At 69.6% G+C, this 57,270-nt stretch carries 52 protein-coding genes and 1 tRNA gene (1 of these 53 only partly in view); 16 read left to right on the top strand and 37 right to left on the bottom strand.

Translation table 11 applies throughout. The features are described from left to right. The 5 genes from AB0G16_RS21890 to AB0G16_RS21870 all read left to right on the top strand — a co-directional run. Nucleotides 1-919, top strand: partial view of a cellulase family glycosylhydrolase gene (locus AB0G16_RS21890; RefSeq protein WP_362807694.1) — the 3' portion only. 647 nt of this gene lie to the left of the window's left edge; 919 of the gene's 1,566 nt are visible here — the last part of the coding sequence; its start codon lies beyond the left edge, outside the window; the stop codon is at nt 917-919. Between the two features lie 386 nt (nt 920-1,305). After that, on the top strand, nt 1,306-2,478 hold the full coding sequence (locus AB0G16_RS21885; protein WP_362807691.1) for an ice-binding family protein: 1,173 nt from the start codon (nt 1,306-1,308) through the stop codon (nt 2,476-2,478). A gap of 848 nt (nt 2,479-3,326) precedes the next feature. Beyond that, nucleotides 3,327-6,266: a glycoside hydrolase family 48 protein gene (locus AB0G16_RS21880; RefSeq protein WP_362807687.1), complete on the top strand. Its 2,940-nt coding sequence runs from the start codon at nt 3,327-3,329 to the stop codon at nt 6,264-6,266. Nucleotides 6,267-6,401: 135 nt separating this feature from the next. Then, nucleotides 6,402-9,206: a glycoside hydrolase family 9 protein gene (locus AB0G16_RS21875; RefSeq protein ID WP_362807684.1), complete on the top strand. Its 2,805-nt coding sequence runs from the start codon at nt 6,402-6,404 to the stop codon at nt 9,204-9,206. A 241-nt stretch (nt 9,207-9,447) separates the two neighbouring features. Next, nucleotides 9,448-11,007, top strand: a complete 1,560-nt coding sequence (locus tag AB0G16_RS21870) for a cellulase family glycosylhydrolase (protein WP_362807681.1) — start codon at nt 9,448-9,450, stop codon at nt 11,005-11,007. A 153-nt stretch (nt 11,008-11,160) separates the two neighbouring features. Here the strand turns inward: AB0G16_RS21870 and AB0G16_RS21865 are convergent, their stop codons facing one another. Next, the gene (locus tag AB0G16_RS21865) at nt 11,161-11,865 is read right to left on the bottom strand and encodes an SGNH/GDSL hydrolase family protein (protein WP_362807678.1); all 705 of its coding nucleotides are present in this window, start codon (nt 11,863-11,865) and stop codon (nt 11,161-11,163) included. A gap of 225 nt (nt 11,866-12,090) precedes the next feature. Then, the gene (locus AB0G16_RS21860) at nt 12,091-13,041 is read right to left on the bottom strand and encodes an asparaginase (protein ID WP_362807675.1); all 951 of its coding nucleotides are present in this window, start codon (nt 13,039-13,041) and stop codon (nt 12,091-12,093) included. A 55-nt stretch (nt 13,042-13,096) separates the two neighbouring features. Between AB0G16_RS21860 and dtd the strand changes: the two genes are divergently transcribed. Then, nucleotides 13,097-13,522 carry a D-aminoacyl-tRNA deacylase gene (dtd, locus tag AB0G16_RS21855; RefSeq protein WP_362807672.1) on the top strand — a complete coding sequence of 142 codons (426 nt, stop codon included), beginning with the start codon at nt 13,097-13,099 and terminating at the stop codon, nt 13,520-13,522. 111 nt (nt 13,523-13,633) lie between these two features. Here the strand turns inward: dtd and AB0G16_RS21850 are convergent, their stop codons facing one another. The 4 genes from AB0G16_RS21850 to AB0G16_RS21835 form a co-directional block, all read right to left on the bottom strand. Further along, on the bottom strand, nt 13,634-14,617 hold the full coding sequence (locus tag AB0G16_RS21850) for a glycine cleavage T C-terminal barrel domain-containing protein (protein WP_362807669.1): 984 nt from the start codon (nt 14,615-14,617) through the stop codon (nt 13,634-13,636). A gap of 42 nt (nt 14,618-14,659) precedes the next feature. Continuing rightward, nucleotides 14,660-15,073 (bottom strand): Fur family transcriptional regulator, encoded by a 414-nt coding sequence (locus tag AB0G16_RS21845; protein ID WP_362807666.1) that lies wholly within the window; start codon nt 15,071-15,073, stop codon nt 14,660-14,662. A gap of 643 nt (nt 15,074-15,716) precedes the next feature. Beyond that, entirely contained in the window at nt 15,717-16,652 is a 936-nt protein-coding gene (locus AB0G16_RS21840) for an NAD(P)-dependent oxidoreductase (RefSeq protein WP_362807663.1), read from the bottom strand. A gap of 850 nt (nt 16,653-17,502) precedes the next feature. After that, nucleotides 17,503-17,808 carry a DUF2470 domain-containing protein gene (locus AB0G16_RS21835; protein WP_362807660.1) on the bottom strand — a complete coding sequence of 102 codons (306 nt, stop codon included), beginning with the start codon at nt 17,806-17,808 and terminating at the stop codon, nt 17,503-17,505. Nucleotides 17,809-17,909: 101 nt separating this feature from the next. Between AB0G16_RS21835 and AB0G16_RS21830 the strand changes: the two genes are divergently transcribed. Next, nucleotides 17,910-18,398, top strand: coding sequence for a MarR family transcriptional regulator (locus AB0G16_RS21830; RefSeq protein WP_362807657.1), 489 nt, complete (start codon nt 17,910-17,912; stop codon nt 18,396-18,398). 73 nt (nt 18,399-18,471) lie between these two features. Then, nucleotides 18,472-19,950 carry an MFS transporter gene (locus tag AB0G16_RS21825; RefSeq protein WP_362807654.1) on the top strand — a complete coding sequence of 493 codons (1,479 nt, stop codon included), beginning with the start codon at nt 18,472-18,474 and terminating at the stop codon, nt 19,948-19,950. A 4-nt stretch (nt 19,951-19,954) separates the two neighbouring features. On the opposite strand, the gene AB0G16_RS21820 is transcribed toward AB0G16_RS21825, so the two are convergent. Further along, entirely contained in the window at nt 19,955-20,461 is a 507-nt protein-coding gene (locus AB0G16_RS21820; protein ID WP_362807651.1) for an FABP family protein, read from the bottom strand. Between the two features lie 67 nt (nt 20,462-20,528). Between AB0G16_RS21820 and AB0G16_RS21815 the strand changes: the two genes are divergently transcribed. Further along, nucleotides 20,529-20,891, top strand: a complete 363-nt coding sequence (locus AB0G16_RS21815; protein ID WP_362807648.1) for a DsrE family protein — start codon at nt 20,529-20,531, stop codon at nt 20,889-20,891. Nucleotides 20,892-21,056: 165 nt separating this feature from the next. Here AB0G16_RS21815 and AB0G16_RS21810 read toward each other — a convergent pair whose 3' ends face one another. The 4 genes from AB0G16_RS21810 to AB0G16_RS21795 all read right to left on the bottom strand — a co-directional run bounded on the left by AB0G16_RS21810 (nt 21,057) and on the right by AB0G16_RS21795 (nt 28,498). Next, complete coding sequence (locus tag AB0G16_RS21810; RefSeq protein ID WP_362807645.1) at nt 21,057-21,773, bottom strand: glutamine amidotransferase; 717 nt, start codon at nt 21,771-21,773, stop codon at nt 21,057-21,059. Then, nucleotides 21,763-23,049: a MurT ligase domain-containing protein gene (locus AB0G16_RS21805; protein WP_362807642.1), complete on the bottom strand. Its 1,287-nt coding sequence runs from the start codon at nt 23,047-23,049 to the stop codon at nt 21,763-21,765. The genes AB0G16_RS21810 and AB0G16_RS21805 overlap by 11 nt, the downstream gene beginning before the upstream one ends. Nucleotides 23,050-23,319: 270 nt before the next feature. Continuing rightward, the gene (locus AB0G16_RS21800) at nt 23,320-26,292 is read right to left on the bottom strand and encodes an ATP-binding protein (protein WP_362807639.1); all 2,973 of its coding nucleotides are present in this window, start codon (nt 26,290-26,292) and stop codon (nt 23,320-23,322) included. Between the two features lie 253 nt (nt 26,293-26,545). After that, entirely contained in the window at nt 26,546-28,498 is a 1,953-nt protein-coding gene (locus AB0G16_RS21795) for a hypothetical protein (protein WP_362807636.1), read from the bottom strand. 349 nt (nt 28,499-28,847) lie between these two features. Between AB0G16_RS21795 and AB0G16_RS21790 the strand changes: the two genes are divergently transcribed. Continuing rightward, complete coding sequence (locus AB0G16_RS21790) at nt 28,848-29,948, top strand: DsbA family protein (RefSeq protein ID WP_362807633.1); 1,101 nt, start codon at nt 28,848-28,850, stop codon at nt 29,946-29,948. Nucleotides 29,949-30,120: 172 nt separating this feature from the next. On the opposite strand, the gene AB0G16_RS21785 is transcribed toward AB0G16_RS21790, so the two are convergent. The 9 genes from AB0G16_RS21785 to AB0G16_RS21745 all read right to left on the bottom strand — a co-directional run bounded on the left by AB0G16_RS21785 (nt 30,121) and on the right by AB0G16_RS21745 (nt 34,949). After that, the gene (locus AB0G16_RS21785) at nt 30,121-30,417 is read right to left on the bottom strand and encodes a DUF1416 domain-containing protein (protein WP_362807631.1); all 297 of its coding nucleotides are present in this window, start codon (nt 30,415-30,417) and stop codon (nt 30,121-30,123) included. Beyond that, nucleotides 30,417-31,256: a sulfurtransferase gene (locus AB0G16_RS21780; protein WP_362807628.1), complete on the bottom strand. Its 840-nt coding sequence runs from the start codon at nt 31,254-31,256 to the stop codon at nt 30,417-30,419. The genes AB0G16_RS21785 and AB0G16_RS21780 overlap by 1 nt, the downstream gene beginning before the upstream one ends. A 15-nt stretch (nt 31,257-31,271) precedes the next feature. After that, entirely contained in the window at nt 31,272-31,670 is a 399-nt protein-coding gene (locus AB0G16_RS21775; RefSeq protein WP_362807625.1) for a DUF4395 domain-containing protein, read from the bottom strand. 63 nt (nt 31,671-31,733) lie between these two features. Next, nucleotides 31,734-31,817, bottom strand: coding sequence for a putative leader peptide (locus AB0G16_RS21770; protein ID WP_362807785.1), 84 nt, complete (start codon nt 31,815-31,817; stop codon nt 31,734-31,736). 91 nt (nt 31,818-31,908) lie between these two features. Further along, complete coding sequence (locus AB0G16_RS21765) at nt 31,909-32,325, bottom strand: thioredoxin family protein (protein WP_362807781.1); 417 nt, start codon at nt 32,323-32,325, stop codon at nt 31,909-31,911. An 81-nt stretch (nt 32,326-32,406) separates the two neighbouring features. Beyond that, entirely contained in the window at nt 32,407-33,279 is an 873-nt protein-coding gene (locus AB0G16_RS21760) for a zf-HC2 domain-containing protein (protein ID WP_362807621.1), read from the bottom strand. Next, complete coding sequence (locus AB0G16_RS21755) at nt 33,276-33,788, bottom strand: sigma-70 family RNA polymerase sigma factor (RefSeq protein WP_362807618.1); 513 nt, start codon at nt 33,786-33,788, stop codon at nt 33,276-33,278. The genes AB0G16_RS21760 and AB0G16_RS21755 overlap by 4 nt, the downstream gene beginning before the upstream one ends. Nucleotides 33,789-33,839: 51 nt before the next feature. After that, on the bottom strand, nt 33,840-34,520 hold the full coding sequence (locus tag AB0G16_RS21750; RefSeq protein ID WP_362807615.1) for a DUF2993 domain-containing protein: 681 nt from the start codon (nt 34,518-34,520) through the stop codon (nt 33,840-33,842). 177 nt (nt 34,521-34,697) lie between these two features. Next, entirely contained in the window at nt 34,698-34,949 is a 252-nt protein-coding gene (locus AB0G16_RS21745; protein WP_362807612.1) for a MoaD/ThiS family protein, read from the bottom strand. 206 nt (nt 34,950-35,155) lie between these two features. Here AB0G16_RS21745 and AB0G16_RS21740 point away from each other — a divergent pair, with 206 nt between their 5' ends. Continuing rightward, the gene (locus tag AB0G16_RS21740; RefSeq protein ID WP_362807609.1) at nt 35,156-35,869 is read left to right on the top strand and encodes a response regulator transcription factor; all 714 of its coding nucleotides are present in this window, start codon (nt 35,156-35,158) and stop codon (nt 35,867-35,869) included. A gap of 266 nt (nt 35,870-36,135) precedes the next feature. Here AB0G16_RS21740 and AB0G16_RS21735 read toward each other — a convergent pair whose 3' ends face one another. Then, nucleotides 36,136-37,941: a bifunctional metallophosphatase/5'-nucleotidase gene (locus AB0G16_RS21735; protein ID WP_362807606.1), complete on the bottom strand. Its 1,806-nt coding sequence runs from the start codon at nt 37,939-37,941 to the stop codon at nt 36,136-36,138. A 395-nt stretch (nt 37,942-38,336) separates the two neighbouring features. On the opposite strand from AB0G16_RS21735, the gene mshD reads away from it, so the two are divergent. After that, on the top strand, nt 38,337-39,260 hold the full coding sequence (mshD, locus tag AB0G16_RS21730) for a mycothiol synthase (protein ID WP_362807603.1): 924 nt from the start codon (nt 38,337-38,339) through the stop codon (nt 39,258-39,260). A gap of 182 nt (nt 39,261-39,442) precedes the next feature. Here the strand turns inward: mshD and AB0G16_RS21725 are convergent, their stop codons facing one another. The 3 genes from AB0G16_RS21725 to dcd all read right to left on the bottom strand — a co-directional run bounded on the left by AB0G16_RS21725 (nt 39,443) and on the right by dcd (nt 42,171). Further along, on the bottom strand, nt 39,443-40,447 hold the full coding sequence (locus AB0G16_RS21725; RefSeq protein ID WP_362807600.1) for an inorganic phosphate transporter: 1,005 nt from the start codon (nt 40,445-40,447) through the stop codon (nt 39,443-39,445). Continuing rightward, nucleotides 40,448-41,065 (bottom strand): DUF47 family protein, encoded by a 618-nt coding sequence (locus AB0G16_RS21720; RefSeq protein ID WP_030924556.1) that lies wholly within the window; start codon nt 41,063-41,065, stop codon nt 40,448-40,450. A 530-nt stretch (nt 41,066-41,595) separates the two neighbouring features. Further along, nucleotides 41,596-42,171 carry a dCTP deaminase gene (dcd, locus tag AB0G16_RS21715; RefSeq protein WP_362807597.1) on the bottom strand — a complete coding sequence of 192 codons (576 nt, stop codon included), beginning with the start codon at nt 42,169-42,171 and terminating at the stop codon, nt 41,596-41,598. Between the two features lie 131 nt (nt 42,172-42,302). On the opposite strand from dcd, the gene AB0G16_RS21710 reads away from it, so the two are divergent. Beyond that, a tRNA-Gly gene (locus AB0G16_RS21710) sits at nt 42,303-42,376 on the top strand. 80 nt (nt 42,377-42,456) lie between these two features. Here the strand turns inward: AB0G16_RS21710 and AB0G16_RS21705 are convergent. The 9 genes from AB0G16_RS21705 to AB0G16_RS21665 form a co-directional block, all read right to left on the bottom strand. Next, a complete protein-coding gene (locus tag AB0G16_RS21705) occupies nt 42,457-43,644 on the bottom strand; it encodes a site-specific integrase (RefSeq protein WP_362807594.1) in 1,188 nt (395 codons plus the stop codon). Then, the gene (locus tag AB0G16_RS21700) at nt 43,644-43,898 is read right to left on the bottom strand and encodes an excisionase family DNA-binding protein (RefSeq protein ID WP_362807591.1); all 255 of its coding nucleotides are present in this window, start codon (nt 43,896-43,898) and stop codon (nt 43,644-43,646) included. Before AB0G16_RS21700 ends, AB0G16_RS21705 begins: the two co-directional genes overlap by 1 nt. Continuing rightward, on the bottom strand, nt 43,895-45,553 hold the full coding sequence (locus tag AB0G16_RS21695; RefSeq protein WP_362807588.1) for a replication initiator: 1,659 nt from the start codon (nt 45,551-45,553) through the stop codon (nt 43,895-43,897). The genes AB0G16_RS21700 and AB0G16_RS21695 overlap by 4 nt, the downstream gene beginning before the upstream one ends. Nucleotides 45,554-45,609: 56 nt before the next feature. Then, a complete protein-coding gene (locus tag AB0G16_RS21690) occupies nt 45,610-45,804 on the bottom strand; it encodes a hypothetical protein (RefSeq protein ID WP_362807585.1) in 195 nt (64 codons plus the stop codon). Further along, nucleotides 45,804-47,243 (bottom strand): FtsK/SpoIIIE domain-containing protein, encoded by a 1,440-nt coding sequence (locus AB0G16_RS21685; RefSeq protein WP_362807582.1) that lies wholly within the window; start codon nt 47,241-47,243, stop codon nt 45,804-45,806. The genes AB0G16_RS21690 and AB0G16_RS21685 overlap by 1 nt, the downstream gene beginning before the upstream one ends. 81 nt (nt 47,244-47,324) lie before the next feature. Further along, nucleotides 47,325-47,603: a hypothetical protein gene (locus AB0G16_RS21680; RefSeq protein WP_350911135.1), complete on the bottom strand. Its 279-nt coding sequence runs from the start codon at nt 47,601-47,603 to the stop codon at nt 47,325-47,327. After that, nucleotides 47,603-48,037 carry a plasmid replication, integration and excision activator gene (locus AB0G16_RS21675; protein ID WP_362807578.1) on the bottom strand — a complete coding sequence of 145 codons (435 nt, stop codon included), beginning with the start codon at nt 48,035-48,037 and terminating at the stop codon, nt 47,603-47,605. The genes AB0G16_RS21680 and AB0G16_RS21675 overlap by 1 nt, the downstream gene beginning before the upstream one ends. Before the next feature lie 112 nt (nt 48,038-48,149). Further along, nucleotides 48,150-48,866 (bottom strand): GntR family transcriptional regulator, encoded by a 717-nt coding sequence (locus AB0G16_RS21670; protein ID WP_362807575.1) that lies wholly within the window; start codon nt 48,864-48,866, stop codon nt 48,150-48,152. A gap of 282 nt (nt 48,867-49,148) precedes the next feature. Beyond that, on the bottom strand, nt 49,149-49,439 hold the full coding sequence (locus AB0G16_RS21665; RefSeq protein ID WP_362807572.1) for a hypothetical protein: 291 nt from the start codon (nt 49,437-49,439) through the stop codon (nt 49,149-49,151). 346 nt (nt 49,440-49,785) lie between these two features. On the opposite strand from AB0G16_RS21665, the gene AB0G16_RS21660 reads away from it, so the two are divergent. Then, the gene (locus tag AB0G16_RS21660; RefSeq protein WP_362807569.1) at nt 49,786-51,078 is read left to right on the top strand and encodes a hypothetical protein; all 1,293 of its coding nucleotides are present in this window, start codon (nt 49,786-49,788) and stop codon (nt 51,076-51,078) included. 192 nt (nt 51,079-51,270) lie between these two features. On the opposite strand, the gene AB0G16_RS21655 is transcribed toward AB0G16_RS21660, so the two are convergent. Continuing rightward, nucleotides 51,271-52,359 carry a hypothetical protein gene (locus AB0G16_RS21655; RefSeq protein ID WP_362807566.1) on the bottom strand — a complete coding sequence of 363 codons (1,089 nt, stop codon included), beginning with the start codon at nt 52,357-52,359 and terminating at the stop codon, nt 51,271-51,273. 225 nt (nt 52,360-52,584) lie between these two features. After that, complete coding sequence (locus AB0G16_RS21650) at nt 52,585-53,238, bottom strand: response regulator (protein WP_362807563.1); 654 nt, start codon at nt 53,236-53,238, stop codon at nt 52,585-52,587. A 933-nt stretch (nt 53,239-54,171) separates the two neighbouring features. Between AB0G16_RS21650 and AB0G16_RS21645 the strand changes: the two genes are divergently transcribed. After that, nucleotides 54,172-54,819 carry a hypothetical protein gene (locus tag AB0G16_RS21645; protein ID WP_362807560.1) on the top strand — a complete coding sequence of 216 codons (648 nt, stop codon included), beginning with the start codon at nt 54,172-54,174 and terminating at the stop codon, nt 54,817-54,819. A 708-nt stretch (nt 54,820-55,527) separates the two neighbouring features. On the opposite strand, the gene AB0G16_RS21640 is transcribed toward AB0G16_RS21645, so the two are convergent. Next, complete coding sequence (locus AB0G16_RS21640) at nt 55,528-55,827, bottom strand: helix-turn-helix transcriptional regulator (protein ID WP_362807557.1); 300 nt, start codon at nt 55,825-55,827, stop codon at nt 55,528-55,530. A gap of 5 nt (nt 55,828-55,832) precedes the next feature. Then, nucleotides 55,833-56,177: a type II toxin-antitoxin system RelE/ParE family toxin gene (locus AB0G16_RS21635; protein ID WP_362807554.1), complete on the bottom strand. Its 345-nt coding sequence runs from the start codon at nt 56,175-56,177 to the stop codon at nt 55,833-55,835. Between the two features lie 203 nt (nt 56,178-56,380). On the opposite strand from AB0G16_RS21635, the gene AB0G16_RS21630 reads away from it, so the two are divergent. Then, nucleotides 56,381-57,270: ISL3 family transposase (locus AB0G16_RS21630; protein WP_362807777.1), on the top strand; the 890-nt coding region annotated here is incomplete at its 3' end.

Genomic DNA, 57,270 nt, shown 5'->3' with positions numbered 1-57,270 from the left:
CGACACGGCCCGCGACTGGCGGCTGGCCGCCGAACGCGCGGGCAACGCGGTGCTCTCGGTCAATCCCAACTGGCTGATCTTCGTCGAGGGCGTGAGCTGCCCGAGCGGCGGCCTGTCCAACGTCTGGGACAACGACCCGAGCAACGACGAGGACTGCGGCTGGTGGGGCGGGAACCTCTCCAAGGCCGGCGAGTTCCCGGTGCGGCTGAACGTGGCGAACCGGCTGGTCTACTCCCCGCACGAGTACGCCACCTCGGTCTACCGCCAGGCGTGGTTCGACGCGCCGGACTACCCGGCGAACATGCCAGCCATCTGGGACAAGTACTGGGGCTACCTGTACAAGCAGAACATCGCCCCGATCATGCTGGGCGAGTTCGGCACCACCCTGCAGGCGGCCGTGGACAAGGTCTGGCTGCAGGAGCTGATGAAGTACACCGGCACCGGTGTGAACGGCATGTCCTTCACCTACTGGTCGTGGAACCCCAACTCCGGTGACACCGGCGGCATCGCCAAGGACGACTGGACCACGATCGACCAGGCCAAGCAGAGCATCCTGCAGCCGTACCTGATCCCGCCGGTCGGCGGGGGCGGCGGTCCCACACCGACGCCGACGGTGACGCCGACCGTCTGCCAGACGACGTACGCGGTCACGAACTCCTGGTCGGGCGGCTTCCAGGGCGCGCTGACCGTGAAGAACGCCGGGACCTCCGCCCTGAGGAACTGGTCGGTGAGCTGGACCATGCCGTCGGGGGTGACGCTCGGCAGCGGCTGGAACGCCACCGTCACGCAGAGCGGGACCACGTTCACCGCCAAGGCGCCGAGCCACGCCGCCGACCTCCCGGCGGGTCAGTCGGTCGTCGTCGGATTCACCGCCAACGGTCCCTCGACCCCGGGCGCGTCCGCCGTCACCTGCTCCTGATCCGTTCCCACTCCCCTGACGGGCTCGGCCCGTCGACCCCGAGGGGGCGTGCCGCCCGGCGGCGCGCCCCCTCGGCCTTTGCCGCCTTTCACCCTTTGCGTCCCTCGGCCCTTTGCGTCCCTCGGCCCGCACGCCTCCTCGGCCCTCGCGTCCCCCTCGGCCCGCACGCCCCCGGTCCGCGCGCCTTCCCGGCCTTCCCACCTTCCCGGCCTTCCCACCTTCCCGGCCTTCGCACCACGCATTACTCACATTCAGCGTTAATGCCCTCAGAAAAACCCCCGCATGTCGTATGACGAATACGACGTGGCCGATCGTTAGAGTGAGAAAAATGGCGCATCATCGGCAATGCGTCTGGACGGAGAAATACCAAAAGAAAAGGAAAAATTATGATGGGTATCGGCTCCTTGCGCGCCGTCCCGCGAAAGAGTGTTCGCTCCTGGCTGGCGGGGGTCCTGGCGGGCGCGGTCGCGCTGGGGTGCGTCACCGCGACGCCGGGCACCGCCGCCGCGGCGACCCCGGTTCCGCTCGGCACCGCGGGGAACTTCGCGGTCCTGGCGGGGACGACGGTCACGAACACCGGCCCCACCGTCGTCGTGGGCGATCTCGGGGTGAGCCCGGGCGCGTCCGTCACCGGCTTCCCGCCCGGCGTGGTGGCGGGCACCGTCAACGCCGGTGACGCCGTCGCGGCCCAGGCCCAGATCGACCTCGTCGCCGCCTACAACAACGCCGCCGGTCAGGCCGTCGACGCCACCCTGCCCACCGAGCTGGGCGGCACCACCGTCACCCCGGGCACCTACGACTCCGCCGCCGGCACCTTCGGCATCACCGGGCAGCTCACCCTGGACGGCCAGGGAGACCCCAACGCGGTCTTCATCTTCAAGACCGCCTCCACCCTCACCACCGCCTCCGCCAGCACGGTCAACCTGATCAACGGCGCCCAGGCGTGCAACGTGTTCTGGCAGGTGGGGAGCTCGGCCACGCTGGGCACCGGCTCCGACTTCGCGGGCAACATCCTCGCGCTGGCCTCGATCACCGCCACCACCGGCGTGACCGTCGACGGCCGCCTGCTGGCCCGTAGCGGCGCCGTCACGCTCGACACCAACACCGTCACCCGCTCCCTGTGCGCGGCCGACCCGCCGACGACGACCGCCGTCACGCTGGCCGCGGTGTGCTCTCCGCGACTGGCGGGCAGGCTCCTCGTCACCGCGACCGTCACCTCGGCGGGGCCGACCGCCCCCACCGGCCCGGTCGAGTTCTTCTCCGACGGGGTGAGCGTGGGCGCGGCCCTGCTGGACGCGGGCGGCCAGGCCACCCTGACCGTGACCGGCCTGGCTCCGGGCGCCCGAAGGCTCGTGGCCACCTTCCCCGGCACGGCCCAGCTCGATCCCAGCGCCTCCGCGCCGCTGGACCTGGTGGTCGGCCCCGACGGTCTCTGCCCGTCGGCGGCGCCCGGCCCGGACACGGAGGGAAGCGACCGCGCGAGCATAAGGAACCACCAGCACGACGGGAGCGTGATCAAGCTGAGGGACCGTAAGCGCAAGCGCCACCGGAACGGCTGATCCGGGAAAGTCGCCCGCCCTCACATGCCGGCGATTCCGCGTTCCGGGACAGCCGGGAAGCAATTCTCTCCGGCGTTTCACGTGATACAGGAAAAACGGGAACGGCACGGGCCGTAAAACGCGGCGGAACGTGAATTCGCGTCCCGCCGCGCCGGGGGTCATGACGTCCACGGCGCGGCGGGGGCCATGACGTCCACGGCGCGCCGGGGCGTCGGGTCCCCGGCGGTCACCGCGCCGGGTCCGCCACGCCGGTCACCGCAGGTGCCCCGTCAGGCCCCTGCGGCCAACGGACCCTGGCCAGGTGCGGCCGGGCCTCCGTGCGACCGGGCCTCCGTGCGGCCGGGCCTCCGTGCGCCCCGCCCCCCGGCCCCGGTCCACGCCCCGTCCGCACGACCGTCCGGCCCCCGGCGGGCGTCCTCGGTCCCGTGGCGCGGCCCGCCCGTCCCGTACCCGCCCGCACCCGCCCGTCCTCGGCCTCATGGCGAGCCCGCCCCTCCTTCAGGTCCCCGGCCGGGTTCCCTGTCCCCGGCCTCTCCGCTGTCGTCCCCCCGTCTTCGGCCCGTCCGCGCCAGGGGCCGGAAAACCCCCGCACAAACAAGCGCTCGGCATTCAAGATCGGAAAGCTTGAAAGTTTCACGACCCGAGAAAAACGTCGGCTGGATCACAGCAGCCTGACGGCATGGGCCGTGAAACATCGGCGTAACCGGCCCCACATGCCATTGACATCCCCGCCCCCGTACACAGAATCCCTTATGGGAGCGCTCCCACCCTTCATCTCCCCCTGCTCGATCCGACTCAAGGTCACCACCAGTGACTTCGCGTCGATCCCACCCATGGAGGCCCATTTCATGTATAGATTCCCCATCAAAGCGGGAGCGCTCCCACGCCTCCGAAGGCGGGTCGCCGCGCTCGCCGTGGCCGGCCTGGCGGCCGGGACGATGACCGCGCTCGCGGCCTCGCCCGCCGCCGCGGCCGTCGCCTGTGACGTGACCTACAGCTCCAACGACTGGCAGGGCGGATTCACCGCCAGCGTGTCGATCAAGAACCTGGGCGACCCGTTGACCGGCTGGACGCTCGGGTTCGACTTCCCGACGACCACGCAGAAGCTCCTCCAGGGCTGGAGCGCCACCTGGGCGCAGACCGGCCAGAGCGTCACCGCCAAGAACCTGGCCTGGAACGGCAACCTGGCGACGGGCGCCTCGACCAGCGTCGGGTTCAACGGCAACTGGTCCGGGACCAACCCCAAGCCGACGAGCTTCACCGTCAACGGCGTCACCTGTGGCGGGACCGACCCGGTCAACCAGCCGCCGACCGCGACGCTCACCAAACCCACGGCCGGAGCCACCTTCACCGCTCCCGCCACGGTGGAGTTCACCGCGAACGCCTCCGACCCCGACGGCACGGTCTCCAAGGTCGAGTTCCTCAACGGCAGCACCGTGGTGGGCACCGACACCACCGCGCCGTACACGTACGAGTGGACGAACGTCGCCGCGGGCAGCTACTCGGTCAGCGCGCGGGCGACCGACGACAAGGGCCTGGCGACCACCTCCGCGCCCGCCGGGATCACGGTCTCCGGCGTCTCCCCCGCCGCGGTGGTCCTCACCCCGGCCACGGTCGCGGTCGCCGAGGGCGACACCGCCGACCTGGCGGTCAAGCTCTCCAAGGCCCCGGCCTCGAACGTCACCGTGACGACCGCGAGGACGAGCGGCGACAGCGACCTGACCGTCTCCTCGGGCGCGTCGCTGACCTTCACCCCGGCCAACTGGAACACCGCCCAGACGGTCCGGATCGCCGCCGCCGAGGACAGCGACCAGGCCTCCGGCAGCGCCGAGTTCACCTCGACCGCCACCGGCCACACCGCGGCCAAGGCCACCGCCACCGAGATCGACAACGACACCACCGGTGGCGACAACGAGTACATCAAGCGCTTCACCACGATGTACAACAAGATCAAGGACCCGGCGAACGGGTACTTCTCGCCGCAGGGCGTGCCCTACCACTCGGTCGAGACCTTCCTGGTCGAGGCGCCGGACCACGGGCACGAGACCACCTCCGAGGCCTACAGCTACTACCTGTGGCTGGAGGCCGCCTACGGCAAGGTGACCGGCGACTGGAGCAAGTTCAACGAGGCCTGGGCCTCGCTGGAGAAGTACATCATCCCGGCCCCGGCCGACCAGCCGACCAACTCCTTCTACAACCCGGCCAAGCCCGCCTCGTACGCCGGCGAGTGGGACGACATCAAGCAGTACCCGTCCAAGCTGGACAACGGCGTCTCGGTCGGCGTCGACCCGATCGGCAACGAGCTGAAGTCCGCCTACGGCACCAGTGACGTCTACGGCATGCACTGGCTGCTCGACGTGGACAACACCTACGGCTTCGGCCGCTGCGGCGACGGCACCACCAAGCCCGCGTACATCAACACCTACCAGCGCGGTCCGGAGGAGTCGGTCTTCGAGACGATTCCGCAGCCGTCCTGCGACACCTTCAAGCACGGCGGCCCCAACGGCTTCCTGGACCTGTTCACCGGGGACAGCGCCTACGCCAAGCAGTGGAAGTACACCAACGCCCCCGACGCCGACGCCCGCGCCGTCCAGGTGGCCTACTGGGCGCACACCTGGGCCAAGGAGCAGGGCAAGGAGGCGCAGGTCTCGGCCACCGTCTCCAAGGCCGCGAAGATGGGCGACTACCTGCGCTACTCCCTGTTCGACAAGTACTTCAAGAAGCAGGGGTGCACCAGCACCTCCTGCCCGGCCGGCACCGGCAAGGACAGCGCGTCCTACCTGCTGAGCTGGTACTACGCCTGGGGCGGCGCGCTGGACACCTCCGCCGGCTGGGCATGGAGGATCGGCTCCAGCCACAACCACTCCGGTTACCAGAACCCGATGGCCGCCTGGGCGCTGTCCAGCGTGGACGTGCTCAAGCCCAAGGGCGCGACCGCGGTGCAGGACTGGACGACCAGCACCAAGCGTCAGCTCGAGTTCTACCGCTGGCTGCAGTCGACCGAGGGCGCGATCGCCGGTGGCGCCACCAACAGCTGGCAGGGTCACTACGCGGCCCCGCCGTCGACGCTGCCGACCTTCTACGGCATGGCCTACGACTGGCAGCCGGTCTACCACGACCCGCCGTCCAACCAGTGGTTCGGCTTCCAGGCCTGGTCGATGGAGCGGGTCGCGGAGCTGTACTACGCGACCGGCAACGCCGACGCCAAGGCCGTGCTGGACAAGTGGGTCAAGTGGGCCACCGACAACACCACGATCAACGCCGACGGGACCTACCAGATCCCCTCGACGCTGGTGTGGACCGGCCAGCCCGACACCTGGAACCCGACCAACCCCGGCTCCAACGCCGGCCTGCACGTCAGCATCAGGGACTACACCACCGACGTGGGTGTGGCGGGCTCGTACGCCAAGGTGCTGATGTACTACGCGGCCAAGTCCGGTAACGCCGTGGCCAAGAACATGGCCAAGGGCCTGCTCGACGGTCTGTGGAAGAACAACCAGGACGCCAAGGGCGTCTCGGTCACCGAGACCAAGGCCGACTACAGCCGTCTCAACGACCCGGTCTACGTGCCCCCGGGCTGGACCGGCAAGATGCCCAACGGCGACGTGATCAACTCCAACTCGACCTTCCTGTCGATCCGGTCCTTCTACAAGAACGACCCGGACTGGCCGAAGGTGGACGCCTTCCTGAAGGGCACCGGGCCCGCCCCGTCCTTCAACTACCACCGCTTCTGGGCACAGGTCGACGTGGCCGTCGCCCTGGCCGAGTACGGCCGGCTCTTCCCCTGATGAAACGTCCGGCGGGCCCGGCTCCTCGCGAGCCGGGCCCGCCGGACCGGCCTCACCTCCCCCGAGCCCTCGGGGCGTGACGGCATCCCTGACCTGCTGTCACGCCCCGAGCACCACCTCCGAGAGGCACCCCCCATGAAGAAGACCCTGGCGGCGTTCGCTCTGCTGGCACTGGCCGCCGTGCCGGTGCCGGCCGCCGCCCAGGCAGCCGCTCAGGCCGCCGCGCCCGCCTTCGCGTACGGTGAGGCGCTGCAGAAGTCCATCTGGTTCTACGAGGCCCAGCAGTCGGGGAAACTGCCGAGCTGGAACCGCGTCAGCTGGCGCGGCGACTCCGCGCTCACCGACGGCCAGGACGTCGGGCTCGACCTGACCGGCGGCTGGTACGACGCGGGCGACCACGTCAAGTTCGGCCTGCCGATGGCGGCCAGCGCGACGATGCTGGCCTGGGGCGCGGTCGAGTACCGGGACGCGTACGCCTCCTCGGGACAGCTCACCCACCTGCTGAACAACCTCAAGTTCGTCAACGACTACTTCATCAAGGCCCACCCGTCGCCGAACGTGCTCTACGGGCAGGTCGGCCACGGCGGCAAGGACCACGCCTGGTGGGGACCTGCCGAGGCCATGCAGATGGAGCGGCCCTCGTTCAAGATCGACGCCACCTGCGGCGGCTCCGACCTGGCCGGGGAGACCGCGGCGGCGATGGCCGCCTCGTCGATCGTCTTCCGCCCGACGAACCCGGCGTACGCCGACACGCTGCTCACGCACGCCAAGCAGCTCTACACCTTCGCCGACACCGTGCGGAAGAAGTACAGCGACTGCATCACCGACGCCGCCGGGTACTACCAGTCCTGGAGCGGCTACAACGACGAGCTGGTCTGGGGCGCGATCTGGCTGCACCGGGCCACCCAGGACGCCTCCTACCTCGCCAAGGCCGAGGCGTACTACGACAACCTCGGCACCGAGCCGCAGTCCACGACCAAGTCCTACAAGTGGACGATCGCCTGGGACGACAAGTCCTACGGCGCCTACGTGCTGCTGCACAAGCTGACCGGCAAGCAGCGCTACCTCGACGACGCCAACCGCTGGCTGGACTACTGGACGGTCGGGGTCAACGGGCAGCGGATCCGCTACTCCCCGGGCGGCCAGGCGGTCCTGGACCGATGGGGCTCGCTGCGCTACGCGGCCAACACCTCGTTCGCGGCGCTGGTCCACTCGGACTCGATCACCGACGCGACGCGTAAGGCGAGGTATCACGACTTCGCGGTCAGGCAGATCAACTACGCGCTCGGCGACAACCCGCGCAACTCCTCGTACATGATCGGGTTCGGCGTCAACCCGCCGAAGAACCCGCACCATCGCACCGCGCACGGCTCGTGGACCGACCAGATGACCAATCCGGTCGAGACCCGCCACACCCTGTACGGCGCCCTCGTCGGCGGTCCGCCCGACCCCGACGACGCCTACACCGACAAGCGCGACGACTACGTGATGAACGAGGTCGCCACCGACTACAACGCCGGCTTCACCAGCGCGCTGGCACGCCTCTACAAGGAGTACGGCGGCGCCCCCGCCGCGAACTTCCCCGCCGCCGAGACCCCCGACGGTCCGGAGATCTTCATCGAGGCCGGGGTGAACGCCACCGGCTCGACGTTCACCGAGATCAAGGCGATCGTCAGGAACCAGTCGGCCTGGCCGGCCCGCCAGCTCACCGACGGCTCGTTCCGCTACTACTTCACCCTCGACGGTGACACGACCGCGAGCCAGGTCACGGTGACCTCGGCCTACAACCAGTGCAAGCCGCCGACCGGCCCGACCCTGCTGTCCGGGAAGACCTACTACGTCACGATCGACTGCTCGAACAGCTCGATCGCCCCGGCCGGCCAGTCGCAGCACCGGCGCGAGGTGCAGTTCCGCCTCGCGAGCACCGGCACGTGGGACCCGTCCAACGACTGGTCGTACACCGGTGTCGCCACCACGCCCGGCGCGACCCCGGTGCGGGTGCAGAACATCACGGTCCACTCCGGGACGACGAGGATCTGGGGCAACCCGCCCGGCGACGAGCCCGAGGACACCGTGGCGCCCACGCGGCCGGGCAAGCCCGCGGTCTCGGCCGTCACCGGCACCGGCGCCACCCTGACCTGGACGGCCTCCACCGACAACGTGGGCGTCACCGGCTACGACGTCTACCGGGGGACCACCAAGGTCGCCACCGCCACCGGCACCTCGTACACGCTCACCGGCCTGACCCCGGCGACGGCCTACACCGTCTCCGTCGTGGCCAGGGACACGGCCGGCAACTCCTCGGCCGCCTCCGAGAGCACCGCGTTCACCACGACCGAGGCCCCGGCGGAGGACGTCGTGGCGCCCACGCGGCCGGGCAAGCCCGCCGTCTCGGCCGTCACCGGCACCGGCGCCACCCTGACCTGGACGGCCTCCACCGACAACGTGGGCGTCACCGGCTACGACGTCTACCGGGGGACCACCAAGGTCGCCACCGCCACCGGCACCTCGTACACGCTCACCGGCCTGACCCCGGCGACGGCCTACACCGTCTCCGTCGTGGCCAGGGACACGGCCGGCAACTCCTCGGCCGCCTCCGAGAGCACCGCGTTCACCACGACCGAGGCCCCGGCCGGCGGCTGCACCGCCACCTACAAGGTCGGCAGCAGCTGGCAGGGCGCCTTCCAGGGCGAGGTCACCGTCAAGAACGAGGGCACCTCGGCGATCACGGGCTGGACGGTGACCTGGAGGTTCCCGAACGGCCAGACGATCAGCCAGCTCTGGAGCGGCACGCACACCCAGACGGGAGCGGACGTGTCGGTCAAGAACGTGGGCTGGAACGGCGCGCTCGCCCCGAACGCCTCGACGTCCTTCGGCTTCACCGCGAGCCAGAACGGCACCAACGGCGTACCCACCCCGGTGACCTGCACCACCGGCTGATCTCCGGCCCGCGGTGTCACCCGTCGCGGGCCGGGACCCCGCCTTCCCGGGTCCCGGTCCGACGATCCGCACCGCGGGCCGGGACTCCGACCTCCCCAGGTCCCGGCCCCGGTGCCCCGCACCGCGGGCCGGGAGCCCGTCCCAGAATCTTGGAGGCGGCTCCCCGAGCCGCCTCCACAGCGCCCCGGCCGGGCGCGACGACCCCTCCGCCCGGCCGGGCACTCCTCTCCCGAGGTAGGTCATGCGAACACGTCTCGCGCTGCTCGCGGCGCTCTTTCTCTCATTCCTCGTCTCGATGTCCCCCGCCCACGCCGCCGTCGGCCTGCACCTCAGCGGCACGAAGATCGTCGAAGGCGACGGCACCCCGTTCGTGATGCGGGGCACCAGCCACGCGCACACCTGGTACGCGAGCCGGACCGGCTCGTTCGCGGACATCAAGTCGCTCGGCGCGAACGCCGTCCGGGTGGTCCTCAGCGGCGGCCGGTGGACGGCCAACAACGCCGCCGACGTGGCGAACGTGGTCTCGCTCTGCAAGCAGAACAAGCTCATCTGCGTGCTGGAGAACCACGACACCACCGGCTACGGCGAGCAGAGCGGCGCCTACACCCTCGACCAGGCCGTGGACTACTGGGTCAGCGTCAAGAGCGCGCTCGTCGGCCAGGAGGACTACGTCGTCATCAACATCGGCAACGAGCCGATCGGCAACAACGCCACCACCCCGAACTGGACCCAGGCCACCTCGGCGGCGATCACCCGGATGCGGAGCAACGGGTTCCAGCACCTGCTGATGGTGGACGCCCCCAACTGGGGTCAGGACTGGTCCTTCACCATGCGCGACAACGCGGCGACCGTCTTCGCCGCGGACCCGCAGCGCAACACGGTCTTCTCCGTGCACATGTACGGGGTGTTCGACACCGCCGCCGAGGTCACCTCCTACATGCAGGCGTTCCAGACCGCGGGACTGCCGCTGGTGATCGGCGAGTTCGGCTTCAACCACTCCGACGGCAACCCGGACGAGGAAACGATCATGGCCGAGGCGCAGGCCAGGGGCATCGGGTACTTCGGCTGGTCGTGGAGCGGCAACAGCGGCGGTGTCGAGTACCTGGACCAGGTGACCGACTTCAACGTCGCCAGCCTCACCCCCTGGGGCGAGCGGCTCTTCAACGGCGCGAACGGCATCGCGCAGACCGCGGTCGAGGCGAAGATCTTCGGCGGTACGGGCACTCCCGACACGCAGGCCCCGACCAGGCCCGGTACCCCGGCGGCCTCGCAGATCACCTCCACCGGAGCCCACCTGACCTGGACCGCCTCCACCGACGACCGCGCCGTGACCGGCTACGACGTCTACCGCGGAACCACCAAACTCGGCTCGACCACCACCACCTCCATCACCCTGACCGGCCTGTCGGCCCAGACCGCCTACACCGTCCACGTCGTGGCCCGCGACGCCGCAGGCAACACCTCCCCCACCTCGGCCACCACCACCTTCACCACCACCGCCCCCCAGCCCACCGGCTGCACCTCCACCTACCGCACCGCGAGCTCCTGGCAGGGCGGCTTCCAAGGCGAGGTCACCATCACCTGCACCGCCGCCGTCACCACCTGGAAGAGCGTCCTGACCTACCCCGCAGGCGTCACCATCACCCAGAACTGGAGCTCCACCCTCACCGCCGCCGCCCCCGTCTTCACCTTCACCAACGCCGCGTGGAACGGCTCCATCCCCGCCGGAGGATCCACCACCTTCGGCTTCATCGGCACCTGGAACGGCACCGGCACCCCACCCACCCCCACCCTCTCCTGACCCTGTCCTGACCCTCTCCCGAGGGTCGCCGTCCGGCGCGCCCCGCGCGGGTCCCCACCGGCCCGCACGGGGCGCGCCCCGGCACCGGCCCGGCACCGGACCACGTGCCGCAGGCCCTCCGGGGACCGCGCCCCGACGGGCCGGTCCCCCTCGCTACGACGGGCCCGCCTCGAGGCCGTGTCCGCGCAGTTCCGCGACCACCCAGCGGGAGAGGCGCAGGTGGCCGAGGAGGGTGGGGTGGACGCCGTCGGGCAGGACCGCCCCCCTGCCCCAGCCCCGGCCGTGCGTGTCGAGGACGTCGAGGGGGTCCAGGAAGGGCGCCTCCATCCGTTCGGCCGAGATCTCGACGGCGTCCCTGACCCGGTAGGCCCACGGTGGCGCCTTGGCCATCCAGATCGGGCCGACCACCACGACGCCGGCGTCCGGCCACCGCCGCCTGATCGACCCCACCAGCCGGACGACCGCCTCCTCGATCCTGGCGGCCCCGATCCGGCGGTCGTTGCGCCCGCCGGAGACGATCACCAGGTCGGGCGCGGGGCGCCAGGCGAGTTCCTCGTCGAAGGAGCGCTGGAAGGTCCGCCCCACCCTGCCGGGGTTGACGTAGCCCGTCCCCGCGGCACCCGCCGTGACGAGCTGCCAGCCCAGCTGCCGGGCGACCCGGGCGGCGTAGCCGTTCCACCCCCGTACCGGGCCGGAGCCGACCGTGAAGCTGTCGCCGATGACCATGACGAGCGGGGCCCGGGGCGGCGGCACGGTCACGGCCGGGGACGGGTGCGGCGTGCCGCGCCCCGCCGGCACGGCGGCGACACCCCCGGCGCTGCATCCCGGGACAAGGCAGGAGACCGCTGCGAGAAGCACGACCGCGGACGCCCACGGTCGGATGTGTACGGGCGCGCGCATGCCACCTCGGGAAACGTCGGACTGCCGACATGATTGCAGATGTCCGCCGGGGGCCGGGGCGGAAGACCGAAGGCCGCGTCCGTCCGCCGCCGGGGCGTCACGCCCGGCCGGTTCCGCTCACCGTCACGCCCGGCCGGGGTCCGCCCGCCGTCGCGGCCCCCCACCACCCGGGCCCTCCCGCCGTCAGGGCCTCCCGCTCACCCGGATCTCGCCCACGGGGCGCCCACCGCCGAGCAGGACGCCCGTGGCGAGCTCGTCGAGCTCGGGACCCTCGAAACCGAGGGCCGCCAGGGCCGCGACGGTGACCGGGACCCGGGCGCGCTGGCCACCGTCCTCGATCTTGACGGTCCCCGAGCGCCCGTCGGAGAACACGAAGGCGTCGAAGGCCTCGGCCCCGGCCTTGACCATCAGCCCGGGGACGGCCCGCATCAGCCGGGCCTCGGGACGGGCGGTGCCCGACGTCCACTCGGGGTGGGCCCGGAAGGCGTCCGCGACGCGGCGCTCCGGGGTGCCCTCCGGCGCCCGGACGAGGGCGCGGAACGCCCTGACCACGCCCAGCATCGAGACGAAGAACAGGGGGGCGCCGCAGCCGTCCACCCCTCCGGCGGCGACGCGCTCACCGGTCAGCTCCTCGACCGTGGCGCGGACGGCCCGCTGCAACGGGTGGGCGGGGTCGAGGTAGGTCCCGGGCGGCCAGCCGTTGAGCGCGCAGGTGACGAGCATCGCCGCGTGCTTGCCCGAGCAGTTCATGTACACCCTGGCCCGGCCCCCGCCGGAGCGCAGCACCTCGTCGCGGGAGGCGACGTCCTCCGGCAGGTCCTCCGGACAGCGCAGCGCGCCCTCGTCCAGCCCCGCCCCGGCCAGGATCCTCCGTACCCCGTCCACGTGGAACGGCTCGCCCGCGTGGCTCGCGCACGCCAGCGCGAGCAGCTCCCCCTCCAGGGGGAGCCCGGCGCGGACCATGGCGAGCACCTGCAGGGGCTTCATCGCCGAACGCGGCGAGACCAGGGCGTCCACCTCCCCGTGCACCCTCACCAGGGACCCGTCGGCGGCGACGGCGAGCATCCGCGCCCGGTGGGCCGACTCCACGAACCCCGAGCGGACGACCTCGACGAGCAACGACTCAGCGGGCACTTGTTCTCCTTCCGGCCGGAGCGGGGGGACTCCGGGGGCACGGGATGATGGGGGGATGCGTGCTGTGGTGCAGAGGGTGAGTTCCGCGTCGGTGACGGTGGACGGGGTGACGGTCGGGGCCGTCGACGAGCCCGGGCTGCTGGTCCTGGTCGGCGTGACCCACGACGACACCCCGGCGGAGGCGTCCAGGCTCGCCGCCAAGCTGTGGGGGCTGCGCGTCCTCTCCGGCGAGAGGTCCTGCTCCGACATCGGGGCGCCGCTGCTGGTGGTCAGCCAGTTCACCCTGTACGGCGACGCCCGCAAGGGACGCCGCCCCACCTGGCAGGCCGCCGCGCCGGGCCCGGTGGCCGAGCCGCTCGTCGAGGCGGTCTGCGCCGCGCTCCGCGAGCTGGGCGCGCGGGTGGAGACGGGGGTGTTCGGCGCGGACATGAAGGTCGCCCTGACCAACGACGGGCCGATCACCCTGATCCTGGAGGTCTGACCCGCCCCGACCCGCCCCGACCCGCTGCGGCCCGGTCCGCCACGGCCGGAACCCGGCCGGACGGGATCGGGCCGGACGGGATCGGGCCGCCCCGCCCCGGCCGTCGCGCCGTCAGCGGATGCGGCGGCGGAGCGCGGGGTCGATCTTGACGTTGCGCCCGGCGTCCGGCGGCACCACGACCTCCTGCGAGGCGGCCACCCCGCCCGCCTCCAGCGTGGCGTCCACCGGCACGGTCCGCTTGATCACGGCCAGCGCGACCGGCCCGAGCTCGTGGTGGCGCGCGGCGCTGCCGACGGAGCCGACCTCCGTGCCGTCGTGGGTCACGGGGTCACCGTGCCTGGGCAGGGTGTCGACGCTGCCGTCCAGGTGCAGGAAGACCAGGCGCCGCGGCGGGTGGCCCAGGTTGTGGACCCGCGCCACGGTCTCCTGGCCCTTGTAGCAGCCCTTGCCGAGGTGCAGGGCCGTGCCGATCCAGCCCACCTCGTGCGGGATCGTCTTGTGGTCGGTCTCGAAGCCCAGGCGGGGACGGTACTCCTCGATCCGCAGCGCCTCGTACGCCCAGAGCCCGGCCAGCCCCAGGCCGATCCCGACCGCCAGCAGCTCGCGCGGGAGGAGGACGTCCCGGCCGACGGAGATCGCCCCCTCGGGAAGCACGGGGCGCGCCTCGCCGCCCACGGAGACGACGGCGTAGCGGTCGCTCACGTCGGTGACCTCGACCCTCAGCATGAACCGCATCCTGTCGAGGAAGTCGACCAGCGCGGCGCCGGTGCCCGGCTCGACATGGGCCCACACGGCCTCGCCGTCGTCGACGAGGACGAGGTGGTGCTCCACCCGGCCCTGCGCGTCCAGCAGCAGCGTCTCGGTCGGCCGGCCCGGGGGCAGATCGTCGAGTTTCTGCGAGGTCAGGCTGTTGAGCCAGCTCAGGCGGTCCGGCCCGGCGATCCGGACGACCTCGCGGTTGCTCCGGTCGACCATCGCCTCTCCGGCGAGCAGCGCGCGCTGCTCGGCGAACGGGTCGCCGTAGTGTCCGGCGACGTCGGCGTCGGGGGCCTCGGCCGCTACCGCGCCGGGAGTGTCCAGCAGAGGGCTTCGCATGGCCCCAGCCTACGAGGCCCCGCCGACCACGACGGCGGCGACTCAGCGGCAGTTGCGGCAGCGACCGAAGATCGTCAGATGGTGCACGTCGGTGGCGAACCCGAGCCGGTCGTCCAGGTGGGTGACGAAGTTCTCCACCAGGTCGGGACTGACCTCGCTGATCTCCCCGCAGCCGCGGCAGACCAGGTGCACGTGCTCGGCCTCGGCCGCCAGGTGGTAGGTGGGGGCGCCGTGCCCGAGATGGCTGTGGGCGACCATGCCGAGCTCCTCCAGGAGCTCCAGGGTCCGGTAGACGGTGGAGATGTTCACCCCGCGGGCGGTCTCCCGCACCCGGTTGCAGATCTCCTCGGGGGTGGCGTGCTCGCAGGCCTTGACCGCCTCAAGCACCAGTTGGCGTTGCGGGGTGACCCGGTAACCGCGCGCCCGCAGTTCCTCATGCCACGACGTCTCGGTCATGGCATGAGTCTAAGAGCACCCGGGTCCTGCTCGTCGCCGTGATCACCACATCTTCGGCCTCTTCCCCGGCTTCGCGACCGGCCCCGCGATCGGCCCCGCGGGGGACGGCGTGACCGGCCACGGCGGCGGCGGGGCCGGAAGACCACCTGGTCGGAGGGGGGTTTCAGAATTCTCGCGATCGGAGCGGTTATTCATTTGCCCTCGGGCCGAGGATTTCATAACGTACAGGCACGCCGAAAGGAGGTGGTCCGAACAATGGTTGATCATAGTTGGGCTAGCGAGGTGGCTGTCCGCTAGGACGCCGCGACCGGACTCTGTCCGGGCGTCTGGCGACGTTCGGCGAATCCACGACAATCACCGGAACCCCGGGCCGCCGGAGGGCGGGAGTGATCCCGCCTGTAGTCCACCGGCCCTCCTGCCCGGCAGGGGGAAGTGGCCCGGGGTTCTTCCCTTCCCGGCCTCCCTCCCGCGCTCGGCCCTCTTCCCGCGCCCGGCCGCTCTTCCGCACCCGGCCGTCATCCCGCGCACGGACGCCCTTCCGCGCGACCGGCCCGTGACCCTCGTCACGGACGATCTCTCCCGTACGCGACCGGCCCCCGAGACCGCTCCCCCACGCGGCCGGCCGGCCCCGTCCCGCGGGCGGTCAGTCCCGGAAGGCGGGGTTGGCGCAGTGCAGCGGACGTTCCCCGCCGAGGATCCTGACGATGTCCTCGCAGATCATCCTGGTGTGGTTGATCTCCGTGTCGTAGGTCGACGCGCCCACGTGCGGGGTCAGCACCACGTTGTCCATGTCGGTGAGCGGGTGACCGGGCTCCAGCCACTCCCCGGCGAACCGGTCGAGGCCGGCACCCGCCAGATGTCCCGACTTCAATGCCCCGACCAGGGCGTTCATGTCGTACAGGTACGGGTCGGCGGTGTTGACGAAGATCGCTCCGGTTCTCATCGCGGCGAACTGGGCCGCGCCGACCAGGGGACCCGCCGACGCCGGGGCGTGCAGCGAGACCACGTCGGCCTGGGCCAGCAGGACGTCGAGACCGTACCGGTTCTCCTCCGCCTCGGGGTCGTACACCATGACGCGCATCCCCAGCCCCTTCATCCGCCACGCCACCGCGCGGCCGACCGCCCCGTAGCCGATCAGGCCGACGGTCCGGCCCGCGAGCTCCCAGGCGCGGTGCCGGTGGTGGGAGACCATACCCTGCCGGATCTCCCGGTCACCGACCGCCACCCGGCGGGTCACGGCGAGGATCAGCGCGAGGGTGAGCTCGGCGACCGCGTCGGCGTCGCGGCCGGGGGCGCAGACGACGGGGATGCCCCTGCCGGTGGCCGCGGGGAGGTCCACGTTCTCCGCGTCGCCGCGCGCGCAGCCCACCACCAGCAGCGGATGGTCCAGGACCGGGCCCGCCACCTCGTCGGACTCGGTGACGAGGATGCGCGCGCCGATGTCCGCGAGCAGGCGGGCGAGGTCGTCCGCCCGGTGGGGACGGTGCCCGGCCGGGTCGTAGTGGACGTCGACGAGTTCCCTGAGGCGGTTCCATTCCGGGCCCCGCATGGGCGCCAGTACGAGTGCTCGTGGCTTCACCGCACCTCCCTGTTTCAGGAAATTTTGGTACTTGGGAGCTTCGCACGAACCTTCCGCACGGTCCCGGCAGTGACCTGACCGTCATCAACCTCGCGCCGGCCCGTCGCGGAGCGCCGGGCGCGATCAGTTCCAAGGAGATCACAAGAGTTCCCGCCCATGATGGCGGCGCACGATCACCGACGAACGGAGAACGGGGGTGTTCCGGTCACCCACCCGCGTGGCGCTCAGCGGCGCGCTGCTCGCGGGGACACTGCTCACGGGCGGCGCCGCCCACGCCGACGAACCCGCGCCCAACGTGCGGGGCTCCCTGCTCGGCATCGTCGCGTACGAGCTGGAGGAGAGCGGCCAGGACGAGGTCCGCGTCGAGCTCAAGGAGGCCGGCGACAAGTACTACATGTGGCCCGCCAACGGCGAGGACGCCGAGACCAGGCTCGGATACTGCTGGACCTGGACGAGCGCCGCCGCCAAGTGCTCGGGAAGCACCCGCAGGTCCGCCGGGCCGTACACCCGGCTGACCGTGACGCCCGGGGGCCTCGTTCACCATCGAGGTCTGGGAGGACGACCACATCGGCGACGACCTGCTGCTGAGCGTCCCGGTCATCGCGAACGGCGGGCCCCAGGCCGTCGAGGGCAGGCCGACTCCGGGCAAGGGGTTCGACTACGGCCTCACCGCCCGCATCGAGGCGGCCTCCTGAGGGACGCCCCGCGAGGCCACGCCCGTGCCACAGCGGCCGGCGCCCCCGCCCGGTGTCCCCGGGACGGGGTCCGGCGGTCGGTGCTCGCCCGGTGCCCCGGGACAGGGGTCCGGCGGTCGGTGCTCGCCCGGTGCCCCGGGACAGGGGTCCGGCGGTCAGTGCTCGCCGCGGGCGGGGACGCCGAGCGCGGCGCAGGCCTCACGGTAGAGGCGGACGACCTCGGCGCGGACCTGTGCCCGCTCGGTCAGCGTGGTGCTCCACGGGACGCGGACGACGACGTCCCGCCCGCCGACCACGGCGGTGAACTCGATCGCCTCGGCGTCGACGCCGGTCGTCGTCGCGGCGGTGGCCTCGGGCCGGCCGCCCAGGCTCCGGCAGATCAGCAGCGCGTCGTCGGCGTGGTCGTCGTTCATGTGACGCTTGATCGCCTCGACCGCGTCGGGGGTGAAGGGAGTGCTCATCCCCGAGAGCCTAACGACGGGCGATCCCGGGGACGGAGGCGAGCCCGGATGCGATCGTTCGCAGATAATCCACAAGGAAACCGATTGGTAGTCTGGACGGCATGACCGCCATGGCAGTCGCTCGCACCGAGCCGGACCTGTCGTTCCTGCTGGATCACACCGGTCACGTCCTGAGGACCCGGATGGCGGCGGCGCTCGCCGAGATCGGGCTGACCCCGCGCATGCACTGCGTGCTGGTCCACGCCCTGGAGGAGGAGCGCACCCAGATCCAGCTCGCCGAGATCGGCGACATGGACAAGACCACGATGGTCGTCACGGTCGACGCCCTGGAGAAGGCCGGGCTCGCCGAGCGCCGCCCGTCCCGTACGGACCGGCGGGCGCGGATCATCGTGGTCACCGAGGAGGGCGCACGGGTCGCGCGGCGGAGTCAGGAGATCGTCGACGGCGTGCACCGGGCGGCCCTGGACTCACTGCCCGCCGACGAGGCCGAGGTGCTGGTGAGGGCCATGAGGCGGCTGACGGAGGGACATCTGGCCGCCCCGGTCGAGGCCCCCCAGGCGGCCCGGAGGGCACGGCAGAGCACAAAGTAGATCCGACAGGGATCGTCTACAACAAAACTATCTGCTACGGTCTCTCCTGTTCCCCCTCGGACAGGAGACGACCATGTCATCCCCCACCCCCTCGCCCGTGACGGCTCCCGCCGGCGCGGGCCGGTCACGCTGGACGGCACTCGCCGTGCTCTCGGCCGCGATGCTGATGACGATCCTCGACGGCAGCATCGTCACCGTGGCGATGCCGGCCATCCAGCAGGACCTGGGCTTCTCACCCGCCGGGCTGAGCTGGACCGTGAACGCCTACCTGATCGCCTTCGGCGGGCTGCTCCTGCTGGCCGGGCGACTGGGCGACCTGATCGGCCGCAGGACCATGTTCCTGGCCGGCAACGCGGTCTTCACCGCCGCGTCACTGCTGGCCGGGGCCGCGACCGGCCCCGGCCAGCTGATCGGCGCCCGGTTCCTCCAGGGAGTCGGCAGCGCCATGGCCTCCTCGGTCGTCCTGGGCATCCTGGTGACGCTGTTCACCGATCCTCGCGAGCGCGTCAGGGCGATCGGGTTCTTCAGCTTCACCGGCGCCGCCGGGGCCTCGATCGGCCAGGTGCTGGGCGGGGTCCTCACCGACGCGCTGAGCTGGCACTGGATCTTCTTCATCAACCTGCCGATCGGGCTGGCCACGATCGCGCTGGCGATCCGGGCGCTGCCGCACGAGCGCGGGATCGGGTTCGCCGCGGGCGCCGACGCGCTGGGCGCCCTGCTGGTCACCGCCGGGCTGATGCTCGGCATCTACACCGTGGTCGAGGTGGAGCGGTACGGCTGGCTCGCGGCGCGCACCCTGGGCCTCGGCGCGCTGTCGCTCGCGCTGCTGGCCGCGTTCTTCGCCCGCCAGGCGACCGCCCGGACCCCGCTGATGCCGCTGCGGATCCTCCGCTCGCGCAACGTCGTGGGCGCCAACCTGGCGCAGATGCTGACGCTCTCGGCGATGTTCGCCTTCCAGATCCTCGTCGCGCTCTACCTGCAGGGGGTCCTCGGCTACGGCGCGCTCGGCACCGGCATGGCGATGCTGCCCGCGGCGGTGTGCATCGGCGGGGTGTCCCTGTTCGTCTCCGCCCGGCTCAACACCCGCTTCGGCGAGCGCGCGGTGCTGCTGGCGGGCCTGGCGCTGCTGGCCGGGGCGATGGGGTGGCTCACCCGTGTCCCGGTGGACGCCGACTACGTCACCGACCTGCTCCCGGTGATGCTGCTCGTCACCGGCGGCGGGCTGGTGCTGCCCGCGCTGACCTCGCTCGGCATGTCCGGCGCCAGGCCCGACGACGCGGGCCTGACGTCGGGGCTGTTCAACACCACCCAGCAGATCGGCATGGCCGTCGGCGTGGCGGTGCTGTCCACGCTGGCCGCCTCACGTACCGGGGAACTGCTGGCCGCCGGGCAGAGCCGGGCCGCCGCGCTGACCGGCGGCTACCGCCTGGCCTTCTCCGTCTCGGCGGTCCTGCTGCTGGCCGCCGTCGCGGTCGCGTTCGTCACGCTCCGGGCGCCGGGCACGGCCGGCGGATCGGCCGCCGGGGCGAGGCGGATCGGCTCCCGGGGATGAGGGTTCAGCTCTCGGGGACGAAGTCGCCGACCCGCTTGAGCTCGGCCGAGATGTGCGACTGGAGCGGCTGCCCCATCGCCGCCATGTCGTAGGCCCACATCAGGTTGCCGTTGACCAGGCCGTACAGGCGGTGGCCCGCGGTGTACTCCTTGGCGGTCGCGGTACGGGCCACCACGTCGGTCTGGAGCTCGATCCTGTGGAAGACCACCTCCCCGACGTAGATCTCCACGATGCCGGTGGGGTGGGACAGGCACACCTCCAGCTGACGCCCGGGAAGCTGGCGCCAGAAACCGGTCTCGGTGCCCAGGGGGCGGACCTTGGCGCCCGCCTCGTCGAGCAGCCAGGTGCGGCTGGTGTAGGTCAGGAACGGCTTGCCGTTGTGACCGAAGACGATCTCCTGGCCGAAGTTGAAGCTCTCGATCGTCGGATATCCCCCGACTCCGGCGCCCTCCCACCTGCCCACGAGGAAGGCGATCGGCTCAAGATCGGGATGAAGTTCGGGAACGTCCATGGGTCCGAGCCTAGAGCCGCCCCGGCACGGTTCGCGCCCGCGAGGGGGACCCGCATAGTCTTCACACATGGCACGATCACTGGTGATCAAGGTGACCGCGGGCGAGGACGCACCCGAGCGCTGCAACCAGGCGTTCACGGTGGCCGCGGCGGCGTTGGCGAGCGGGGTCCCCGTCTCGCTCTGGCTGACCGGCGAGGCGTCGTGGTTCGCCCTTCCCGGGCGGGCGGAGACGTTCTCCCTCCCGCACGCGGCCGGGCTCGGAGACCTGCTCGGCGCGGTCCTCGCCGCCGGCCGGGTGACGCTCTGCACGCAGTGCGCGTCCCGGCGGGAGATCACGGTCGACGACCTGATCGAGGGGGTGCGCATCGCGGGCGCCCCCACGTTCGTCGAGGAGGTCCTGGGCGAGGGCGTCCAGGCCCTCGTCTACTGACCGGCCTCCCCCTTCGCGGGTCCCCTCGTCCGCCGGCCGGCGTCCACCGCCGGTCCCCCACCCGCGGACGGGCGTCCACCGCCGGGCCCCGTCGCTCCCCGTCCGGGAGCACCCGTCCCGGCAGGGGAGCGACGCCGGAGGGCGACGCAGAGGACCGCGCCCGGTTCAGCCCGGGCGTACCGCGGCCAGGCGCTCCTCGCGGAGCCGCTCGAACCAGGAGTCGTCGATCGGCGGCAGCTGGGCGCCCACCGCCCAGGTGAGCAGCAGGTCGGCGAGGCCGGGGTTGCGGGCGAGCGCGGGACCGTGCAGGTAGGTTCCGACGATCTTGCCGATGTGGCAGCCCTCGGTGCCGTCGCCGTTGCCCGTGCCCACCGCGGTACGCGCCAGCGGCCGGACCCCGGGCCCCAGCCGGGTGACGCCCATGTGGTTCTCGAAACCGGTCAGCGTCGGGATGCCGAGCGCCGGGTCCGCCTCCCCGGCCAGCTCGCCGACGGCCCGTCCCTCGCCCCGGCCGCTGGCGATGTCGATCAGGCCGATGCCGTCGACCGGCTGACCCTCCTCGCCGCCGAACGTCGTGCCCATGATCTGGTAGCCCGCGCACACCGCCAGCAGGGCCGCGCCCCGCTGGACGGCCCGGTGCAGGCCCCCGTCACGGCGGAGCCGCTCCGAGGCCAGGATCTGCGGCCGGTCCTCGCCGCCGCCGATGAGGTAGATGTCACCGCTCTCCGGGACGGCGTCGGCCGAGCGCACGTGCACGGTCTCGACCGGGATGCCGCGACGGCGGGCGCGCTGCTCCAGGACCAGGACGTTGCCCTGGTCGCCGTACGTGCTCAACAGGTCCGGGTAGATCCAGACAAGGCGCAGGGCGCTGTCAGACTGCACGACCGAACTCCGATCGAATCTGCTGGAAGGCGGTGTAGTTGGCGATGACGTCGACCTTGCCCGGCGGCTGCGCGGCGAGCGCCTGCTCGAACGAGCCGGAGAGCTGGAACGGCACGTCCGCGACGTCCAGCCGCAGTGCGAGGTCCAGCCGCCGTTCGCCGGTCACGAACACCGGCCTGCCGCGCAGCACCCGGTAGTCGACGTCCCACAGCCACGAGGTGTCGCGGCCGTCGGGCCCCTGGGCGTTGACCGAGAGGATCACCGGCAGCGAGGGGTCGAGCACGTCGAACGCCTCCAGCCATCCGGCCGGGTTCTTGGCCAGCAGCAGCCGGGCGTGACGGCCGTCGCGCTCCACCGTGGTGTAGCGGCCGGCGACCGACCTGACCTCGCGCAGCCGGGGCAGCGCCCGCTCGACCGGCAGGCCGAACGCCTCGGCGGTGGCCAGCGCGATCGCCGCGTTGGCGCGGTTGGCGCGCCCGGGGAGCTGGATGTCCAGCACCCAGCGCCGCCCGCGCGGGTCGATGACCGCGTCGTCGTCGAGGACCCAGGACGGCTCGGGACGGCGGAAGGTGCACTCCCGGCAGGCCCAGTCGTTCTCCCCCGCGCCGGAGGGGGCGCCGGTGCCCATGCCGCCCGGCGGGACGTACTCCATCCCCTTGCGGTCGAGGGGGCCGCCGCACTCGGGGCAGCACCAGGAGTCCTCCTTCCACGGCTGCCCGGCCGACACCCAGGTGACCGAGGCGGCGGTGGAGGCGCCCCACGTCACCAGCGGGTCGTCGGCGTTGGCGATCACGTGGGTGTTCTTCCCGGCCAGCGCCCGCCGCCACTTCTGGGCGAGCAGCCAGATCTCCCCGGCCCGGTCCATCTGGTCGCGGCTGAGGTTCATCAGGCAGATGACCCCCGCGCCGGTCGTGTCGATCACCTCGGGCAGGTACTTCTCGTCGACCTCCAGCACCCCGTACGGGGCGTTCTTGGCCGACGACAGCGCCGAGACGTGCCCGGCGGGCATGTTGGCGCCGAAGGCGTTGGTGGCGACGTCGCCGAGCTCCGACAGCGCGGAGGTGATCAGGCGGGTCGTCGTGGTCTTGCCGTTGGTCGCGCTCACCAGCACGAGCTTGCGGTCGTGCGCGAGCTTGCGCAGCAGGTCGGGCTCCAGGACCAGACTGACCCGGCCCCCGATCACCGACCCGTCCCCGCGTCCGGTGACCCGGGACAGGGTCGCGGCCGTACGGCCGAGAGCGGTCGCGAGCTGCGCCCGCAGCGGAAGCTGAGTCATGCCGTCTCCTCGCGTGGCGACCGGTCGTAGGACGACCCGGCGGCCGGCCGTCCCGGCTCGGGGACCGGAATCGCCGAATCGTTCATGCCGCAGATCCTAGCCGTGCTCGGGCACCGGCACCTCCGGCCCACACGCCCGGCCGGGACGGGCCACCCGGCCGGACCCGGACGTCCGCGCCGGGTCGCGGCGTTCGAGCGGCGCCGCCGGGCCACGGCGTTCGAGCGGCGCCGCCGGGCCACGGCGTTCGAGCGGCGCCGCCGGGACCCGCCCTCACCGTTCGGCGAAGGCGAGCTCGGCGGGTTCCGGCGAGCCCGCGTCGAACGGCAGGACGAACCGGTGCGGCCAGGACAGCACGCTCTCCAGCCAGCCCGCCCCCATCGTCTGCGCCACCTGCCGGAGCCGCTCGGCAGGGTCTACGCCGATCGTGACGGTGTCGACGTCGCGGTCCACGCCCTCGCGCTCGTCGTCGCCCAGGATCGCCCGCCAGGCCAGCTCACGGTTGCGCTCCACCTCCATGGACAGCGGGTGGTGGCGCAGCGCCTTGGCCCGGTGGCCGAGCAGCTCCGAGGCGCCCGCGGCGCCAGAAGCACGGCTGAACAGCGCGTACTCCATCACCGGCGCGGACCCGCGCGGGTTGGGCGCGGGCTGCCCGTGCGGGAAGAGCCGGTCCACCTCGTGCAGCCACCGCACCTGGCCGATGACCCAGGCGGGTCCCGGCCGCTCGCCGGGCTCGCGATCGGGGCCGAGCAGCCGGGTCGCGACGGCGGCGACCTGCTCGGTCAGCGTGGCCGGGTCGCCGACGGTGCGCAGCGCCCACGCGCGACGGCCCACGCTCCGCTCCACCGTCGTGGCCAGCAGGCACTCGCGGCGCCGCGCCGGCAGCTCCGACCACGCCTCGGCCAGCACCCGCGGCACCCCCGGCATCGGCCGGTTGGTGCAGAACGCCAGCACCAGCGTGTCGGCCCAGATCCGCAGCCAGGCCCACTCCGGCGCCTCGGCGAGCAGGTCGGCCTCGCGCAGCTCGACCAGCGTGCACGCCCGGCCCTCCTGGCACTCCTGCCCGCACGCGGCCGAGCGGCGACCGCAGATCGGCGGCAGGTGGCCGGGCACCGGGCGCTCACGGTCCTCGCCCAGCGGCACCTGGATGCGCAGCGGCCGGTCCATGCCGTCGGCGAAGACCGCGGCCACCCCCGGCGGGAGCGAGACGACCTGGCGCGACTGCTCCTCGCTCAGGTTGGTCGCCGCGCCGACCAGGTGCCGGTCGTCCTCGGCGGGCAGCCGGTGGATGACCTTCAGCGCGGTGTTCTTCACCACGTCGGGGACGAGCTTGGTGGGGATCTGCTCGGCGACCACGATGCCCTCCCCGTACGCGCGGATCTCGGCCAGCATGCCCGCCAGCAGCTCGACCGCGTGCGTGCTGGCCCGCCCGGCACCCCGGTCGCGGAGCAGGCGGTGGGCCTCCTCGATCACGATGACGTGCCGCAGCCCGCTGCTGCGCTCCTTCCTGGCCCGCATCCGCAGGTGCTCCACGATCCGGATGATCAGCGTGCCCATCAGGAACGCCTTGTCCTCGTCGTTGGCGACGTCCTCGATGGCGAGCACCACGTTGCGCTGGAGCAGGTCGCCGATGTCGGCCGGGTGCCCGCCCTCGAAGAACCGGCCCGCCGAGCCGACCCGCAGCGACCGCAGGCGCAGCGAGATGAAGCCCTCCACGTCGGCCTGGACCTCCCGGCCGTACCCGATCTCCTTGATCACGTCCATCGCGTGCCGCTGGAGCTGTTCCAGGGTCGGCACGGCGGGCCGTACCGCCGCGCCGGGAGCCGCCCAGCCGGTCACCACGTCCCAGCCGTTGGCCTCGTACACCCGCTGCAGGGCCAGCGACATGATCTGCGGGAACGGCTCCTCGGCGTCGAAGGCCGCCATGAACAGCGCCCGCACCATGTCGATGTGCGCCTGCACCGGGTAGCCGGGCTCGGGCGCGAGCGGGTTGACGCTGAACGGCACGCTCTCCGGCGCCGACGGGTTGATCACGGTCACCGGGGCGAGGTGCTCGATCCGGCCGCCCATCGCGGCGTACTCGGACTTGGCCGGTTCGATGGCCAGCCACGGGATGCCCGCGCCGGTGAGCTGCTCCAGCAGGTGCCTGACCGTCTGGGACTTGCCCGAACCGGTGGCGCCGGTGACGAACGCGTGCCGGTTGAGGGTGGCCAGCGGGACCTTGAACGACCCGACCGGCCGGTCCTGGCCGTCGAGGATCGCCCCGAGCTCGACGGTCAGCGCGCCGGGCACGGTGTCGGCCTCGCTGGTCACGTCGAAGAAGCCCGCGTCGAGCACCCGTACCCCCGGCACCTCCCGGTGCGGCAGCCCGGCGAGGGCGGCGAGCGCCCCGGCGGTGGCCGCGAACGGCGCCGCGGCGCCGTCGGCCGGGTCCTGCAGCGTCACCGCCAGCGCCTCGGCGAACCCGTGGACGGGGCCCGACAGCGCGCTGCGCAGCCGGTAGGGGTGGTGGCTCATCTCGGCCGAACCGACGAGCACCGGCGCGATCTGGCGCAGCTCGTCGGGCCCGGCGGCCCCGGCCAGCACCCGGACGTTCCAGAGCCCGGCCTCGCGGAAGGCGTCCAGCTCCTGCATGCGCCGCTCGGCCCGCTCGGCGTCGTAGCGGGAGCGCTCGGAGGCGTCGCCGTACTGCCGCAGCACGTTGAGCTGGGTGCGCAGGTGCGCGACCTCGGCGTCCAGCAGGTCGGTCTGCTCGGCCACCACCAGCCAGGCGAACGGCCGGGACATGAGCGTGACCAGCGTCGACTCGAACAGGGTGGGCCGCCTGATCTCGTCGGCGTCCGGCTCGCGCCGCCCGCCCAGCGGCGGGGCCTGCCGCCCGGGACAGACGGTCCACGCCAGGTCCGACAGGTCGCGCAGCCACTCGTCCCCGATCCGCACGCCCCGGGCACCGCCGGGGAAGAGCAGCGGCTCGGGGCCGGCCGGGAGCGGCTCGGGCTCGGCGGTGGCGGCCCGGCGGGGCGGGCGCGGCGGGGTCAGCGGCCCCGCGTTGGTGATCAGCTCCAGCGGCGCGCCGGACCCCCGCGAGAGCCAGCCGACCACGAACGGCCGGCCGCGCTGGGCCGTGGAGAGCACGGCGGGCAGGACGGTGACGAAGTCCCACTCGGCCGAGGAACTGCGCGAGGGCGCCGTGATCGCCTGGATTCTGTACCAGGGCCCGGTCAGGGCATGGGGCGGACGGGACACACTTGGCTGCATTATCTGGTCTCCACCCGGGGGACCCGGCTCCAGGCCGGAGGGTTGACGCTTCACGGATCGCTCCGCCGTACCGGCCGACGTGTGATCGGGGGTGGGCCACCCCCGTGACCACGGTCGAACCTGACTCGGGGCTCGCACCTCCGCATTGACCATCCCATTACGGGATACGGACGCCTCCTTGGCGTACCCGTCGGCCCGGCCGCCCATGCCGGCACCGTACGCGCCGGCGCCGGCCGTGATCTCATCGGCGGCGGCGCCAGTCGAGCCTGGCCGGGGGCGGGCCGAGATTGGGCGGCGCGTCCTCGAACGGGTTCGGCTCGTGCGCCTCCCGGGCCCGCCTCTCCTCGGCCCGGTCCAGCACGGCGTCCCTGATCTCGTCGAACTCGCCCAGCGTCGTCCTGGGGAAGGTCAGTATCGCCGGGTTGGCGTCGGCCAGACGGACCCTGCGGCCCTGGGCGGTGGCGTCGGTGACGATCACGGAGGTGGTGGGGAGCTGCTGGAGCTGGTGCGGCTCGACCAGGAACTCCCTGGAGCGGTGCAGCACCCGCTCGGTCTCCCCCATCGCCTTGGTCGCGCGACGGCCCCACTCGGTGGACTCGGTGATGTCCTCCTTGAGGTCGGCGGGGCCCGCCTCGCGGCCGTCCTCGCCCTCCTCGGCCTGACCGACCGTGGAGACGTAGCCGCCGTCCATGCCGGCCCCGGCGGCGCTGATCGTCTCGGTGAGCTGGGCGAGCTCCAGGCGGTGCTCGGTGCCGACGTGCTCGCTGGCGATCCGGGCGTCCTCGGCGTTGCCGAGCCGCATGAACGTCACCGCCGCGTGCCCGCGGCCGAGCCGTTCCCGCACGGTCGGGGTGAGCGAGCGGTAGGTGAGCACCAGGCCGGTCCTGGAGGTCTCGCAGGCGTCCATGAGCCGGTCCAGCACGTCGCCGCGGAGCTTGTCCGCGCCCGCCACGATGATCGTGTGGTACCAGGGGCGCTCGGAGGCGGGCGACTGGCGCAGGATGTGGGTGAGCGCGGTGGCCACGTAGGTGCCGAGGACCCGGTTGCCGAACACCCCCGCCTGGCGGTCCATCGACACGACCCGCAGCCGCGCGGGCGGCAGGCGCACCGCCTCGGAGCCGAGGGTCTCCAGCTTGCGCAGCTGCGACTCCAGCGCCCACGCCCGCTCGATCACCACCCGGTCGCTGACGCCGCGGCCGAACAGGGTGCCGATCCGCTCGAGCTGGCCGGCGGTGATCAGGCCGAACCGCAGGTCCTCACGGGGGTCGCCGACCTGGGCCAGGGCGCGCAGCGCCGCGGTGACCTGGTTGATCGTGGCGCTCTCTCCGAGGACCTCCAGGACGCGCTCCAGGATGGCGTTGTCGAACGACAGGTCCCTGGTCGTACGGTGCTCCTCGCTGACGCTCACCACGTGGGCGAGGACGTCGGCGAAGGCCTCGGGGGCCAGCGTGGCGCCCAGGTCGAGCCGGGGCAGGTCCACCGGGAGCACCCAGACCAGCGGGTCGTCGCCGCCCCTGCGCGCCAGCTCGATGAGGTCCTTGGCGACCGCGCCCTCGGACAGGTCCAGCACGGTCAGGTGGCCGCCGCTGTAGAGGCGGGTGGCGCCGAGCAGGGTGATCAGCGCCGACCAGCCGGGCAGCGTGCCCCCGGCGACGTCGATCCGGTCGATCTCGTCGGGCACGGCCACCGCGTACCAGGTGAGCTGGCGGTCGTGCCGCTCCTTCCTCTCCGCCCACTCGCGGTAGCGGGCGGCGTGCTCCTCCTGGGCGAGGAAGAGCTCCCTGTCGCGTTCCTCGCGCAGCCGGTCCCCGGCCGCCTCGCGCTCCCTGATGCGGTGGCGGACCGCCCGGTCGCCCTGGTGGACGGCGTAGCTGCAGAACGCCGCGATGCCCCCTGCGGCGATGACCCCGACGGCGGCGAACGACCAGCTCAGCATCTCGGTGACGCCCAGCACGAGGATCAGCGTCGCCAGCGCCGCCATGAACGTACGGACGATCTTGACGGGCCGGTTCAGCAGGTCCTCGTTCAGGCGCTCCCTGCGGATCCACTCGGGATCGACCGGCTCGGGGGGGTTCTCCAGGGGGGAGGGTCGCTTGGGAGCCGGACCCGGATCAGGGTGCAACAAGGCATACTGCCAGCCCAGGTAGATCCGGTCCGCCTGGAGCTGCGCATGCTCGGGATGCACGTCCGCCACGGAACCTCCGCCATCGGGCTCATCGGAAGCCTCGGAGACAGCGTAAGAGTTCGACCTCCCATTCGGGCAGCGTTCCCGCCAATCCGCTGCATTTTCCCCGGTTCAGCGTGACCCGTGGGAGAGGTGGGGCGGGTGGGACGAAGTCCCTTCCCGACGAACGGGGCTCGGCGTCCCGGGCTCCGCGTCCCGGGCTCGGCGTCCCGGGCTCCGCTTCCCAGGTTTCCCGCTCCGAGCCCCGCGCCCGGGTTCCGTGCCCCGGGCTCGGCGTCCGGGCCGGCGGTCGGGGCTTCCGCGTCCGGCCCGGTGGATGATGCTCGGCGCCGTCGCTGTTACAGGGACCATGAAGCGCATGGAGATCTGGGCCGACATGGCGTGCGCGTGGGCCTATGTCGGCAAGCGACGCCTGGAGAAGGCCGGGATCGGCGAGGACGTGGAGATCGTCTGGCGTCCGTACGTCATCGACCCGATGGCTCCGACACCGTCCCAGCCCCTGGAGGAGGCCCTTCGCGACCCGGTCGCCGAGGGCGCCCTGCGGGCCTGCCACCCCGTCCTGGCCCCGGCCGAGAACCGGGCCCGTGTCGCGCGCGTCGCCGCCGCCGAGCGGATCGGCGAGACGACCGCCGAGCGGACCGGCGAACCGGCCGCCGGGAGCACCGGCGAACCGGCCGGCGGCTCCGGGAGTCACGTCTCGCGGGAGGACGCGGACGGCACGCGGCGCTGGGGCGCGGTGTGGCGGGCGAACACGTTCGACGCCCACCGGGTGATCGCCCTCGCCTACGGGCTGGGCGGCGCGTCGCTGCAGGAGACGGTCGTCGAGCGGATCCTGCGTGCCCACTTCGTCGAGGGCGCCGACATCGCCGACCGCGCCACCCTGGCGGCGCTCGCCTCCGAGGCCGGCCTGCACGGCATGGCCGAGGCGCTGGAGCGCGGTGACGGCGCGGACGAGGTCCGCTCCGAGCTGCTGCGCGGCAAGGCCATCGGTGTCTCCACCTCGCCGACCTTCCTGGTGGGCGACACCGCGGTCGCGGGCGCGCAGCCCCCGGAGGTCCTCGCCGACCTGGCGCAGAACGCCGCTCCCGCCAGGGAGGTCCCCGACGAGGTCAGGTGGCTGCGCCAGGCCGAGGCGCTGCTGGGCGTCCGGGACCCGCTCGGCGCCCTGCGGACGCTGGAGCCGCTGCTGGCCGAGCACGGCGACGACTCCGCCGTACGCCTGCTGGCGGCTCGCGCCTACTTCGGCTCGGCTCAGCTCGGCCGGGCGCGGCGGACGCTGGAGTCGCTGCTGGAGCACGCCCCCGGGGACCACTACGCCCGCTTCCTGCTCGGCAGGACCCTGGAGCGCTCCGGCCGGCACGAGCAGGCGCTGCCGCACCTGCGCCTGGCGGCGGCCATGGCCCCCGAGCCCGACTACACCGACGCCCTGCGGCGGGTCGAGGACCGCCTGGCCGTCTGACCGATGACCGATCACGGGTCACACGGGTCACGGGTGACCGACCACCGACCACCGGTCGCCGGTCGCCGGTCGCCGGTCGCCGGGAAAGCCTGAAAGGTCCCGCATCGCGAAAGGACCGGTACCCCGCGCGGGGTACCGGTCCTTTCCGAAAGAGCGGCTCGGACCCGGCGGGTCAGACGCTGACGGCGAGCTGGGTGACCTCGCCCAGGCGCGCCTGGGCGGGGATGTCCTTGCTGACGCCACCGCCCGCGATGATGCGGACGGTCCAGTCACCGGGGGCGGCGAAGAAGCGGAAGACGCCGTCGTCCGACACCACCACCTCACCGGTGAACTCGCCGGCGTGGTCGAGCAGGCGGGCGTACGCCCTGCCCGCGCCCGAGACCACGCCCTGGATCACGGCCTGTCCCGCGAGGTCGATCCCGGCCGGAATCGCGGCCGTCTGTTCCGGTGCTGCGCATCCCTGAGTCATCAGCGTGCCTCTCCCAATTCGATCGGCACGCCGATCAGCGAGCCGTACTCGGTCCACGATCCGTCGTAGTTCTTGACGCTGGCCTGGTCGAGGATCTCGTGGAGGACGAACCACGAGTGCGCGGAGCGCTCCCCGATGCGGCAGTAGGCGATGGTGTCCTTGGTGAAGTCGATGCCCGCGCTCTCGTAGAGGGACGTGAGCTCCTCGTCCGACTTGAAGGTGCCGTCGTCGTTGGCGGTCTTCGACCAGGGGATGTTGCGGGCGGTGGGAACGTGGCCGCCGCGCTGCGCCGCCTCCTGCGGGAGGTGGGCCGGCGCGAGCAGCTTGCCGGTGAACTCGTCGGGCGAGCGCACGTCGACCAGGTTGAGCTTGCCGATCGCGGCGACGACGTCGTCGCGGAAGGCGCGGATGGACCGGTCCTGGTCCTTGGCCCGGTAGCTCGTCTCGGGGCGCGTGGTGACGTCCTTGACCAGCTCGCGGGACTCGAGCTCCCACTTCTTGCGGCCGCCGTCGAGGAGCTTGACGTTCTCGTGGCCGTAGAGCTTGAAGTACCAGTAGGCGTAGGCGGCGAACCAGTTGTTGTTGCCGCCGTAGAGGACGACGGTGTCGTCGTTGGCGATGCCCCGGGACGACAGCAGCGCCTGGAAGCCCTCGCGGTCGACGAAGTCACGACGGACCGGGTCCTGGAGGTCCTGCTTCCAGTCGATCTTCACGGCTCCACGGATGTGGCCCGTGTCGTACGCGCTGGCGTCCTCGTCCACTTCAACGAGTACGACACCGGGGGTGTCGAGGTTGGCCTCGACCCAGTCGGCGTCGACCAGGACGGCGGAGCGGCTCATTTTGATCCTCCGGGATCATCTTGCGGCGGGTGGTAGACGACGAATGATCAGGTACATCTCGCAGCCCAGGCAGAGCCCGAAAGCGGCGTTGAGAAAGGCGGCGAAGAGTGCCGCGGCGGTGGCGCCGAGGGCCAGCGGCGTGATCTGTGCGACGTATCCGACCAGGCCGACCAGGGCGAAGACGAGACCCACCGCCTGCGCGAAGCGCGGCGGCGAGGCGTCCTCCGTCTGACGGGGAGGACTTCTCACCAGCCCCCCGAAGACCATTCCGTACGGCGAGAGGCCGGCGACGCCCAGTGCGAACACCGCGGCCTGCGCGGCCAGCAGCCAGGCGCTGCCGGTGACCAGGACGAGTGCGAGCACGACGGCGGTGACGGCCGCGGCGAAACGGAGAGCTCGGGGATCGGCTTGCATCGCTTGATGCTCCTGAAGGGTCGTGCAGATCGGTGCGGCTCGGACGGCCGCTTGAGATCGCCCTTAGGAAACGCGACAGAGCGCGGTGGTCACGCGGCAGAAATCAACCGCGCGCCGCTTCGTGAGCAGCTCTGTCGTGGGGTTCATGCCCACGACATTACCCCGGCGTCCCGCCATCTGTCACATCCCTGTCCAATTTCTGAGACATGATCGCTCGATGGACGGTAGGGTGCGCCGTTCACCCGTCCACCGCCTCCCCCAGGGCGCCGATCACGTCCGCCTTCCTGGGCTGGCCCGAGGCACGCCGCACCACCCGGCCGGACGCGTCCAGCACCAGGACGGTGGGGGTCCGCAGGATGTTCAGCGACCGGACCAGATCCAGGCGGGACTCGGCGTCGACCTCCACGTGCGCGACGCCCGGCACCAGCCGGGCCACCTCGTCGAGGATCCGCCGGGTCGCCCGGCACGGCTGGCAGAAGGCGCTGGAGAACTGCACGAGGGTCGCCCGCTCCCCCAGCTCCACCCGCAGGTCACTCGCGGTGAGCCGTTCCACCCCGCCCCTCGCCTTCCGCACCGCGCCGTCGCGCCGCCGCAGCAGCACGCCCGCGAGCGTGGCCAGGGCGAGCGTGACGGCCAGCACCGTCCACCCGGTCATGACGAACGACAACGCGCCGGCCACCCCGCGCGATTCCCGCCGATCGGGGGCGCCGACCCTGAGCGGCACCCGTCCCGCCGCTCAGGGGGCGTCGACGGTGAGCACCACCCGTCCCTGGGCGGTGACGATCCGGAAGGAGGTGATGCGCTCGGGCGGGATCGTGGTCGTGGCCGTGAAGGCCTCCGGGACGCCGGTCCCCTGCCGGGTGGTCCCGGCGACGATCCAGCCGCCCGCCGTCTCCTCGAGGCCGCCGTCGCCGAGCACCCTCAGCCGGTAGCGGGTGCCCTCGGCCGCGCCGGTGAGCACGACCGTGAGGGCGGTGCCCTCCTGCCCGGCCCGCGCGGTCACCTCGGCGCGCACGGCGCCGCTCCGTCCCTCCCACCTCAGCGGCTCGTCCGGCGCGACCAGCGTCTCCGGCCCCGGCCCCGGCGACCGGCGTGCCGACGAGTACGGCGAGGACGACGAGGACGGTTGCGAGGGCGGGCCCTCCGCCCTCGCGTCGGCCTCGGGCGAGCCCGGGTCGCGCGGGTACGTCCCGCTCTCCGGGCCGCCGCCCCCGGCGGCCGGGTCCCGGTCGGCGGCCGGCTGCGGAGCGGAGGCCGCCATGCCGTCCGGCCCCCCGGACTGGGTCACGGCCCACAGGGTCCCCCCGCCGAGCCCGACCACCAGCACCGAGGCGGCCAGCGAGAGCATCAGCCGGGTCGTGCGGCGCCGCCTGGCACCGGCGCTGAGCAGCCGGTCGAGCACCGCCCCGGGCGGGCTCGCCACCTGCGCCACGTCGTCCTGGGACACCCTGCCGAGGAACGTGGCCACGTCGGCCAGTTCCTCCAGCTCCGCCCGGCAGCGGGCACACCCTGCCAGATGGGTCTCGACCAGGGCCTGCTCGTCGGGCTCCAGGGCGCCGAGGGCGTAGACCCCGAGCGACATCCGTACTTCGTCACAGGTCATGGTCATGGCGCGAGCCCCCGCTCCTCCAGCGCCAGCTTGAGCGCCCGAAGCGCGTAATACGTGCGCGATTTGACCGTCCCGGCGGGGATGCCGAGCGCGTCGGCGGCCTCCCGGACGGACTTGCCCTGGTAGTAGACCTCGGCCAGCACCTCGCGGTGCTCCGGCCTGAGCGCGGCGAGCGCCTCGGCCACCGCCCACGACTCCACGGCCTTGTCCAGCTCGTCCTCGGCGGGCACCACGGCGAGCGCCTCGTCACCCGTCTCCGGCGGGCGCGCGCTGCGCGCCCGGTGCTGGTCCACGACGAGGTTGCGGGCCACCGTGAACAGCCAGGCGCGGATGGATCGTCCGGTCAGCGCGTCCGGATGGCGCCAGGCCCGCAGCAGTGTCTCCTGCACGACGTCCTCCGCCCTTCCCGAGTCTCCCGTCAGCCGCAGCACGTAGCCGTAGAGCGGCCCGCCGTGTTCGTCGAAGAGTGCCCTGACGAGCTGCTCGTCGGCGGTTCCGGCTTGGCTCACACCCTCACGACGTACGGCGGGGCGATCCGGTTCAGACACGGGACGACGCGTTCAGCCGCGCAGGGGCACGTCCGAGGCCGTCCCCGAGATGCGCAGCCCTTCCGGGACGGTGCGGACGTCGGTCAGTTTGAGGTTGTAGGGCAGCTTCCCGATCGGGACGCGGTAGCTGAGGAACCGCTCGGGATCGGGCACCGCGATGCCGCCGCCCAGGGTCACCTTCTCGGGGACGAGCTGCAGGCCGCCCTCGACGACCCGCACCTTCATGGTCGCCTCGGCGGGCACCCGCCGCCCCAGCACCGTGATCTCCCCCTTCACCGCGAGCGCGCCGCCCGCGACACTGACCTTCATCCCCTGGGGTGCCCGCTGGTTGAGCGTCGCCACCGGCACCACCACCGCCCCCTCCACCCGCTCGGCCCGCATGTCGACCTGCTGGGGGTTCATGACGAGGTCCTCCAGCCGCGCGGTGACGCCGCGCAGGGTGAAGTCGACGCTGGAGAGCGCGATGCCCGAGATCGTCATCTCGCCCGCGGCGACGTCGACCCTCTCGTAGCGGCCGGCGATCGCCTGGGTGAGGAAGGGGATGCCCTCGATGGTGACCTCGGGCGGGACGGACAGGTCGTACTTGGCCGCCGCCTGCGTGGCGATCTCGCGCTGCACCCCGGTGACCGCCACCCGGTCCAGTACCGCGACGACGACGAGAAGCAGGACCAGAAAAGCGATGAGCTTACGCATCCGACTCCCTGTTCACTCCGCGGCTTCCGGGGGTGAGGCCGTGGGCATGCTCTCCCCCGGCCATCCTGTCCGAAACGGCGCGCGGGTGGTAGCTCCCCGGCCCGGTCACCCTCCGGTCTCCCGCCGGCCCCCGCGCCACCCGCCGGCACCCTCGCCCCCCGCGCCCCTCGGTCCTCCTCAGCCTCCCGCGAAGGGGGGCAGCACCTCCACCGTCGCCCCGTCCGCCAGGACGACCGTCCCGTGGGCCCGCAGGCCCACCGGCGCCCCGTCGACCAGGAACGACGACCGTCTCACCACGTGAGCCAACGCGTCTCGCCCCGATGTGATTTTGGTCATCAACTCGGCAAGCGTGGCGGCCTCGAACGGCTCCTCGGCCACGCCCGCCGCCTCCTTGGCCGCCGCCCAGTACCTGACAATGCCCGTCGCCATCTGTGAATCGTCTCCTCGTCGACACGCGCGGTGACGGCGCCGTTACGGCGAATTCACCTGGAGAACCGGTGTTCACCAGGTGGACGTTCGCTGGACGCCTCACCCCCGTGGGTTATCCTCACCTACTACGGGACCTGGGCAACGTAGCCCCCGGGTCCTTACGTGTTTGTACGGCCAATCGCCGGCTGACGCGGGAAGGAGACATCGTGAGCAATCTCCTGCTGCTCACCAACGCCCTTGAGCCCTCGACCGAGGTGCTCCCGGCGCTGGGACTGCTGCTGCACTCCGTGCGGGTGTCACCGGCGGAGGCGTCCGCCCTGCTCGACGCCCCGCCCGCCGACGCGATCCTGGTGGACGCGCGCCGCGAGCTCGTCCAGGCCAAGAGCCTGTGCCGGCTGCTGCGGACCACGGGCGTGGCCTGCCCCCTGGTCGTGATCGTCACCGAGGGCGGCCTGGCCGGGCTGACCGCGGAGTGGGGTGCCGACGACGTCATCCTCGACACCGCCGGCCCCGCCGAGGTCGAGGCACGGCTCCGGATGGCCGTGGGCAGGCTCAGCCTCTCCGCCGCCGAGGACGTGCCCGACGAGATCCGCAACGGCGACCTCTCCATCGACGAGGCCACCTACACCGCCCGCCTCCGCGGCCGCGCCCTGGACCTGACCTTCAAGGAGTTCGAGCTCCTGAAGTACCTGGCGCAGCACCCGGGGAGGGTCTTCACCCGCGCCCAGCTCCTCCAGGAGGTCTGGGGGTACGACTACTTCGGCGGCACCCGCACCGTGGACGTCCACGTCCGGCGGCTCCGCGCCAAGCTCGGCGCCGAGTACGAGGCGCTGATCGGCACCGTCCGCAACGTCGGGTACCGGTTCGTGCCCGAGCGCGGCAACGAGCCCGTCGACGAGCGCGAGCCCGCCCACAACTAGCGGCCGGCCCACGGTCGCCTCGCCCGTCCTCGCCCGTCCTCGCCCGTCCCCGTACCGCCCGCCGGTCCGCCGCGCGGCCGGTCCCGGCCCCGTGCCGTCCTCGTGCCGTCCTCGCGCTGTTCCCCATGCCGTCCTCGTGCCCGCCCGGGGGCTCCGCCCGGCGGGACGTACGGCGCGGGACGTACGGCGTGCCGCCCTCCCGTGACACATGACGAGGCCCGCCGGAGGTGTCCGGCGGGCCTCGTCCGCGTCGGGTCCCGCCGGGGTTACGGAACGACCGTGATGTGGCCGGGGACCGGCGGGGCGATCGTCGGGTTCGCCGCGAAGTAGGCGGTGAACGCGTCGATGTCCAGCGGGCCGCTCCACAGGTCGGTGCCGTCCCTGAAGGCGAGGAACGCGTCCCCGCCTCCGACCAGGAAGTTGTTGGCCGCCACCCTGATCGTCTGCGTGTCCGTCACGGCGACGCCGTCGATCCTCATGTCGGAGACCTTCGACCCCCACGGCGCGCTCGCGCTGTAGGTGTAGGTGAAGTTCGACGACGGCTGCAGGATCTTGGTGAACGCCTGGGCGTTGGGCCCGCCGGTGAACTGCTGCTCCAGCACGGTCCTGAGCTGGGCTCCGGTGAGCGTGACCACCTGCATGAGGTTGTTGAACGGCTGCACGGTGAACGCCTCGCCGTACGTCACCACGCCGTCCCCCTCACCCGCGGCCGAGCCCGCGTAGGTCAGGGTGGCCCGCACGCCGCCGGGATTCATCAGGGCGATCTGGGCGTTTCCACCGGTCCTCGTCGCGGCGAGCTGGGCGTCGGCGATGAGGTTGCCCAGCGGGGACTCCCCGGAGGCCACCGCGGTGTTGGTGATGTCCGCGGTGATCCTGCCGATCGGCCTGTTGGCCACCGGCGCGACGCGGTCCTTCCACGTCTGGACGAACGCGGTGATCTCCGGGTCGGGGGTGACGGTCCTGGTCACGACCTGGTTGTCGGCCACCACCGTGGAGCGCACCACGTCACGGGTCCTGACGTCCACCTGGAAGTCGACCTTGGTGATGACGCGGCCGAAGGAACCGCCCTGGCTGTACAGGCGCTTGGCGCCCTTGGGGTCGGACACCGTGCACAGGTAGGCCTGGTGCGAGTGGCCGCTGAGGATCATGTCGATCTCGGCGTCCACCTGCGTGGCGATCCGGTTGCCCGCGCCCGGCTGGGCGCTGCAGGCGTCCGGCGACTGGCCGGCGGTGACCTGGTCGCCCTCGTGCACCAGCACGACCTGGGCCTTGATGCCGACGATCCTGAGGAGCCTGGACGCGACGTTGGCGGCCTTGACCTCGTCGATGAACTCCAGGTCCTTGATGCCCTCGGAGGTGACGATGCTCGGGGTGGTCCGGGTGACCAGGCCGATGAAGCCGATCGGCACGCCGTTCATCCAGCGGATCGCGACCGGGGGCAGCGCGGGGATGCCGTACTCCTTGAGCAGGCCGCGCAGCGCGCCGGTGTTCGTGCCGCCGAGGGCCTCCAGCGCCTGCTTCTCCGCGTTCCGCGTCGGCCGCTTGAAGATCACGTTCGCGCCGAGGTAGCTGAACTTCGCGCCCTTCCACACGCCCGCGGGCGAGCAGCCGTCCACCGGGTGGCAGCCGCCGTTCATGATGCGCCGGAGCTCGGCGTACCCCTCGTCGAACTCGTGGTTGCCCACGGCGGAGGCGGTGACACCGATCTTGCCGAGGAACTCCACCGACGGCTCGTCGTGGTAGGCCGCGGAGATCAGGGGGGTGGCGCCGATCAGGTCGCCCTGGGCGACCTTGAGGGTGTTCCTGTCGGACATCTGCTTGAGGTGCGTGGCGGCGTACGCGGCGCCGCCCGCCTCGACGGTGGCTCCGGTCTCGTCGACCATGCGGCCGGACGACCCGGACGGAGGCTCGAGATTGCCGTGGAAGTCGTTGAGGGAGAGCAGGCGGACCGGCACCGTCTTGGCGGGTTTGACGGGCTTCTTGCCCGCCTCGGCCGGTCCCATCGCGAGCACCAGACCGGCACCGGCGAGCACGCCCGCCATCGCCAGCCGCTGGAAGGAACGAGACATCATGAACCATGACACTAGGGGGACCGTCTGACCATGGAACGTCCGAGAGATAACGATTCACCGGACCGGTAGCTGGCGGCTTTTGCCAGTCTCCCTCACCGGCCCCTTTCGCCGGTCTCCTCCGCGGTCCCCTTTCCGTCACCTTCTTGCGGCGGCCCCCTTTCCACCGGCCTCTTTCGCCGGCCTCCCCGCCCTGTCGCCCACCGTCACCCTCTCTTACCGTCCGTCACCTCGGGTGTCCCCGGTATCCCCGGTGGCTTTGGTGGCTTTGGTGGCTTTGGTGGCCGCCTCCGCCGCCGCGCCGTCGTCGCCGTCCACGGACCGCCGTTCCCGCCGCCGCGCCGTCGTCGCCGTCCCCGCCGTCCCCGCGGTCGTCGCGCCCGCCTAGAGTCCACATCATGAACGCGCGTGTGAAACACCGGGGAACGCTCGGCGGCGCCGAGGTGGCCGCGATCCTCGAGGTGGCGGAGGCGGCCACCGAGGCCGACGGGGTCGGGCCGCTCAACGAACAGGCCCTGCTGCACCTGCGCTACGGCGGGGACGAACGGATCGGGGCGGTACTCCTGTACGCCGGGGACGACCTGGTGGGGTACGCGCACGTGGACCCGGCCGATCCCGTCGAGGGCCCGGTCGGGGAACTGGTCGTCCATCCCGCCTTCCGCCGGCGGGGGTACGGGGCCCACCTGCTGCGGGCCGCGCTCGACCGGGCCGGCGGGCGCCTGCGCCTGTGGGCGCACGGCGGACACCCGGCGGCCGAGGCGCTCGCCCGGTCGGCGCAGTTCGAGAGGGTCAGATCGCTGTGGCGGATGCGCCGCCCCCTGGCCGGCGACCTGCCCGGCTTCGAGCTCCCCGAGGGCGTGCGCCTGCGCACGTTCCAGCCCGGCGGTTCCGACCGGGAGGCGTGGCTGGCGCTCAACGCCAGGGCCTTCGCCCACCACCCCGAGCAGGGCGCGTGGACGATCGAGGACCTGAGGCTGCGCGAGCGGGAACCGTGGTTCGACCCGGCCGGCTTCTTCCTCGCCGTACGGCAGGACGGCCCCGACGGCGGCGACCGGCCGGTGGGCTTCCACTGGACCAAGGTGCACGACGACGGCGACCACGCCAACGAGCCGATCGGCGAGGTGTACGTGGTCGGCGTCGACCCCGCCGAGCAGGGCGGCGGCCTGGGCCGGTCGCTGACCCTGGCGGGCCTGGAGTACCTGCGATCACGGGGACTGAGCCAGGTGATGCTGTACGTGGACGAGAGCAACCCCGCCGCGATCCGCCTCTACGAGAAGCTCGGCTTCACCCGGTGGGACGTCGACGTGATGTACCGCCGATAGCCCCGCCCGGGGCGCGGCGGCGGCGTGCCGGCGGTGGACCCGTGCCGCCCGCCCCGCGGCCCCGCGGTGACGAAACGCCGGCCGGGATCTTCCCGGCCGGCGTTCCCGCACGGTCGTCGGCGCGGACGCCCGCGATGCGGCGTGCCCGTCCTGCCGTGCCCCGTCCCGTCTCTCGCGGCCGGCTACTCGACCATCCAGTGGAGGGCGAAGTAGGACAGCACGGCGACCAGCGCAGCCGCCGGGATCGTCAGGATCCAGGCGGTCACGATGTTGCCCGCCACGCCCCAGCGCACGGCCGACAGGCGCTTGGTGGCGCCGACGCCCATGATGGCGCTGGTGATCGTGTGGGTCGTCGAGATGGGGGCGCCGAAGCCGATGGCCGCGGTGTAGAGCACGGTCGCCGCAGCGGCCTCCGCCGCGAACCCCTGCGGCGGGTCGAGCGCGATGATCCGGCGGCCCAGCGTCCGCATGATCCGCCATCCGCCCGCGTACGTACCGAGCGAGATGGCCGTGGCGGCCGCGAGGATGACCCACTGCGGGATCGGGTCACCCTGGCTCTGGTAACCGCCGACCACGAGGGCCAGGAAGATGACGCCCATGGTCTTCTGCGCGTCCTGCAGACCGTGGCCCAGGGCCATGGCCGCCGCGGAGACGATCTGCGCGTGCCGGAACCCGCGGTTGGTCTTCGCGGGCTGGGACCTGCGGAACCCCCACAGGATGCCGATCATGACGAGACCGGCGAGGCTGAAGCCGATCAGCGGGGAGAGGATCATCGGGATGACGACCTTCTCCACCACCCCGTCCCAGTGGACGGTGCTCGCCGAGGCGACCGCGGAGCCGACCAGGCCACCGATCAGCGCGTGGCTGCTGGAGGAGGGGAGACCGAAGTACCACGTGACGAGGTTCCAGGTGATCGCGCCGATCAGGCCGGCCCCCACGATGACGAGACCGTGGCTGCCGCTCGGGGCGTCGATGATGCCACTGCCGACCGTGGCGGCCACCTGTGTACCGAGATGCGCACCCAGGAAGTTCATGGCCGCGGCCATGAACAGCGCGGCCCTCGGCGTCAGCGCGCGCGTCGAGACGCAGGTCGCGATCGCGTTCGCGGCGTCGTGGAAGCCGTTGGTGTAGTCGAACACCAGCGCCACGACCACCACGCCGATGACGAGTGCGAGCGTGAGATCCACTTAGCTTTCCTTGACCGCGATCGACTCGATCGTGTTGGCCACGTGCTCGAAGGCGTCGGCGGCCATCTCGAGCTGGTCGATGACCTCCTTCATCTTGAGGACGGTCAACGCGTCGTACTCCCCGCCGAAGAGCTTGGCGAGAAGGCGGCGGTAGACCTGGTCGGCCTGGTTCTCCAGCCGGTTGATCTCGATCCAGTACTCGTTCAGGTTCTTCATGGAGCGCAGCCTCGGCATGGCCTCGGCGGTGAGCTCGGCGGCGCGTTCCAGGACCTCCACCTGCCGGACGACCTCCTTGGGAAGGTGGTCGATCTGGTACAGGACGATGAGGTCGGCGGCCGCCTCCATGTAGTCCATGACGTCGTCGAGGTTCGAGGCGAGGCGGTAGATGTCCTCGCGGTCGAAGGGGGTGATGAAGCTCTCGTTGAGCCGGTTCATGATCGCGTGAGTACGCTCGTCACCGGCGTGCTCACATGCGCGCATTTTCTCGGCCAGGGCTTCCCGGTCCGATCCGTCACTGATGATCTCTACCAGCAGACGGGACGCTGTGACGAGGTTGTTCGCCGAGTCGGCGAACAAGTCGTAGTAGCTGTCCTCACTCGGTGTGAGACGCAGGCGCACGTCGTTCTCCAGATGTGCGGGGATGGTCCGCAGAGAAGGGTACGGGTTACCAGCGGAAATGCGAACTTCACCCGCTAGACACGCGCTCTTCCTCATGTCGCTACCCGGCGCATACCCGGAGACACTCGGCTTGAGGCAGCCTTGAGGGCAACTTTCCGTGACCGTTTTGCTGGTTTTCGGCCACATTATGCCGAAGCCAGGTCACATATGGGACTCTCTCCGGCAAGACCGTCCGGCACGTCGCCCACGGTCTTCTCCCGGATGCCCGATTTCAGCGGGTATGACGAGATCCACAGAGGTCGGCCGGGGTCCGCGGCCCTGGCCGACGATCAGGGTGATTTCCATCACGAACCGTCACCCCGCCGCGTCGGGCCCCCTCACGCCGGGCCTGCCGGCCCGCTCCACCGGCCCTCGGCCCTCGGTCACCGAGCGTCGCCCCCTGGCCACCACCCCTCGGTCGCCGACTTTCGGCCGCACCGGATCCGGTGACGCTCAGATGGGCCTCCGGCGGAAGTCCGGGCACGTGACGCTCAGATGGGCGTCCGATGGAAGTTCAGGTACGAACGGCTCGGCGTCGGCCCCCGCTGCCCCTGGTAGCGCGACCCGTACTTCTCCGAGCCGTAGGGGTACTCGGCCGGAGAACTCAGCCTGAACAGGCAGAGCTGCCCGATCTTCATGCCCGGCCAGAGCTTGATCGGCAACGTCGCGACGTTGGAGAGTTCGAGCGTGACGTGCCCGCTGAACCCCGGGTCGATGAACCCCGCCGTGGAGTGGGTGAGCAGGCCCAGCCTGCCCAGCGAGCTCTTGCCCTCCAGCCGCGACGCGAGGTCGTCCGGCAGCGTGACGACCTCGTACGTGCTGGCCAGCACGAACTCCCCCGGATGCAGGATGAACGGCTCGCCCTGGTCCGGCTCCACCATCCGCGTCAGATCGGGCTGCTCGACCGCCGGATCGATGTGCGGGTACCGATGGTTCTCGAAGACCCTGAAGTAACGGTCCAGGCGCACGTCAACGCTGGAGGGCTGGATCATCTCCGGCTCGAAGGGGTCGATCCTGACCCTTCCGGCCTCGATCTCCGCGGCGATGTCACGATCGGAAAGCAGCACGTGAGGCAACCTACCAACGCCGCGCCACCCGGGCGGCGGCGCTCTCGCACCTCGGGATGCCGAGAATCTCGTCCCGGGGAGGTCCAGAGCCTCCCGAGTTTCCGCTAGAGTGGTCACGCGGCACGCCGCACGCGGGTGTAGTTCAATGGCAGAACATCAGCTTCCCAAGCTGACAGCGCGGGTTCGATTCCCGTCACCCGCTCCACTCACAAAGGCCCAGGTCAGGATGCGAATCCGAACCGGGGCCTTAGTTGTTTTCGGAGCGCTTTCGATCTTCCGTGCCCGTTACGTGCCCGATGCCGGTGGATCTTCTTTCTTGAGAACGGCTTCGGCGAGCTTTCCCATGCCGTCGGCGATCATCTGATCCCGCCCGTTCTCGGTGTGCAGATAGATCAGCGCGGCCCGCGTGGTCGAGTGCCCCATCCGGTTCATCAGCTCCCGCAGCGTCGCACCCGACTGCGAGGCGAACGTGTTGCCCGTATGGCGAAGGTCGTGGAAGTGGACGCCGGAGAGGTTCGCCGCTTTCAGAGCCTTGGCCCAGATCCGGCTGAAGGCCGGCCGCCGCAGCATCGCGCCTTTCGCACCGAGGAAGACGAACGCCTCGTCATGCTCGTCGGTGTACGCGTCGAGGTGCGCGCGCAGCTCCGAGACCACCACCTCGGGAAGAGCGACCGTCCGCGTACCGGCCACGGACTTGGGCAGGCCGACGGTTACCGATCCGTCCTTGAGTTCGGTGGTGGAGGCCACGACCTGGACCGTGCGGGCATCCAGGTTGAGGCTCTTACGACGGAGCGCCGCCAGTTCACCCCACCGCAGACTGCCGAACGTCGCCAGGAGCACCAGCGCCCGGAAGCGTGGTTCGATCGCACCGGCCAGCGTGAAGACCTGTCCCATGGTGAGCGTCGGACGCTCGGGCGACTCCTCCTTACCGCCGCTCTTGATCTGACACGGGTTGGACTTGATCATCTTGTCCTCCACGGCTGTGTTCATGATCGCCTTGAGCAGCCGGTACGCCTTGGCGACGGTGACCGGCCCGACTCCCCCGTCCAGGAGCGTCTTGCGCCACTTGCGCACGTGAGCCGCCTTGATCTCACTCACGGCCAGGTTGCCGAAAGTCGGGACCAGGTGCAGGCGGAGCAGACCCTCGTAGAGCTGGACCGTCTTGGGCCGCAGGCCGGGACGCTCGTTCACCCAGTCGGAGCCGTACTCCTTGAAGGCCACCTTGCCGAGGTCCGGATTGCTCCAGTCCTCCACGAGGATCTCGGCCTCCTTCTTGGTCAGCCAGACCTCCGCGTCGCGCTTGGTGGCGAAGGTCTCCGGGGCCGCCCGATCGATGTCATCCGGTCCCCGGTAGCGAGCTTGGAACCGACCGGAGGGCAGTTGCCGAACGCGCCCGAAGCGCCTCTTGGCCGACTTGCCCTTGGCGGAGTTCCGGGGCTCTTCCTCAGGGGTGGCGAGTGTGGTCCTGGCCATTACGCGGCCCTCCTGCGTCGTGTGGTGGTGATCGGTTCGACCAGCCCGGCGGCGATGAACGCCTCAAGAGCCGCTTCGGGGATGCGGACGTTGCGTCCGACGTGGATGAAGGCGATCCGCCGCTCCTCGATCAGGCGACGAGGAAAGCGGACCGAGGTGTTCAGCCGTTCGGCCGCCTCTTCGACGGTGAGCAACCGGCCTTGTGCGAGTTCCGGGAGAGGCGAGGTGGGCTCTTGCCTGGTCTTCCTGGTCATGCCGCCACCTCCAGTCCCGGAGTTGCCGAAAGATCTGGAACAGGGAGGCCGTCCGCTCTGGCTTGGAGTTCGATCAGGCGTGCGCGGGTGCGCTGACGGTTGGCGACCTCGCGCAGCAGCCGTTTGGCCAGCGGGGTGCGGTTGGGATCCTTGGAGGAGACCGGCCGCCAGACGTAGCGGTGCGGGTCGGTCACCGTCTCGTCGGGCAGGCCGAGCATGTCGAGCACCCAGGCCCGGCGGTCGGCCTTGTGCTCCCGGAGGGTCTTGTTCGACCACTTGCGCGAGACCAGGACGCGACGGCCCGCGTAGCCGAGGTGTTCGGCCTTGTGTGCCTTGCCCTTGCAGCGGCCCGGCAGCATGCCCGCCTTGGCACCCTTGGGCTGCACGCCGTACCGCAGCCAGTTCGGACAGGTCGGCGAGCACGGTTCGTAGCGCAGCGCCTCGACCATGCGAGTCGCGTGGTCCCGGCGAGCGTGGTTGTCCGGGTCCTCAGGGTCGAGGGGGTCGCCGAGACTCTTGGTCAGGTACTTCGACAGGTAGCCGATGCACTGGTCAGCGTCCGGCGATCCGGCGAGCACTCCCTGAACATCGACCTGAGTGCCAAAGCGGACCACGTGCAGCGGTTCGGCCGCCTCGTCGGTGCCGAGCTGGTCGAGCGCCTCGTCCCATGTGGGCAGGAGTTCCCCGGTGGCCGGGTCGAGGTAGTCGCCGGCCTGCCCGTCCGGGTAGGGCTCAGCCCGTTCGGCCCGCTCACTCCAGACCGGCAGGTGGTCACCGTCGAAGCGGATCTCATCGACGGACGGCCACCACACTTGGTGGTAGGTCGCGGCGGCGATGGCCTTGACCTCCGTGCGCGGCATGGTCCCGCGGATGGCCATGTGCAGATGCGGGGCGAGCCGCTTCTGCGGTTCGACAGAGGCGAAGTACTGCACGTCATAGCCCGCCACCCGGCGAAGGTTCTGCACGAACCGGTCCACCAGCTTGGAGAAGTGCAGGGCATCGCGAGCCGCCGCCGCGTAGTCGTACGTGCTCGGGTTGACCGGCACGCCGTTGCGGACGCGTCCGTACGAGGGAAGGGTCAGCGTGACGAACAGGGACGGCCGGTAGACCTTGCCGTCGGAGGCGATGAAGGTCCGCCCAAGGGTCGTGTCCTGCTTGGCCCGCTTGGGCAGATCCGGGGCATCCTGACGCCGCCTCGTCGAGCGCGAGCGCTTGGGAGCCGATCGCCCGCCCAGGACGTTGCCCCGCATCCCAGCGGCGTTGATCTCCGCATCGATCCCGGCTATCGCCTCGTCCCAGTCAAGGGTGTCTTCCCCGTCCCTCTCGGCCTCGTCGCGCTTGGCCTGCACGTCGGCCCGGAACTCGATCAGCCACCGCTGGTCTTCGGTGGAGGGGTTGGGTTCGGCGATCGGTTCGTGGTCGAGGTGCCAGCCTTCCCGGCACTGTGCCCGGCGGAGTTGGCGGTTGCGGTTGGCGCACGGCGGACACTTGGCCTCCTGCGTGGCGCCGCAGGGGATGTTGAACGACTCAGAAGTACCGGTGTGAGTGTCGAGGCGCCGCAGCTCGATCGGGCGGATGCAGACGCCGTTGTTCTTGGCGACCTCGATCGCGACGTCCAAGGCGAAGGGCAGGGTGTCACGGACGAGGCGGGGCAAGGTGCGGTCGGAGCCATCGGGCGGGGTGGCGGACGGTGAAGCAGGCGGGGTGTCGGTCACATGGCCTCCTCTCGGTCGACCACGTCAGCCGTGATCCGGCAGGCGTCGCTGTAGGGGTCTTTGCGGAGCCGAGCGGTGTCGAGATCGACGATCACCGTCACTTCGGCGAGGTCGGAGCCGTTGAAGGTCCGCAGCCGCCGGAAGGGCAGGCCCTCGATCTCGGCCGGAGTGCCGTGCAGGACGATTCTCATCAGGCCCCCTCAACCATCAGCGGCAACGTGTCAGCGGTGAACACGGCGACCATGTCGCGGATATCGGCATCGGAGACGTAGCCGGCACGGGCACGCATCGGCTCAGGTGAGGTCTCCAGACGGGTGTAGGCGATGCCCGCGCCGAGGTCCGGCTGAGGTGAGATCAGGTCGGCCAGCGCACCCCGATCCCGAGCACCGTCACCGAGGACCATGTCCACCTGTTCGGACTCGTCCAGTCGCAACGCGATCTTGTCGGGGAACAGGTTGCGGATGCTCAGCACGTCCTTGCGCGGGTCCTGCAACGCCGCCAGGACGCCGACCCCCACCGCACGACCCTGCGTGGTCAAGGTCGCCAGCGCTGCCGAGATGCGGAGCTTGAGACCCTTGTCGGACTGATAGGCCGTCAGGAACGCCACCTCGTCGACCACCACCAGGACGAACGGGTCATCGACGGTAGGGACGTGGTTGCGCTGAACTCCGGCGAACCGGCCCGCCCGCTCCTGCATGATCTTCACGGCGGCTTCCAGGAGATCGGCGCACGTGGCCGGGTCTGCGGCGTAGCGGTCGAACAGGTCACGGCCGAAGGACAGTTCCATGAGCTTGGGATCCAGCGCCCAGATCTGCGTCAGGCCCGAACGGACGGCAGGCAGCAGGCCCCGGATGGTGGACCAGATGATCGAGCCCTTGCCTGCCCCGGTGGCCCCGGCGACCAGGACGTGAGTGCCGTGGACCTTGAGCCGCCACGGGGTGCCGTCCTCCTGCTTGCCGATCTCGACCGGCCCCACCGATGCCACGGCGGGAATCGGTAGCGCGGGTAAGGGGACGGCCAGCGGGTCGCGTCGAGGGAAGGCCAGCAGCAGACGGCCCGACCGGGCGACGGTCACCCGGCAAGAGGTGGCGCCGAAGCCATGGGCCAAATTCTCGATACGGTCGGACCAGTCCTTGACCGACTGTCCGGCGAGCATCTTCACCGTGACCAGGTCCGCCCAGGAGGTGCAGGTGACGCGGACGAGGCGGGGCAGGTAGTCACGGCCCCGCAGGTGACGACCGAGGCCAGAGACGATCATCACCGGTTGCCAGTGCCGCCGGTAGATCCACACTCGTCGCCACCAGGCCAGCAGCCGCCAGCCCACCAGGCGCAGGAACGAGGCCCGATCGACCAGCCGCCACGTGGTGAGAGCGACGGGCACCAGGACGAGAAGCGCGACACCCCATTGCCAGCCGTACAGCCAGCTCAGCGCGCCGGGAGCGACGGCGGCGGGTGAGGCGATCGGGTAGCGCCACAGCAGCCGCACGGCACCGGCTAGGAGCCGCCAGGTGAAGATGACGATGGTGACGATGGCGGGGGTCTTGAGGACGGCCGGGCGGAACACCACAGCCGTGTCGGGGGTCGTGGTGACGAGGTGTTGTGCCTCGTCACCGGGCAGTTTTTTGAACATAGGCTTGAGCCCTCTCTTGATTCGCTGTCTGGGGAGACGAGGGGCCGCCGGAATGCCAGTTCCAGCGGCCCCGCTTACGTGTCAGGCCGCTTTGCCCTGGTCGGACTCGTTGGCCGGGGTGGTGAACTTGCTCTCGACCGAGCGGGCGAACTGGTCGGCCTCGTGGGCGAGCTGGCGGGCGAACTCGACGTCGGAGGCCGTCACGAGGTCACCAGCCGAGGTGGTGACCAGGAGCGAGACGGCGCCGAAGTCGAGCGCCAGGACCGGGGTCCGGGCCGGGTAAGGGTGGTTGGTGGCACGGGCGCCACGGCCGGTGTTGAGAGTGATGGTGCTGATGCGGTGAGTCCTGCGACGCGTCATCAGGCGACGTCCTTTCCAGCGGTGGAGGTGTGCTTGGCGGAGGCGGGGGCGACGGGACCGGTGCGCGGGGCGCGCATCTCGCGGACCTTGATGGAGTAGGCGAGACGTCCGGCGCCGTTGACGTACGGGGTGGCGGTGACGTGGTCGAACTCGACCGGGGTGAAGGGCAGGTTCGGCATGGGGGCCGGCGGAACGGGCTGGACCGGAGAGAGGATCTTGACGGCCACGGTCTTCTGTCCGGGCTTGACGGTCGGGTCCGCGTCCATGACCGCGACCTGCCAGACGAGTTCTCCGGTGGTCTTGTCGCGGGACTGAACGAACCGGCCGTTGGTGGAGGCGTCGAAGTCCTTGACCGCCTCGACCTCCCCGACGACGTAGCAGCCGTGCGGGAAGACCTGGGCGAAGGTGACGGGGATGGGTCCTTGCAGGGCCATGATGGCACTCCTCTTATCAACTGATAGACACTTAACCTATCAAGTACTTTGAGAATAAGAGAGCCCGCTTGGTAGGTCAAGTACCTAAGCGGGCTCATGGGGTGAGACTGAGCTAACCGATCGGATAGGCGTCTTCCAGCTCATGCCGATCAGCCGGAAGAAGCACTTCCACCACAACGAGGGCATGGCCGGCCGCGTCACGCACTGCCGCGTAGACGCACAGCAGCGGGACGTTCTTCGGCATGCCGAGCCGCTTGACCTCCTCGGTGGTGGGCATGCGCGCGACGATCTGTTCCACGATGTGGTCGAAGCGCACCCCCTTACGCGACTGGAGATGCTCACGAAGTCCCTCGGTCAGCAGGTCAGCGCTGGTCAGGTCGGTACCCTCGGACAACTCCAGCGGCATCCACACCGAGACGATCTCGGTCGGTTCGCCGTTCCGGCTGACCAGGCGACGCCGCAGGAACGCCTTGCTCTTCGGGGTGATGCCCAGCAGGGCCGCGATGCGGTTGGGTACGGCCAGCGCCGCCGCCTCCACCACCTCACCGTCGGAGGCATTTTCGGGACCGGTCAGGTAGGCCTGTCCGGGGCGGGGCTGTTCCATCGAGGTCATCGCCGGGCGACCACGCACGAAGCGGCCCTTGCCCTGCTGAGAGTCGATCCAGCCCTGTTCGCGTAACACGCGCAGTGCGGCGACGACGGTGGGCCGGGAGACACCGAACTCGTTGATGAGCTGGTTCTCACTGGGCAGGAGTGAGCCCGGAGGGTAGTCCCCCGACTCGATGCGCCGTTGAAGTGCCTGAACAAGCTGGGCGTACTTCGGAGGCACGGACTCTAATGACATTACGACCGTCCATCACCCGACAGGTTGTTTGACCAAGTCAGAGCGTAACCTGGCCTCCCCCTGCCTGTCACGTCACCGGAAGGCAAGGGGAGCGAGAGCAAAGAAGGTCCCGGCAGGCAGAGAGAGGGAAGAAGGGCGCCGCGGTTACACGGGTGGGGCCGCATACGCCGTCTCTGCTACCTGCCGGGACGTGATCAGACGCGACGGGGCAGCGGCAACGCTCTTCGGCGCCCTCCGCACCAAAGGACACCACCCCGTCGCGCCCGTCTATCGACCGACGTACTCGGCCAGAACTTGGGCAGCGCCCGCCAGGTCGCTGATCGGGTGGCGCTTCTCGGCCGACTGCCAGGAGTAGAAGGCGCCGCCGTAACCGACGAACACCCACACCGGCAGGCCGACCTGTGGACGCGGGATCATCAGCGCACTGTCGTTGTCGCGCAGTTCGGCCCGCACACCGAGCCGTAGCAACGCGTTCCGCAGTCGAGTGAGGGCATGCGCCTCGTTCTGCTGGCGCTCCTGCTGTAGGCAGGCCGCAGCGGTCTGCATGATCGGATTCATCTCACGTTCCTTTCGACCCGGCCGGTTGCGAGGCAGTCGAGACATTCCTGTTCTCCCTGCGTCTCGGGATCACCACCGCTCTCGCCGACGAGAAGGGCACGGCGCGAGCTGCGCAGCTTGGTTCCACGTCCCCGGCATGTGGGGCAGGGGCGTGTCTCGCTGGTCTCCTCTGGCCGGGTCACCGTCGCCATCTCCTCGAATTTGATCCGCGTTCCCTGCGGCGGAAAGCGGGCTGACGTACCGTGTTGCTTGATGGCAAGTCCACCGGCAATTCGAGAACGACAGGACCCCCAAACGGCCCCCCTGAATCCCCCTCTTGAGCCCCCAGCCGGGAGGAAGGTCCCAGATGCCCGACAACATCCCCAACGTCCAGCTCCGGGCGTGGCGTAACGAGCACCGTCTGACGCGCGCCGAATTGGCCCACCGGATCAACGTGACGCCGGTCGGCATCAGGGAGTCTCTGGCGTGCGATGAGGAGCGTATTCGGCGCTGGGAGGCCGGAGAGGTCAGGTGGCCCCATTCTCCGTACCGGCTCGCCATCACCCAGTTGACCGGACTTCAACCCGAAGACCTGGGATTTCGGCCGAACAGACGCGGGGCCGGCCAGCTCATCGAAGCCACCAGCATCATTCCCATGGACGCTTTGCGAGCCGAGGCCGACCTGTACGGCACCATGGAACTCGCCCAGCAGCTCCAGGCGTCCGACGTCGGAACCGGCACGCTGGAAGCCCTCGCCGAGGCCGTCGATCTGCTCTGCCGCGCCTACCCCGTCGTTTCAGCCGCCACGTTGCGCGACCGGACCCAGAAGCGTCTTGCTCAGGTGAACGGTCTACTGGGCGGACGGATCACCCTCGCCCAGCACCGGGAACTCCTTGTCATCACCGGATGGCTGACGGCCTTGCTCGGGTGCGTTCACTACGACCTGGGAGAGCGCGAGGAAGCCGAGACCGCCCGCCGCGCCGCCTACGAGATGGGCCGCCAGGTCGGACACGGCGAACTCATGGGTTGGGCACATGAGATGTCGGCGTGGTTCGCCCTGGTCGAGGGCCGTTATGAGGACGTGGTCACCTCTGCCCGCATGGGCCAGGCCGTCGCCGGCCAATCCAGCGCTCAGGTTCAGCTCACCCTGCAAGAGGCCCGCGGACTGGCACGAATCGGCGACCGCCGCGAGGCAGATAAGGCTCTAACCCGAGGAGCCGACGCGCTCGCCAAGCTTCCCCTGCCTGGAAATCCTGACCATCACTTCGTGTTCGACCACGCCAAGTGGGTCTTCTACGCCGCCACTGCATACACCTGGCTTGAAGACAACGAGCGTGCCGAAGAGCATGCCCTTGAGACGATCCAGATGCATACCCGTCCGGACGGCACTTCCAACGCCCCTATGCGTGTCGCTGACGCTCACATTGACCTCGGCATCGTCCATGCCCGACGAGGCAACCTAGACGCTGCCGTGGAACAGGGCATGGCCGCTTTTGACATCGAACGCAAGTCCCTAACCGACCTCGTCAATCGAGCCGCAGATCTTGATCGCGTTCTACGTCGGCGTTACCGTCGCGAAGCGCTCGCCGAAGAGTTTCATGAGCGCTACAAAAACGCGCAGAGAGCATTAGCAAACCGAAGACCCGAGCTGCTCGACTAAGGACAAATTAACGCTTTGACAACAAATCGTGCTTAGTGCACTACTTGCAGGCAATGTAAGGCCACGCATGCTCGGGCCTCTTATTTAAATGACTTGCATGTTTCTAGAATCTAATTAAGGGTCGATCTTATGCGGGAATTAACCGTGTACCGATTGACCTAGTAGTCATAAACATTTTATAGGCTCGAAGTTTCATCGCTTTTTTCGACGCCTTCGTCGCTGCCCCGTCGCTAGCTGGCCGACTGTCACACTATTGGAAGGTACCGGTTCAAGCGAAGCAGATACAGGTACACCGAATCGGTCGACCCGCAGATCAGCCCTTCTTCTCACGGCTGCGAGGATGAAACCGAGAATGGCAAAGACGATAAGCCAGATCCACACTGTGTGTCGCAGAGACAAAGCTGTCGCAACAGTAGATTCCCGCAACATAGTGGCACGGACGTCTATTGTCGCCGCATGTTCATCATAGGCATCGGGTTCGCTCACGTCGATGGTGCGCTCTTCGCGCCCCCCTGATATACCTACTGGTTCGGAGGCCGGCGTCGTAGATTCAATGGCGAGAAGGGGATACCTAAGAACGATCTTAGACCCCTCTTTAGGAATAAAAAATACCGTAAGGAATGTACCGATTAAATCTTCGCGTCTCTGGCCCGCCGCCAAATCTACCAATTTAATACTTTCACTGGTCCCATTAACAGCGTCAACAACTTCTGAGCCTTCAACTATGGCTGGTATCGGTATGCGATGTGTGATCGTGACAGGAAACCCAATAGGCGTGGCAGTCTGCGAAAATCTTACGAGGCGAGTAAAAGCTTGAGATCGGGTTTCGCCAAATTGGGAAGGTGCTGGAGCGCTCACCCATCCGCTTCCAAGCAACATGGTGGCTATACTGCTCAACTCCGGCACTCGTGCTGGGAGTTCAATACTAATCGTTTCGGTACCGGACCATACGGAGCAGGCATTATGACAAGTTAGAAAACTTGTATAAGTGACGCCGATGTGGATTTTACCAGGCTCGCGCCCACTGCCCGTGCGATGATCGTTTACTATGACATAGAGGCAGACGACAAGGGAGAAAAGGGAGAAAAGGGAAATAATACATATCCGTAAGACAGGATACCGAACCCAAAAAACCCTGTATTTACCTACCGAACGGCGCCAAGGGTCGTGATTTTTATCTACTTTGACGCCCGCCCGAGAAGGGGGTTCTCCTCCCGGCCCTGCTGATGGAAAGCCGTAACCCATTGAACCTCCACACGCATGACTGATGTGATAATCCAAGTATGGATCCGAGAACAGTTGCCCGTGTGGGTTTCGGTTAGAAAGCTTCAATATCCAGGGTTACGGCGACCGGAAGTTCAACGCCGGTGCTGCCGAATTGTTCTTATGGGTATCAAGCGGCGGCGCTGCGCGCCGCCGTGCGGCCCGCGCTTGCGGGCCGCACGCTGCGCGTGCGGCCTGGGGGCCGTTCTCGCGCGCGGCCCGCCACTCGGGCCGCACACAGCATCAGCCATCTCCCAGCCGTACTCGTTCCATGACATCGATCACGTAGTGCACGACGTCATCAACACGATTCGTGCCGCCGAAGATCATGGGGTCGACGCCCAACGTGGGATCAAACCGCGCTGCGTGGATTACGACCGGCAGGTTGATACCTCTCGCGCGGAAGTCGTGGAGCATCTTGATCCCAGCCTGACCATCCATCCCTCTATGGATGTCGCTGATCACGAGGTCATACGCATTTCGATCGAGGTGCGCCAAAGCCTCATCCGTTGAAGTGACCTCGTCTACCACCATGCCCAGCTGCCTGAACAGTGCGGTCAGATATGAATTACCCCCTGGAAGATCATCCACCCAAAGTATCCGGCCACCCTTGAGATACACGGCCGCGTGGTCCAGCCTTCGGATAACTGCCTGACGATCTGCGCGGCTGACCAGCGGCTCTGTCTCCTCCTGACCGCTGCTTTCGACGGCCTTGGTCAGCAGTCGCTCAACCTCCGTGAACTCGACCTCGACAACACCTAACGCCCCGATCCTTGTCATTCGCGGTAGGGCATCTCTGAGTGGTTTCCGTAAGCCCAAATACACCACGAAGGCAAAAACCACCCAGAGCACAGCGGGAACCGTATCGATCAGCTTGCCCCACAACGCTTCGGACACAAGACCTCCAAAAACTCGACACTGCCCATTCCCTCCGAGGGATAGCACCCAAAATAGGGGATGTATTGAGTAACTGGGATCCGTTACAACACTGTGCCTCCGGCGGGGACACTCCGACTCCGGGATGATCGCCAGGAGTAAAAGCCGGGGTCGTGGATGGCTAAGGCCGACTCTTCCCGTCACCATCGCCCCGGGACAAGCCAAGCAGGCCGGGGCCGGGGGCAAGGTCGTTCGTCCAGTAGGGCGCTCCATCTTGACCTCGGCCTCGGCCCGCTCCCCGGGCGGTAGGACGACGGCGACGGGAAGAGCCAGCGGGGAGAGGTGTGTTCGTCCGCATGGGATTTCTAACCCAAATTCAGCATTGGAGCCAGCAGCCCGGTCAGCTTCTTCGCGGCTTCCTCTTAGTCGTCGTCAGGGAAAGGGCATAACGCCGTCAACAGGTAAACGACCATGCGTGCAGAAAGATTCTGAGTTTTCTCCTAATGACTCATGCAGCTCAATTCCCGTATCAAGTACTTGCCGGGGTGCGGGCAAAGCAAAGTCAACCAAATCTCACTGAATCCGTCAATTAACCCAAACCATACCTAAACGGCATTGGCTGTCGCGAGTGAAAACATGGAGAACCTCGCATGCTTAACGATACACATACATAGCGACGCGAATACTGACTTTTCGGACACGTTCCATATTCGGAGAGATCGCACCCTGACCGTCCGACGGCAATGCTCCAGTTTAAGATCAAGACGTCTGAGGCCCTGCAAGGCGGTGAGCTGGGAGGATGGCTTTATCGGCAAGCACAGACCCTAGTAAGACCATCCAAAAATTGGCGATCATCAGGCAAGATCAAAAATTCTAGCTTGTAAAGGTATGGTCTTTTTGTGACCTACAGGTTACGGTAAGTCGGGAAATATTTTCAGCGATACGGAGAATGTAATGGCCACATTCCTTGCAAGATCATTTTCAACTTCAGTTGCCCTAGTTACTGCTATTGCACTTATTCCTGGAACGGCCAATGCAATTTCGGTCAAGGAGTGCGGCTCCTGGTGGCCCAGCCAAGGATCTATGGGTGTTCACAAATATAACGGAAATCTCGAGATCGGAGTCGAATTCACATTCTCCGAAAAAGAGATTGAATCGCTTCGATGCACTAGAGCTCGGGGCATAGAGGTGGATTTCGTCGTCGAGAATGTCGTACAGAAATACGGGGATAAGGAATATTACTCGGATCTGCCGAAGGCGTATGCGGATACAGAGTTTGACGATCCTTATTCGACTCGCGTTCTGACCATAGGATCAGCCGACCCTGGAGCGATAAAAGCAGATGTGCCGTATTATGTAAATATACACTTGAACAAATATGTTCGCCTCATAGACAAAACGCCCACAGTATATCTAAACTTCCAGCGAGGTCATTGGGCCAGCAAATTTAACCCGAAAGAGGCTCCAGCGTGCGCGAGGGGTAGATGGAAAGATCCAAAATGGTGCATCTTTGCTACTGAAACCATTCTCATGAGCAAGAATGGTCTACAGCCCTTCAATACCGGAAATAGTAATAATTTTAGCGAAATTCGTAGCTGGTAAGCAGGGGTGGCGAACCGCACATGACTCGGATTCGCCACGACCCTCAACGGATCGACCGGGCGGGCTCTTGACATCGACGCTGATGTGATCGTTTACATGCCCTCGTCTATCCGCAGTTCCTTGCCTCCGGCGGGGGCACTTCGGCTCCGGGATGATCGACGTTGCACCACGAAGACCGTAGGTGGTTGAGGTAGAAGCCGAATCTTCCCGTCTGCCACGTCCCAGGCAAGCCCAACATCTCGACTCCTCCGGATCAAGGCCGTCTGTGACCGTTGGCATCCCATGACCGAGGAACGTCTATCGGCCGGCGTACACGCGAAGACGGCCTTGACCCTCCGTCCCCGAGCTGTTGCCCCTCCGGGGTGGGACGAGGCAGACGGGAAGATCCGGTGGAGGAGGCGTGTGCGTCCGCACGAGGTTCTCAGGCCGTGCCCGTTGCGTGCCCGTCAGTAGAGGGAGCAAGGGGAACTCACAGGGAATCACGGGCAACCGAAGCACTCCCCCGCAGGTCAACGTCTCCCCAGCTCAGCGACCAGGTGTGTTAGAGACTTCCCAAGCTGACAGCGCGGGTTCGATTCCCGTCACCCGCTCCACACTTCAAGGTCCAGGTCACGGATGATTTTCGAACCTGGGCTTTGATCTTCCCCAGAGCCCAACGATCACCTGTTCCTGTTACGTGCCCGATGGCTTCGGCACTTCTTCGCCAGCTCAGCTCGCCTCACGCAACGGCTGGAACTGCACACTGAGCCGCATCTCCAGCGCCTCCGCAAGTCTCTCCAACATCGGGATCGTCGGCATCGTCCCGCCTGCCTCGAACCGTGCCACCGCGGGCTGCTTCAGCCCAGTGCGCTCGGCCAGTTGGGCCTGAGTCAGCCCGAGCTGTTCGCGGCGCAGCCGTACCGCCTCACCAAGCTCGAAACGGATCCGCGCCGCCTCGTATGCAGCCCCCGCGCCGGGACGACTCATGATTTCTTCTCGCTTGTCAGCCCACGTCTTGCGCTCGCCCATTTCGCTCACTCCTCATCTGCCGTGTGAGCCTCAGCAATACATCGCTGCATGGCTCGCCATGCACGCTCGACCTCGGCAGTCTCACGCATCCGCTGCTTACGGAAGACCGTCAGTAGAATGATCCGCCTGCCCGGTGCGATCCAGTAGCTGACGCGCACCGCCTCTCGCTCAAGGTGAAAACGCAACTCACGCATCTTGCCGCGCAGCTGCCGGGTGTAGGGCTCATCAAGCAGGACACCCCGCTCGGCCAGCAGGTCGACATAGAACGCCGCCGTCTCCTGACCTTCTTGATCAAGCGTGTCGAACCACGTGTCCACCTCTGGCTTCAGCTCCACCTCTCCCCAAGTCATAACACGGACGTTATACATCAGGCAAGGGTCGCGCTCCCGGATCACGCAAACTCACAAGGAACCAAGTGCTCCAGGCGGACAACCAACCCGAATCCGTCCCCCGGGACTGTACAAACAACGGCTCTGTCTCGTATTCGGTGGTGACGGAAGGTGCCGATAGGTCACGCTGAGTCGTGCGTGATGTCGACGAGCTTGTGCATACGATGTTTTCGGGCTTATCGCCGCTGGTCATTGAAGACGTCGCAGACGAGGGCGAGCAGATCCGGGTGTGGGCGCGGACCCCAGACGGATCAGTCACTTGCCCGGCCTGCGGAGCCGAGGCGGCGCGGGTGCACGGCTATTGCGAGCGGAGCGTGGCCGACATCCCGGTCGATGCCCGCCGCGTTGTGGTGCTGGTGCGGATTCGCCGTCTCATCTGCCCCACGCCCGGCTGCCACCAAACCTTCCGCGAACAGCTTCCCGGTGTGCTGGAGCGCTACCAGCGGCGCACTCCGCGCCTGACCTCGCAGATCGGCGTGGTGGTCCGTGAACTGGCCGGCCGTGCCGGCGCTCGCGCCTTATCCGCGCCGGCCGTGCACCTGTCCCGGCATACCGCCTTGCGCATCCTGCTGCGCCTGCCGCTACCTCAGCCGCGGGTACCTCGAGTGCTGGGAGTAGACGACTTCGCCCTGCGCCGGCGCCACCGCTACGCCACCGTGCTCATCGACGCCGAAACGCGCGAGCGCATCGACGTCCTACCCGGCCGCACCGCCGATGTCCTGGCGGCCTGGCTGCAGGCCCATCCCGGAGTGCAGATCGTGTGCCGGGACGGCTCCGCCACCTACGCCGAAGCGATCCGCCGCGCCCTGCCAGAGGCCATCCAGGTCGCCGACCGCCGGCACCTATGGCACAACTTCAGCGAGGCCGTCCTGAGAGAAGTCGCCGGACACAGCGCCTGCTGGGCCAAGACCGGACCGCCGCTGCAGGACGGCAAACGCGCCCAGACCACCCGTGAGCGCCGGCACCAGATCCACGACCTCCTCGGCAAAGGCGTCGGCCGGGTCGCGTCCTCGGAGCGGTGTAAAAGGCTCGACGAGGTAGGTGCCGCGGGCTG

The organism is Streptosporangium sp. NPDC023615 (genome assembly GCF_040640155.1).
In the GTDB taxonomy this organism is placed as follows: domain Bacteria; phylum Actinomycetota; class Actinomycetes; order Streptosporangiales; family Streptosporangiaceae; genus Streptosporangium.
The sequence above is the reverse complement of the archived record's forward strand: the minus strand, read 5'-3'. Positions and strand labels throughout refer to the sequence as shown.

Bases quoted from the DNA above. Each gene is read 5' to 3' on its own strand.
- AB0G16_RS21885 (WP_362807691.1), top strand. From the start codon at position 1,306: ATGATGGGTATCGGCTCCTTGCGCGCCGTCCCGCGAAAGAGTGTTCGC.
- AB0G16_RS21880 (WP_362807687.1), top strand. From the start codon at position 3,327: ATGTATAGATTCCCCATCAAAGCGGGAGCGCTCCCACGCCTCCGAAGG.
- AB0G16_RS21875 (WP_362807684.1), top strand. From the start codon at position 6,402: ATGAAGAAGACCCTGGCGGCGTTCGCTCTGCTGGCACTGGCCGCCGTG.
- AB0G16_RS21870 (WP_362807681.1), top strand. From the start codon at position 9,448: ATGCGAACACGTCTCGCGCTGCTCGCGGCGCTCTTTCTCTCATTCCTC.
- dtd (WP_362807672.1), top strand. From the start codon at position 13,097: ATGCGTGCTGTGGTGCAGAGGGTGAGTTCCGCGTCGGTGACGGTGGAC.
- AB0G16_RS21850 (WP_362807669.1), bottom strand. From the start codon at position 14,617: ATGCGAAGCCCTCTGCTGGACACTCCCGGCGCGGTAGCGGCCGAGGCC.
- AB0G16_RS21845 (WP_362807666.1), bottom strand. From the start codon at position 15,073: ATGACCGAGACGTCGTGGCATGAGGAACTGCGGGCGCGCGGTTACCGG.
- AB0G16_RS21835 (WP_362807660.1), bottom strand. From the start codon at position 17,808: ATGAGCACTCCCTTCACCCCCGACGCGGTCGAGGCGATCAAGCGTCAC.
- AB0G16_RS21830 (WP_362807657.1), top strand. From the start codon at position 17,910: ATGACCGCCATGGCAGTCGCTCGCACCGAGCCGGACCTGTCGTTCCTG.
- AB0G16_RS21825 (WP_362807654.1), top strand. From the start codon at position 18,472: ATGTCATCCCCCACCCCCTCGCCCGTGACGGCTCCCGCCGGCGCGGGC.
- AB0G16_RS21820 (WP_362807651.1), bottom strand. From the start codon at position 20,461: ATGGACGTTCCCGAACTTCATCCCGATCTTGAGCCGATCGCCTTCCTC.
- AB0G16_RS21815 (WP_362807648.1), top strand. From the start codon at position 20,529: ATGGCACGATCACTGGTGATCAAGGTGACCGCGGGCGAGGACGCACCC.
- AB0G16_RS21805 (WP_362807642.1), bottom strand. From the start codon at position 23,049: ATGACTCAGCTTCCGCTGCGGGCGCAGCTCGCGACCGCTCTCGGCCGT.
- AB0G16_RS21790 (WP_362807633.1), top strand. From the start codon at position 28,848: ATGGAGATCTGGGCCGACATGGCGTGCGCGTGGGCCTATGTCGGCAAG.
- AB0G16_RS21785 (WP_362807631.1), bottom strand. From the start codon at position 30,417: ATGACTCAGGGATGCGCAGCACCGGAACAGACGGCCGCGATTCCGGCC.
- AB0G16_RS21780 (WP_362807628.1), bottom strand. From the start codon at position 31,256: ATGAGCCGCTCCGCCGTCCTGGTCGACGCCGACTGGGTCGAGGCCAAC.
- AB0G16_RS21775 (WP_362807625.1), bottom strand. From the start codon at position 31,670: ATGCAAGCCGATCCCCGAGCTCTCCGTTTCGCCGCGGCCGTCACCGCC.
- AB0G16_RS21770 (WP_362807785.1), bottom strand. From the start codon at position 31,817: ATGAACCCCACGACAGAGCTGCTCACGAAGCGGCGCGCGGTTGATTTC.
- AB0G16_RS21765 (WP_362807781.1), bottom strand. From the start codon at position 32,325: ATGACCGGGTGGACGGTGCTGGCCGTCACGCTCGCCCTGGCCACGCTC.
- AB0G16_RS21760 (WP_362807621.1), bottom strand. From the start codon at position 33,279: ATGACCATGACCTGTGACGAAGTACGGATGTCGCTCGGGGTCTACGCC.
- AB0G16_RS21750 (WP_362807615.1), bottom strand. From the start codon at position 34,520: ATGCGTAAGCTCATCGCTTTTCTGGTCCTGCTTCTCGTCGTCGTCGCG.
- AB0G16_RS21745 (WP_362807612.1), bottom strand. From the start codon at position 34,949: ATGGCGACGGGCATTGTCAGGTACTGGGCGGCGGCCAAGGAGGCGGCG.
- AB0G16_RS21735 (WP_362807606.1), bottom strand. From the start codon at position 37,941: ATGATGTCTCGTTCCTTCCAGCGGCTGGCGATGGCGGGCGTGCTCGCC.
- mshD (WP_362807603.1), top strand. From the start codon at position 38,337: ATGAACGCGCGTGTGAAACACCGGGGAACGCTCGGCGGCGCCGAGGTG.
- AB0G16_RS21705 (WP_362807594.1), bottom strand. From the start codon at position 43,644: ATGGCCAGGACCACACTCGCCACCCCTGAGGAAGAGCCCCGGAACTCC.
- AB0G16_RS21700 (WP_362807591.1), bottom strand. From the start codon at position 43,898: ATGACCAGGAAGACCAGGCAAGAGCCCACCTCGCCTCTCCCGGAACTC.
- AB0G16_RS21690 (WP_362807585.1), bottom strand. From the start codon at position 45,804: ATGAGAATCGTCCTGCACGGCACTCCGGCCGAGATCGAGGGCCTGCCC.
- AB0G16_RS21685 (WP_362807582.1), bottom strand. From the start codon at position 47,243: ATGTTCAAAAAACTGCCCGGTGACGAGGCACAACACCTCGTCACCACG.
- AB0G16_RS21680 (WP_350911135.1), bottom strand. From the start codon at position 47,603: ATGACGCGTCGCAGGACTCACCGCATCAGCACCATCACTCTCAACACC.
- AB0G16_RS21675 (WP_362807578.1), bottom strand. From the start codon at position 48,037: ATGGCCCTGCAAGGACCCATCCCCGTCACCTTCGCCCAGGTCTTCCCG.
- AB0G16_RS21665 (WP_362807572.1), bottom strand. From the start codon at position 49,439: ATGAATCCGATCATGCAGACCGCTGCGGCCTGCCTACAGCAGGAGCGC.
- AB0G16_RS21660 (WP_362807569.1), top strand. From the start codon at position 49,786: ATGCCCGACAACATCCCCAACGTCCAGCTCCGGGCGTGGCGTAACGAG.
- AB0G16_RS21645 (WP_362807560.1), top strand. From the start codon at position 54,172: ATGGCCACATTCCTTGCAAGATCATTTTCAACTTCAGTTGCCCTAGTT.
- AB0G16_RS21640 (WP_362807557.1), bottom strand. From the start codon at position 55,827: ATGGGCGAGCGCAAGACGTGGGCTGACAAGCGAGAAGAAATCATGAGT.
- AB0G16_RS21635 (WP_362807554.1), bottom strand. From the start codon at position 56,177: ATGACTTGGGGAGAGGTGGAGCTGAAGCCAGAGGTGGACACGTGGTTC.